The 57,671-nt window shown below is 57.8% G+C and carries 24 protein-coding genes and 1 pseudogene (2 of these 25 running past the window's edge); 17 read left to right on the top strand and 8 right to left on the bottom strand.

The genetic code is table 11. The features are described 5' to 3' along the window. The 3 genes from Mal15_RS14530 to Mal15_RS34900 form a co-directional block, all read right to left on the bottom strand. Positions 1–1,506: the 5' portion of a glutaredoxin family protein gene (locus Mal15_RS14530; RefSeq protein ID WP_167546819.1), read on the bottom strand. It extends 189 nt beyond the left edge of the window; 1,506 of the gene's 1,695 nt are visible here — the first part of the coding sequence; it begins with the start codon at positions 1,504–1,506; its stop codon lies off the left edge, out of view. Between the two features lie 131 nt (positions 1,507–1,637). Further along, the gene (locus tag Mal15_RS14525) at positions 1,638–2,282 is read right to left on the bottom strand and encodes a flavodoxin domain-containing protein (RefSeq protein ID WP_147868437.1); all 645 of its coding nucleotides are present in this window, start codon (positions 2,280–2,282) and stop codon (positions 1,638–1,640) included. A gap of 30 nt (positions 2,283–2,312) precedes the next feature. Beyond that, positions 2,313–2,441 (bottom strand): hypothetical protein, encoded by a 129-nt coding sequence (locus tag Mal15_RS34900; protein ID WP_261344625.1) that lies wholly within the window; start codon positions 2,439–2,441, stop codon positions 2,313–2,315. 193 nt (positions 2,442–2,634) lie between these two features. Here Mal15_RS34900 and Mal15_RS14520 point away from each other — a divergent pair, with 193 nt between their 5' ends. Together Mal15_RS14520 and Mal15_RS14515 are read left to right on the top strand one after the other, a co-directional pair. Beyond that, positions 2,635–3,087 (top strand): methyltransferase family protein, encoded by a 453-nt coding sequence (locus Mal15_RS14520; RefSeq protein ID WP_147868436.1) that lies wholly within the window; start codon positions 2,635–2,637, stop codon positions 3,085–3,087. 209 nt (positions 3,088–3,296) lie between these two features. After that, positions 3,297–4,226, top strand: a complete 930-nt coding sequence (locus Mal15_RS14515; protein WP_147868435.1) for a helix-hairpin-helix domain-containing protein — start codon at positions 3,297–3,299, stop codon at positions 4,224–4,226. 19 nt (positions 4,227–4,245) lie between these two features. Here the strand turns inward: Mal15_RS14515 and Mal15_RS14510 are convergent, their stop codons facing one another. Beyond that, positions 4,246–4,701 (bottom strand): c-type cytochrome, encoded by a 456-nt coding sequence (locus Mal15_RS14510; RefSeq protein WP_147868434.1) that lies wholly within the window; start codon positions 4,699–4,701, stop codon positions 4,246–4,248. Between the two features lie 334 nt (positions 4,702–5,035). On the opposite strand from Mal15_RS14510, the gene Mal15_RS14505 reads away from it, so the two are divergent. From Mal15_RS14505 to Mal15_RS14470, 8 genes are all read left to right on the top strand, one after another. After that, positions 5,036–5,758, top strand: coding sequence for an ABC transporter ATP-binding protein (locus Mal15_RS14505; RefSeq protein WP_233903446.1), 723 nt, complete (start codon positions 5,036–5,038; stop codon positions 5,756–5,758). 3 nt (positions 5,759–5,761) lie between these two features. Beyond that, positions 5,762–8,125 carry an ABC transporter permease gene (locus tag Mal15_RS14500; protein WP_147868432.1) on the top strand — a complete coding sequence of 788 codons (2,364 nt, stop codon included), beginning with the start codon at positions 5,762–5,764 and terminating at the stop codon, positions 8,123–8,125. Positions 8,126–8,127: 2 nt separating this feature from the next. Beyond that, on the top strand, positions 8,128–9,330 hold the full coding sequence (locus Mal15_RS14495) for an efflux RND transporter periplasmic adaptor subunit (RefSeq protein WP_147868431.1): 1,203 nt from the start codon (positions 8,128–8,130) through the stop codon (positions 9,328–9,330). A gap of 486 nt (positions 9,331–9,816) precedes the next feature. After that, complete coding sequence (locus Mal15_RS14490; RefSeq protein ID WP_147868430.1) at positions 9,817–10,932, top strand: hypothetical protein; 1,116 nt, start codon at positions 9,817–9,819, stop codon at positions 10,930–10,932. Beyond that, positions 10,933–12,198 (top strand): MFS transporter, encoded by a 1,266-nt coding sequence (locus tag Mal15_RS14485; protein ID WP_147868429.1) that lies wholly within the window; start codon positions 10,933–10,935, stop codon positions 12,196–12,198. A gap of 137 nt (positions 12,199–12,335) precedes the next feature. Further along, the gene (locus tag Mal15_RS14480) at positions 12,336–12,572 is read left to right on the top strand and encodes a hypothetical protein (RefSeq protein WP_147868428.1); all 237 of its coding nucleotides are present in this window, start codon (positions 12,336–12,338) and stop codon (positions 12,570–12,572) included. Between the two features lie 491 nt (positions 12,573–13,063). After that, the gene (locus Mal15_RS14475; RefSeq protein ID WP_147868427.1) at positions 13,064–14,320 is read left to right on the top strand and encodes a DUF1559 domain-containing protein; all 1,257 of its coding nucleotides are present in this window, start codon (positions 13,064–13,066) and stop codon (positions 14,318–14,320) included. 798 nt (positions 14,321–15,118) lie between these two features. Next, the gene (locus Mal15_RS14470; protein WP_147868426.1) at positions 15,119–16,375 is read left to right on the top strand and encodes a DUF1559 domain-containing protein; all 1,257 of its coding nucleotides are present in this window, start codon (positions 15,119–15,121) and stop codon (positions 16,373–16,375) included. Between the two features lie 306 nt (positions 16,376–16,681). Here Mal15_RS14470 and Mal15_RS14465 read toward each other — a convergent pair whose 3' ends face one another. Then, complete coding sequence (locus tag Mal15_RS14465) at positions 16,682–16,870, bottom strand: hypothetical protein (RefSeq protein WP_147868425.1); 189 nt, start codon at positions 16,868–16,870, stop codon at positions 16,682–16,684. Between the two features lie 162 nt (positions 16,871–17,032). On the opposite strand from Mal15_RS14465, the gene Mal15_RS34895 reads away from it, so the two are divergent. Continuing rightward, positions 17,033–17,161 carry a hypothetical protein gene (locus Mal15_RS34895; RefSeq protein WP_261344624.1) on the top strand — a complete coding sequence of 43 codons (129 nt, stop codon included), beginning with the start codon at positions 17,033–17,035 and terminating at the stop codon, positions 17,159–17,161. An 11-nt stretch (positions 17,162–17,172) separates the two neighbouring features. Here Mal15_RS34895 and Mal15_RS14460 read toward each other — a convergent pair whose 3' ends face one another. Next, complete coding sequence (locus Mal15_RS14460) at positions 17,173–18,798, bottom strand: sigma-54-dependent Fis family transcriptional regulator (RefSeq protein WP_147868424.1); 1,626 nt, start codon at positions 18,796–18,798, stop codon at positions 17,173–17,175. Between the two features lie 220 nt (positions 18,799–19,018). On the opposite strand from Mal15_RS14460, the gene Mal15_RS14455 reads away from it, so the two are divergent. The 5 genes and pseudogenes from Mal15_RS14455 (at position 19,019) to Mal15_RS14435 (ending at position 54,502) form a co-directional block, all read left to right on the top strand. Continuing rightward, complete coding sequence (locus Mal15_RS14455; RefSeq protein WP_147868423.1) at positions 19,019–19,603, top strand: carboxymuconolactone decarboxylase family protein; 585 nt, start codon at positions 19,019–19,021, stop codon at positions 19,601–19,603. 57 nt (positions 19,604–19,660) lie between these two features. Then, entirely contained in the window at positions 19,661–20,131 is a 471-nt protein-coding gene (locus Mal15_RS14450) for a nuclear transport factor 2 family protein (RefSeq protein WP_147868422.1), read from the top strand. Positions 20,132–20,367: 236 nt separating this feature from the next. Then, a complete protein-coding gene (locus Mal15_RS14445) occupies positions 20,368–20,919 on the top strand; it encodes a hypothetical protein (RefSeq protein WP_147868421.1) in 552 nt (183 codons plus the stop codon). Positions 20,920–21,179: 260 nt separating this feature from the next. Then, positions 21,180–21,695 (top strand): annotated as a pseudogene (locus Mal15_RS14440) (sulfatase/phosphatase domain-containing protein); the annotation flags it as partial. 179 nt (positions 21,696–21,874) lie between these two features. Further along, a complete protein-coding gene (locus Mal15_RS14435; protein ID WP_147868419.1) occupies positions 21,875–54,502 on the top strand; it encodes an Ig-like domain-containing protein in 32,628 nt (10,875 codons plus the stop codon). An 89-nt stretch (positions 54,503–54,591) separates the two neighbouring features. On the opposite strand, the gene Mal15_RS14430 is transcribed toward Mal15_RS14435, so the two are convergent. Next, complete coding sequence (locus Mal15_RS14430) at positions 54,592–55,977, bottom strand: phospholipase D-like domain-containing protein (protein WP_147868418.1); 1,386 nt, start codon at positions 55,975–55,977, stop codon at positions 54,592–54,594. Between the two features lie 53 nt (positions 55,978–56,030). Then, positions 56,031–56,831 (bottom strand): DUF1206 domain-containing protein, encoded by an 801-nt coding sequence (locus Mal15_RS14425; protein WP_233903445.1) that lies wholly within the window; start codon positions 56,829–56,831, stop codon positions 56,031–56,033. Between the two features lie 414 nt (positions 56,832–57,245). On the opposite strand from Mal15_RS14425, the gene Mal15_RS14420 reads away from it, so the two are divergent. Beyond that, positions 57,246–57,671 carry the 5' portion of an EcsC family protein gene (locus tag Mal15_RS14420; protein WP_147868416.1) on the top strand. 390 nt of this gene lie beyond the right edge of the window, so only the first 426 of its 816 coding nucleotides appear in the window; the start codon lies at positions 57,246–57,248; the stop codon falls past the right edge of the window.

Here is a 57,671-nt window from a genome sequence, read left to right as displayed (position 1 = left end):
ATAGGAATAATTCTTCCACGACGGATACTCCTGCATCGCCAACACTTGCGTGTACAGCGCCGGCAGCCCCGCGGTACACAGCAATTCGATCATGTTAACGATGACCGCCAACACCACTGCACCGGCCAGCGCCACCGACAAGTACTTTGCACCGACAATCTCACGGACTCGACGATACAACCCCGGTTTATGCGATTCGGGAATCGACAGCGAAATCCCCTTCTTCAGCGCAAAAAAGTCCTTGACGTTGACCATGCCGATGAACAACGCCAACAGCCCCAACGCGATCTGCACCGGTCGCGCGATTCCGATCAATAGAAACAGACTCAGCCACGCCGCCATGAATGCATAATAGGCCAGTCCGCTGACGAACACGAACGTTCCCGCGATCACCAAAATCTTGCGTCGATCCTTGATATTGACCAACACGGACAACAAAAACACCAACACCCACATGGCGCAGGGATTGAATCCATCGACCAGTCCGACCGCCAACGTAAACAGTGGCATGCCCAGCTCCGAGGCACTCAAGCGCCCCAGCATGGGAACGTCGATCGTGTCCGTCGTCACCACCTCCGGCGGCACCTCGCTGGCCCCCGTTTCCGCCGCAGTGGCCTCATCGGGAAGTTCTAGCATGTCCAACGAGATTTCCGGTTGGGAATCCGACGGCGTATCAGACGGGGCAGCACCCAACTGCGAGGAATCCTCCGTCGGCGGCGGTTGCGCCGCCAGCAGTCGCGTCGGCAGCACCGCGGTCGACAACAATGCGGTCTGGACCTTCAACGTGCGATCGGCATTGCGGACCAGCCGATCGCCCGCGTTGCCGGACCGATTCCAGCCCAACGGTTCGTCCGGTGTCACTCCGGACACGTCCCGGATCAGCTGCCCCAGTTGCGCGCCCGTAACGTCGTCGCCCTGGTATCCGATCAAGATGCGGCCGGCAAAATCGATCGTCGGCAATCCCGGCGGGCTGCCCGCTTTACGACACAACGCCTCCCATGAAGACCTTGCTGTCGCGGACTGGTCAACATCATGGATGACAAACCGGATCGCCGGCCAACGCTTCTTCAGCGTCGGCAAAAACGCTTTCAGATTTTGGCACTTGGGACAAGTCGTGCGGGTGTAGAGATTCGCGGTGAATAATTTTTCAACTTCCGGTCCGGTGCGAACCGCATCGTCGAAACCGAAAAACATGCGGTCGCAAACATAAATCGCGGGCAGCACCGGCGTAGGCCGTCCTGATTTTTTGGACAGCTGGTACAACCGCAACAGCTGTGTCTTGTCTTTCAAGACATCGTGGATCCGAACCTCCAACCCATTGGTCCGTTGTTTCAGTTCTCCACAGTAGGCGCTCACGGCTTCCGCGGAATCGCGGTCACTGCGAACGAAAACGTCCATTCGTATGACACCGACCGCCTCGCTACCGCGAAGTTCTTCGGCTCGTACTATGGTCGACGAACCGGTCCACCACACAAGAATACTTAGTAGCAGAAGTCGTAAAAGCATCGTCGCATGCCCTGTGGTCCACTCAACGGAAGACAGGCTGGAATCCTATTCCACTGCTTTTCCGCTCGGTCTGTCCCGCGGCAACAAGTGCACGAACCATACCAATACCATGCAACGAATCGTCACAGGCTTCAGGCCGACTCTTCCGCTTGGGCGCGGAGATGGGCGACCGAATAGCGGCGTGTCGGCGTCGAGTAGATCGTGCGTTGTTGGTACAGTTCGTCGGACTGTTTGCAGCGATTGACGAACTCGACAAACTGGTCGACGAATTGATCGACTTGGACCCAATTGGTGAACTCGTAATCGAAACGCGTGTCGGTCGGGCTGCCGGCTTTTCTTGCGATGATCTGCATCAGCTTGCGTTTCAACCAGTTGTACCTGGAATACGACAGGGCGCCGGCGAAATGAATTTTCAACAGCGGGTTCCAGTCGGTTTCGCTCAGATAGGCGTCGGTGATCTTTCGCACTTCCTCGCGCTCGGTTTCCGCGTCGCTCAGGATCCCCAGACTGACCGAAAAGAACGCCGATGGCATCTCATGCAACACGTCACGAAATTGTTTCAGGTAGTCGGCCAACCGCGCATCGTAGTGCGAGTAGTGGATCGGAGAACCGACGATCACCGCATCGTACGCATCCAGCGCGATCGGTGTTTCGGGGTCAACCGCGATGTTGTGCCGGTCCGATGCAAAGCCCTGCTCGGCAAGCCGTTCGGAGATGCGAACGGCGATCTTTTCGGTTTGACCTTCATCGGTCGCAAAGAGGATCAAAGTCCGCATGCAATCGGTCCTGGTTGGAACATGAAAGTACTAAAGTAGTGCGTGAAGGGTTCCGGCCACGGTTTTGGCGAAAATCAGCAGCGACATGATGGCGATCACGATCACCGAGACCCAGAAGATCTTCTCGTGCGGAGAGTCCTTCCAATTGATGCGGCTCATCGCTCAGCCTCTTGGTTTGAAGGGCGACGTCAGGACCGAAGCACCGCTCGAATGCTTGGACGCTGTGTGCAAACGGTAAAATGCATCTCGCGTGCCAATTTCCAAGTGTTCGAATTGCCCGCCACCCTGTGCGTCCTGGTCACGCACGTCGGCCTGGACGGCCGTTTTCGCACACCCAACGTCTCAATTCCGTATGTTGCTTTGGTTTCTCGTCTTTGCCCAATTCCTTCTCGCCGCGGCGCTGGTGCTGTCGGCACAGTGGTCGCCACTGCCGCTGGCGGCGCTCTCGGTCGCGGCGCCGGGGATCGTGTTGGCGGTTTGGGCGTGGGCAAAGATGGGATGGAACAAGATCCGTATTCATCCCTCAGCGACTGACAGCACCCGATTGCTGACCGATGGGCCGTACGCCATCGTCCGCCACCCGATGTACACCGGCCTGCTGTGGTTCACCGCGGCTTTGCTGCTGACTCCCTTTCGCTGGTGGCGTTTGGCCAGCTGGGTCGTGTTGCTATTGGTGTTATCTGCCAAAGCGAAACACGAGGAAGACTCGATGCGAGACCGCTTCGACGACTACCAGGCGTACCAACGACGCGTGGGGCGTCTGTTCCCGCGGCGCAGAACGACGTCCCTTCCGGGTCGTCGCTGAGTTGCAGTACGACGTCCCTTCCGGGTCGTCGCGTCACACTGCTCGACGGCCCGGAAGGGCCATCGTACCAGACCGCCCGCGCGGGGCCGTTGTACTTGGTGAAACGGTTGCGTCCGCAACGGCACCCGCGTTGCAGGTATATCATTGTACAAACCCGACGGGGTTTTCTGGTGACGATCGGACAACCACAAACCTGCAGGCGGTGTGTCATGGAAAATGCAAATTCCCAGGCGTCGCTCTTTCCGGTCGACGATCCCGCCCAGCGGCGACAATCCGGCCTGGATGAGAACCGGCGGATCGCCAATCACCTGGGTGAAATCGCCAGTCTGCTGGAATCGCAACACGCCAGCGGATTCCGCGTGTCGGCCTACCGCAAGGCCGCCGGGACGCTGCTGAACCTGCAAACGCCCGTCCGTTGGATCGACCAAAAGCACGGCATCGACGGGCTGATCCGAATCGAAACGGTCGGCCAATCGATCGCCAGTTTGATCGACCAGTATCTACGAACCGGTCGTGTCCCCCTGCTGGACCGACTGCGTGGTGAAGCGACCGCCGAAAAGATTTTTACGACCTTGCCGACGATCGGTCCCGAACTGGCCCACCGAATCTACGATGCCTTACACGTCGAAACCCTGCCCGAACTCTACAGCGCCGCGATCAACGGCAAATTGGATGAAGTGCCCGGGATCGGAAAGAAGCGTGCCGCGGCGATCCAAGAAGTGCTCGCCGAACGTCTGCGTCGCTCCCCCAGTCCGACGGCGCCCTTGTACCCGGCCACCGACCGTTCGATTCCGGTACGAGAAATCTTGGACATCGATGCGGAATACCGCCAAAAAGCCCAACAGGACAAACTGCCGAAGGTCGCCCCGACCAAGTTCAACCCCGGCAACGTCGCTTGGTTGCCGATCTTGCACACCGAGCGAGACGGTCGTCACTACACCGCACTGTACTCCAACTCCGCCAGGGCACATGAATTGAATACGACCAAGGACTGGGTCGTCATCTACCGCGACGACGATCAACAACACGGTCGTTGGACGGTGATCACATCACAATTCGGAAAACTGCACGGCTGCCGCATCATTCGCGGCCGCGAAGACGAATGCCGCGAAGTCTACCTACGGAAGCAACCACAATGACGACCAGCGCCGCGTGGTTTCAGTAGTAGGGCACAAACGGCGTCGGAACATAGATCTCGACCTGGTAATGCTCTTGCAAGAACGTTACTAAATCAGACAGCTGTGTCACGGTCATTTCGTCGTTGTACAGTCGCATCTTGGAGACCTCGCCTTCCTTGATCTCCTCGGATATGTAGCCGAGCGCGAATCGGTGGGAAGGGTTGATGATCGACGTGACAAGCTCGCCGTAGGTCACGACGTAGCCCTTCGTGCCTCCCAGGGCAACCGTGGCCACCTCTTCGGGGTTTGTCTGGTCCAACTCCACGCCGGCCACCGTGTGGCAAGCGTTGCATTTCAATTCCACAAACGTCGCTTTGCCACGCACGGCATCCCCTTCGGGCAAGGTGAATCCCCAACCCGATTTCGGATCCGACGTACAGCCCGCAACCGTCGACAACAAAACAACGCCCAAGACCTTTTTGACATCATTGACCATGGATCTGTTTGGATTGCGGGAGGAAAAAGAGTGCACAGTCGCGCTGCTGGATCGTCAAAGTTGCAACCGATGTGCCAAAGGACAAGCGATTTCGTCATCAGAATCAAATTGTCTTGTACGACGTCCTTTCTAGGTCGTCGCGCTAAAGCCCCACGGGCGACGGCCCGGAAGGGCCATCGTCCCCCAAGAAAAGCATCGCCCTAAGCTGGACGGTCCCTCAAGCCGAAACACCAACGGTTGCAACGCTCTTGCCCATGGGGGTACTCTTGCCAGCGTCTCCGATGCGTGACGATCATTGACGAAAACCGGCTCCGTTCCTGTGCAGATGAATTCTTTGAATCCCCCCACCGAGCAGCGATGTGTGTTTCGGGCCGTCGACATCGCCAAGATCTATCAAATGGGCGAGGTCAAGGTGCACGCGTTGCGGGGCGTCAGCTTGGATCTGTACGAAGGCGAGTTCGTCGTCTTGCTGGGGGCATCGGGCAGCGGAAAGTCGACGTTGCTGAACATCCTGGGCGGACTGGACGCGCCCAGTTCGGGCTCGGTTCACTATCTAGACCGAGAACTGACCGCCAGCGATCCGTCACAGCTGACACGCTATCGTCGTGACAACGTGGGATTCGTGTTTCAGTTTTACAACCTGATCCCCAGCTTGACGGCCCGAGAGAACGTCGAATTGATCACCGAGATCGCCGCCGATCCGATGGACGTGTTGGAGGCGTTGGACATGGTGGGATTAAAAGACCGCGCGGACCACTTCCCCGCACAGCTGTCCGGCGGGGAACAACAGCGGGTCGCGATCGCCCGCGCGATCGCAAAGAACCCCAAGGTCTTGCTGTGCGACGAACCGACCGGCGCGTTGGACGTGCAAACCGGCATCGTCGTGCTGCAGGCGATCGGACAGATCAATCGACAATTGGGGACGACCACGGCGGTGATCACGCACAACGCGGAAATCGCCAAAATGGCCGATCGGGTGATCCTGTTGTCCGATGGTCAGATCGCCGGGATCGAATCCAATTCGACCAAGATTTCGGCACAAGACCTGAGGTGGTGAGCGATGCGAAAGCTGGATCGCAAACTGCTTCGGGACCTGTATCAGTTGCGTGGCCAAGCCTCGGCGATCGTGTTGGTCATCGCCGCCGGGGTGGCGACGTTTGTGATGTCGATGTGTGCGTATCGGTCATTGACGGCGACGAAGGACGCATTCTACCGCGACTATCGATTCGCAGACCTGTTTTCATCAACGCACCGCACGCCCGATGCGATGCTGTCGCGGTTGCGGGACATCGAAGGGGTCGCTGCGGTCGAAACACGATTGGTGTATGACGTGTTGCTGGATGTCCCCGGAATGTCTGAACCGGCCACGGCCCGGCTGATCAGCATTCCCGACCGCGGCCAAAGCGAATTGAACCAGGTCTACATTCGGCGGGGTCGAATGATCGAACCGCTCCACAGCGGCGAAGTCGTCGTCTCGGAGGTGTTTGCCAAGGCCCACGGTTTTGTCCCCGGCGACCAGGTCCGCGCGATCATCAACGGCAAGACCCAGGTGATGAAGATTGTCGGCATCGCGTTGTCGCCGGAGTACGTCATTCAAGTGCAACCGGGCAGCATCTTGCCGGATGACAAGCGGTTCGGAATTTTTTGGATCGGCCGACGTGACCTGGAAGCCGCCTTTGACATGACCGGAGCATTCAACAACGTCTCGGTCCGCTTGGCACTGGGGCACGAGACCGACCGCGTCATCGATGAACTCGACCGCTTGCTCAAGCCCTACGGAAGCGTCGGTTCGTATGACCGCGACGAGCAACTGTCGCATCGCTACCTGTCCGATGAACTATCTCAACTACGTGGCATGGCGGTGATGGCGCCGGCGATCTTTTTGGGAGTCGCTGCATTTTTGCTGAACATCGCGGTTTCGCGGATCATCTCTCAACAACGCGAGCAGATCGCCGCCCTGAAAGCGTTCGGCTACTCCGATTTCGAAGTCGGCGCGCACTACTTGAATTTGGTTTTCGTGATCACCGTCGGCGGGTCGATCGCCGGCTCGGGCTTCGGATTCTGGATGGGGGCCAGCATGATGGGAATGTATGAGGAATTTTACAAATTCCCGGCCTTGGATTTTCTTGTCAACTGGCCGGCCGTCGCGGCGGCGTTCCTGATGACCACCGTCGCCGCCGTCGTGGGAACCTTTGTTTCGGTCCGCTCGGCCGTCACCTTGCCACCGGCCGAAGCGATGCGGCCCGAAGCCCCGCCGACCTATCGAACGTCGTGGTGGGAACGTTTGCTGCCCAAACGCTGGATCGCGCCGGAGATGCGAATGGTGATTCGCAACGTGACCCGGCGGCCGCTCCGCGCCGGGCTTTCGATCGTCGGGATTTCCATGGCCGTCGCCGTGATGGTGCTGGGTAATTTTTCGCTCGACGCCATGAACTACATGATGCTCTTTCAGTTCCGTCTGGCACAGCGACAGGACCTGACCGTCACCTTTGTCGAACCGGCGACCGAATCGGTGATCTACGAAGTGCAGAATCTGGACGGCGTGTTGGAAAGTGAAACGATGCGTAGCGTCGCGACACGGATCCGATTTCAAAATCGTTCGCGGCGGATCGGTATCATGGGTCTGCTGCCCGATCCGCAACTGTATCGTTTGCTGGATGTCGATGAGCGACCGGTCCGAATTCCCCAGTACGGCATCATGCTCAACAGCAAGCTGGCGGAGATCCTGGGCACGACGGTCGGCGATCAGGTGATCGTCGAAGTGTTGGAAGGGAAACGCCCGACGTTGACGCTGGAAGTCTCCGCGATCGTGGAGGAGTTCGCGGGGCTGAATGCCTACATGAACAAGACTCGGCTGCACGAGGTTCTACAGGAATCGAACGTCGCATCGGGTGCGTTTTTAAAAGTGGATCCGAACCGCATCGATGCGGTCTTCGCCGAACTGGAACAACGCCCCGGTGTGGGCAGTGTGACGATCAAAGACGCGATGATGCAGAGTTTTGAACAGACCGTGGCGGAGAATATTTTGGTGATGCGTTCGTTCATCGTCATGTTTGCCGCGGTGATCGCCGTCGGCGTCGTTTATAACACGGCCAGGATCTCGCTGTCCGAGCGTCAACGCGACTTGGCGACCATGCGGGTCATCGGATTCACCAATCGTGAAGTCAGCACCGTTTTGTTGGGCGAGATCATTATTTTTACCGCACTTGCGATCCCGCTGGGCTGCCTGATCGGGTACGGTTTGGCGGCCATCACGACCGCAGGGTTGGATACCGACAATTACCGGATTCCGTTGGTCGTCAGCCGCAACACGCTGCTGTTGGCCGCCTCGGTCGTGGTCGTCGCGACGATCCTCTCGGCCACCCTGGTGCAACGACGTGTCAAACACCTGGACCTGATCAGCGTCCTCAAAACAAGGGATTAGTGGTGCGATTCTCGTTGAAGACTTTGCTGTGGGGAATCTTGGCGATCGCGCTGGCGATGGTCGCCGCCGCTGCGCTGTTTCCCGATCCCGTTGCCGTTCGGGCGACTCGGGCAACCAGCGGTCCGCTGCGGGTGTCGGTGGTCGAAGACGGCAAGACCCGGATTCGCGAAAAATACACCGTCTCCGCTCCCGTGTCCGGCCGCTTGTCACGCATCGAACTTCGCGAAGGCGACTACATCGATGTCCGGCGTTTGCTGGCGGTGATCCTGCCCAGCGATCCCGCGCTGCTGGACCAACGCTCGCTCGCCGAGGCTCAGGCGCGGGTCCAGGCCGCCGAGGCCGCCGTGCTGCGAGCCGATTCCCGCGAACGACAAGCCGAGATCGACTTCGACTTGAGCCGAACCAAGTTTGAACGCGCCCAACGCCTGATGCCGCAAAACGGAATCTCACGCGACGAGTATGACATTGCCGAATCCGTCATGCTGGCTGACAAACAAGCCATCGAAACGGCCGCCTTTGACGCCGAAATCTCGCGATTCGAATTGAAACTTGCCAAAGCCGCCCTCGATCAGTTCGAAGGCGAAGATCCAAACGTCCAGGTTTCGCCCTTCGAAATCTTTTCACCCATCGAAGGACGCGTGCTCCGCGTGCTGGAAAAAAGCTCGACGGTGGTCGCCGTTGGGACACCGCTGATCGAAGTCGGCGATCCACGCAATTTGGAAATGGAGATCGATGTGCTGTCAACCGATGCGGTCAAGATCCGTTCCGGTGCCGAGGTCACGATCGAACACTGGGGCGGTCAAAGCCCGCTCCGAGGCAGCGTCCGCGTCGTCGAGCCGGGCGCCTTTACCAAAATCTCCTCACTGGGCGTGGAGGAGCAGCGCGTCAACGTCATCGCCGATTTCAATGAACCGCCTGACCGTATCGCCTCGCTCGGCGACGGCTATCGGATCGAAGCACGGATCACCGTCAAGCAACTCGACAACGCTCTACTGATCCCCAACAACGCTCTGTTTCGCTACGAACAGCAATGGCACGTGCTGGTCGTGCAAGACGGTGCAGCCCAATTGCGCAAAGTCGAGGTCGGCGTTCAAAATGAATCGCACGCAGAAATCGTTTCCGGATTGGCCGAGGGAGAACGCGTGATCGAATACCCCAGCGATCAATTGGAACCCGGCACACCCGTCACCGTGGTCGCCAAGTAGTTTTCCCTGGCAGACCGGCGCGGAAGGGCCGTGGTACTCGCGGCAACGGCAGCGGGCGGCGAAAAACGAATCGTGCCATCGTAAGCGTTGTTTTCCTCTGGCAAGGGCCCGTAGGCTAGCGCCTTACGGCTCACAAAATCAACAGGCCGCGTAGGCTCGCGCTAAACGGCTGATCATCGTTTGACATCCGCCAGTTCGCGCCGGCGCGGGCGTCCCCCCGCGGTGAGCTTTGCTTAGCGGAATCGGGGTGAAGCCCCTGCACAAACGCGGAGCCCCATGACATGGATCCCCGCAGAATCTGCCGGGATTTCCCGAGATTGATAAACAAATCCTTGCCGCTGAACCATCAACTTCCGGTAGACTTATCTGACCGGCCCGGCACCACGCTTTCTCGCGCCCTGATCTCCGATCGTCGGGGCCTGATGACAATTGCCGCTTGAGGCCTACTTCTCCAATCACGACGTTTAATGCACGGGGAGCGTCCGTATGACAATGACCACTCTGGTTTCTGGTGTCGCAAAGAATTCTAAAGCCACCGCTTCGAAAGCGACTGCGAATTCCAAGCCACGCGTCCGGCCGTCAACGGTCGATCCACGGACCGCCAAACCATTCACGCTCGACCAAGAACTGGAACCTTTTGGCACGTGGACCAGCGATCCGATTTTGGTCCCGCCGAAGGACGCCAGCAAAGAGATGGCCGAAACCATGCTTCGCCGAGCCGGGATCTGGACCTCCAAGGAAAAGAGCTGGGCATACGTCCAGCAAGAACATCGTGGGCAATTCACCCAAGTCCGGGAATTGGAACTCACCAAAGCTTCGATCCGGCTGCCCAAAAGCAAGCTGTTCTTCACCGTGACCGAACAACAGCACTTCGACAAGATCACCGATCCGATTCCGGCCTGCGTGCAGACGCGACTGGACGAGTTCCTAGCCGGCCCGGGGCGCAAACATGGCGTCAAGGTCTACTACCTGAAACCGCTTTGCATCGAGGTCGACGACGAACTCGTTTTCACCCCCGAAGAAGGGCTTCGTGCGGCAATCAATAAAGTCCAGGAAGAGGTCTATTCCGAGTACCGGCGGATGTACTTGTTTCGGCGTCCGCAGCACGTGCTGCGTCAGGCGGCCCACGCGGGGTTGGCGATGCCCAGGGCGATCGCTAATCGTGCGATCCAGCGGCGTCAAAAAGCGATCGATGCCTACCAGGCAAAACTCGAGTTCCAGCGCCGTAAAACCGCCTTGCGAGCAACCAGGACGCATCAAAAGAACCGCACCGATGGTTGCACGTTCGACGAAATGTTGGCGCTGACCAACCCGCTGCAGCGACACGACGTGATCGAACAATACGGCGTTGAAAATGAACTCTCGCGCGCCAAACGCGATCAGCTGATCCGGATGGCCGCCGGCCAGATCCCCTGGTTCGTCGCGTTCACCGTGGGGATGTCGTACCTCGTTTCGGTCGGCATCACGATCGGGACCTCCCTGTCGCCGCCGGTCATGGTCTGTGATCCGGCATTCGTTGCCGAGCTGCCGGGATCCAAGGGCCAGGTCCTCAAGATCGGACACTTTGACGAAGTCGGTGGAGTGACGCACGTCGAAATCTAAGTGGATCTGCTCTCGACAGTCACCGGCCGGAAAGTCCTGTTCGGACTGCTCTATTTCAGCGAGGGCGCTCCGATCGGGTTTATCTGGCTGGGACTGCCGACGCGCCTGCGATCGCTGGACGTCCCACTGGAGCAGATCACTTGGTTGATGGCTTTTCTGATCTTGCCGTGGACCCTCAAGTTCTTGTGGGCGCCACTGATCGACTTGCTTCGTGGGCCACGCTGGGGATTCAAACACTGGATCACGGCCAGCCAATCGGCGATGGCATTGACCCTGATGCCGTTGCTGTTCCTTGATCTGCAACAACAGTTCACGGCCGTGTCGGCGTGTTTGCTGGCACACGCCGTGGCGGCCGCAACGCAAGATATCTCGGTCGATGCGTTGTGCATCCAGCAATCAACGCCTCAGGAGCGTGGGGCACTCAATGGATGGATGCAAGGCGGCGTGCTTGTCGGCCGCGCCGCGATGGGCGGCGGATCACTGATGCTTCAGCGATGGATCGGATTCGGCGGTGTCGTCTGTGTACTGATCCTCTTGGTGCTGGTTTCGATTTTGCTGTTGATCGGTTGTCGCGAAAGAAAGTTTCAGCTTTCTGGAAACGGGCTGAAGCAAGAGCTCCCAGCGCCGTGGCTGGCACGATTTGCTGCCATGTGGCGTGCCTTGCTAGCCGATCTGCGAGGCGGTCAAATCTGGCTCGGTCTGTTCGTTGCGGTCTCCGTCCCCGCAGCCTTCAAATCACTCGAAGCCGTGATCGGTCCGTTTCTGATCGATCGAGATTACCCTGAATACGCGATCGGACAATTCACGTCCACGGCGATGATCGGGGGGATGATCACAGGCTCTCTGCTGGCCGGCCGACTGTCACATCGAATCAATAGCGGTCGTTTTCTCGCAATCGCAATCATGATCAATGTGTTGGCAATCACGTCGTTTGCGGTCAGTGACCTGACCTTCGCTGGCGATAGCGGTAACCACCTTCTGGTCCTGCTGAGCATCGTTGCCGTCACGATCGGATGGATGACGGTGGCGTTATACAACTGGTTGATGAACCTGACCGATCCGCAGTTGGCGGCGACCCAATTCACGGCCTTTATGGCGGCGACCAATGCCTGTGAAGCGTGGTCGACGGCACTGATCGGCAGACTGCAGTCCGTCTTCGGATACCCCCCCGCCGTCCTGGTCCTGAGCGGGATCAGCCTCGGATCCGCGCTGGTCGCCTTCGCACTGGCACGCCGAATCGCGGGGAACGCGTCTGAATGGAATTGACGCCGAGGGCTTTCCCGATTGGCGGTCGTGCCGAGACCAACCACGTCGCGACGCGGCCCTGTTAGAATGTCTGGATTCCAACGATGCGGACACCGTCGCCGCATTGTTTGTTTCGTCAACGCCACTTGGAATGCAACATGGCCACACGATTCATTTTCAATCCGCCCGTCGAAGCGTCCGATTTTGACGACAAGATTTCATTGGACCAACATCCCGAACACCGGATCGTCAAACAGGATGGGGCGACGGTGATTGATGCCTTGGCGATCGCAACCGACTCGGATGCCGAGATCTTGAATCTACAACAAGAGCTGGCGCGGCTTTTCGGGACGGTGACCGTGCAGCGTGGGGTGGAACTCGACGCGGCCGACTAGATACTTCAGAGCGTCAGCAAGGACGTCGCACGCATTCACAATGAGTTGCAAACAGCGTCGACTCACCGTGGTTATACACGTTATGCGCATCATCAAGGCTGCTGAATCGAAAGCGCCAACGGTGCAAAATGAAGAGCCGGTGAATGTCTCGGGCGCTCGATCTGCTAGGGTCAAATGCCTTTGCGTTATCAGCTCGTTAGGGAACCTCGTCGACGGTAACCCAGATCAAGCGATTGATTTCATCGGTCGACTCTTGACGCCACGATCGGTTTAGAAACTATCTATAGGCACGCAAGCCGAATTCAAGGCAGCCGTTTTCCGTGCCCCTAGTTATTGGCGGACACCTCTCGGGCGCGGATCGATCGCTGGGAATCGGCTTTACCCTCTTCGATTTAAGTTGTCCGCCGGCGCTCCGATCTTTGCTCACCAAGATGTCGGTTCGTTCCGTGGACGCTTGAATTCACTTTCGCGTTCACTACCGAGAAACAGACATGAAGCGTCCCGCTCAAATGAGCAATGGTTTCACCCTGGTGGAACTTTTGGTTGTCATCGCAATCATCGGCATCCTGGTTGGACTGTTGCTTCCAGCCGTACAGGCCGCCCGAGAAGCCGCCCGCCGGATGAGTTGCAGCAATAACTTTAAACAGGTGGGGTTGGCGATCCACAACTACCACAGCGCCTATCGGCAACTTCCGATCCACGGCGTGGGGACTGGAAGCCCGGCCGGCGGCGCGGCCCCCTTTGGTGTCGTCGACGCGACCACCGACTGGTGGACGAACTACGGCGACTCGAATGCCTGGCGTCTTAGCGCGCTGGTCGGATTGACACCGTTCATGGAACAGCAAGCGCTGTGGGATGAGCTCTCCAACCCGAGCTTTGTCAATGCACTCGCCCCGGACACTCCCTTGTCGGTCGCCTGGCCGGCGATGGGACCGACCGTTGAATTCATCCAGTACCGCCCCTGGGTGACCGAACTGCCGATGCTGCGATGCCCCAGCGATCCCGGCGCCGGCTTGCCGGCTCAAGGTCGGACCAATTACGCGGTCTGCCTGGGCGATTCGATCGACTGGTCAATCCGCGGCCCTAAACAACACCAGGTCGCTCGCGGAGGTGAGATGGTCTCCGACTCCACCTCGGCAAGACGGTCCCTGGCTGCCGACCGCGGGACGTTCGTGCCGCACAAAGATGCCAAGTTCCGTGACATCCTGGACGGCCTGTCCAACACCATCGCATTTGCCGAAATCTTGACCGACCTGGGTGACCGTGATACCCGAGGGATCCAAAGCATCAACGGCAACCCGCCCGATGAAATCCGATTGAACCCCAGTTACTGCATCGATAACAATCAAGTCGATCCCGACCGACCGCGGTTTTGGGCCCCCACCACGCCGACCGAAAACTCCAACAACGGACGGGGTTTCAAATGGGCCGACTTTCGACCCAACTTCAGCGGCTGTCACACCATCCTTCCGCCAAACGCACCGATCGGCGGTGGAAGCAGCGTTGGGGAAACCGGGATGTTTCCTCCATCAAGCCGACACCAGGGCGGTGCTCATATCCTGATGGCCGACGGCGCCGTGATCTTTGTGACCGATTCGGTCGAAGCCGGCGATTCGCATCACGAAATGGTTTGGTTGACTCCCGCCGATCTCACGTCGTCGCCCGGTTCACAAAGTCCATTCGGGTTGTGGGGTGCCCTCGGAACACGCGCGTCACGTGAAGTGATTCAAGAATCATTGAATCAATAACCCGATTCACGTCCGCAACGGATCCGGACAGACCAACGGATCCGGACAGACCAGTGAGATATCGTCGTCAGCCGGTGGGTCCCTCGAGCAGCACGGTGTTGCTGCATCGCAGCGACGCGGAATCGCCTGCAGGCTAAACACCAACGGTTGCCGAATCGTTTGACACCGTTGCCGATGTTATTGACTCTCGCCCATTCACGATGGCCGAGAGCCAACGGCAGGGGGAGGACGGACCTGCCACCACCATCCATCATTCCGGGTGACCGACGGTTCACCTGATTAGCACACCATAGCGCAGGGGGAATCACTATCACACGTCGCTAGTACATTGATGATTCGATAGCTGCCGTGGCGTCATTATCGCTTGATGCTCTACGGAGCAACATTTCTCTTTTATGAAGATTGCTATGTTGAAATCTGCAACTTAGGCGGAGGAGTCGACAACCGAGCTTGTTAAATCTCTTTTTAGTAGCGTGAATTTCAATCGCGTTAACCGAGACATTAGGGCTGCGCAGCACATTTAAATTCTAAGGGCAAAGATATTTCCGTCTCGGACCCTTGACGTAGCGATTCGTTTGGAAAGTATCTATGGCTAAGAAGGCTAGCGACATCACGGCTTGACGATCCACCACGGAAGTACGCCAAAAACACCACATGGTTAGCGTTATCACGTCATCGGCCGCTGCATTCTTTTCTTTTCAATTTGCCAGCTGATCGACCGAAACTTGGCCACCAAGACGTAGGTTCACTCAGTTGACACTCCAATTCACCTTTCGCACTATCTACAGAGATCTTTAAATGAAGCGTCCCGCTCGGATGAGCAACGGTTTTACCCTTGTGGAACTTCTGGTTGTCATCGCCATCATCGGAATTCTGGTCGGACTCTTGCTTCCTGCAGTCCAAGCAGCACGTGAAGCAGCTCGCCGAATGAGTTGCAGCAATAACTTCAAGCAACTGGGGTTGGCGATGCACAACTACCACAGTGCTTACAAACAACTTCCGATCCACGGAGTGGGAACGGGCAGCCCGGACGGCGGAGCGGCTCCGTTCGGCACGACCGCGGCCACCACAAACTGGTGGACCAATTACGGCGACTCCAACGCATGGCGTCTGAGCGCGCTGATCGGGTTGACGCCGTTCATGGAACAACAAGCCCTGTGGGACGAGATCTCCAATCCGAGCTTCGTCGACGCACTCAGCCCGGGGACGCCGCTGTCGGTTGCGTGGCCTCCGATGGGCCCGACGGTTCAATTCATCCAGTACCGGCCCTGGGTCACCGAGATCCCGATGCTGCGATGCCCCAGCGACCCCGGCGTCGGACTGCCGGCCCAAGGTCGTACCAACTACGCGGCCTGCTTGGGCGATTCGATGGAATGGTCCGTCCGCGGTCCCAAGCAGCACCAGGCAGCGCAGGGCGGTGAAGTCGTCGCCAACTCCGGCTGGGCACAACGCTCCCTGGCCGCCGACCGTGGGACCTTCGTGCCGCACAAAGACTCCAAATTCCGTGACATTTTGGATGGCCTGTCCAACACGATCGCGTTTGGGGAAATCCTGACCGACCTGGGCGACCGCGATACCCGCGGGACACAAAGCATCAACGGCAACCCGCCCAACGAAATCCGTTTGAACCCCAGCTACTGCATCGACAACAACCAAATCGACCCCGATCGACCGCGCTACTGGGCACCGGCAACCCCGACCGAAAACGCGAACAACGGACGCGGTTTCAAGTGGGCCGACTTCCGCCCCAACTTCAGCGGCTGTCACACCATTCTTCCGCCCAACGCACCGATCGGTGGCGGAAACAACTCGGGCCAAACCGGCATGTTCCCGCCGTCGAGTCGACACCAGGGCGGGGCTCACATCCTGTTGGCTGACGGGGCGGTGATCTTCATCACCGACTCGATCGAAGCCGGTGACCCGCACCACGAAATGGTTTGGCAAACGCCCACCGACCCCACTTCGTCACCCGGATCGCAAAGCCCCTACGGACTTTGGGGTGCTCTCGGAACGCGGGCATCTCGCGAAACGATTCAAGAACAATTGAATCAATAAGCGAACCCCGATTCGCTGCCGTTTCGGCAACACGGAATTCAAACAAAAACTCTCGGGCTTGCAAAAGCCCGAGAGTTTTTTCGTGCGCCAGAATAGAAACAGACTCAGCAACTGATGGCGTGTCGCCTTGAGCGACCGCCGCGCTCATGGCTGAAGCGAAACGCGGCATATTCGAATTGTCTGGCCGATCGGGTGAGACGCAATCAACGGATGGTTATACGACGTCCTTTCCGGTTCATTATCCAGAGTTCCACGGACGACAGCCCGGAAGGACCATCGCACGAAGAAAACCGAGCGTCGAAGACGCTACTTGGCAGCTTTCGCAGAATCTTTCATCTCGGTTTGCAATGACGCTTGCTCCTCGGCTTCGGTGGCCAAGTAGGCGTCGATCGCGGACTGGTCCGCATCAGTCACCGCGTCCGGACTTGGCGAAGGGCAACCGGTCAAAGAAACAAACAACAGCCCGAACGATAACGTTGCGATCAAACGCTTCATCAACATGTCCTTTAATAGACGTTAAAACTTTAAACAGGCCCAAATTATAGCTTTCCTTTAGATTTCGAACAGCTGCATTCGGCCTTGATCGATCAACGATCCTGCTGGCGAACCGGTCTCAACAGACGGTGCCGCGGTACGCCCCCCTGACAATGCGAGATCATGCTACATTTGATCAAGCTGTTTAAGCTTGGAGGCGCGATGCAGTACACCGAGATCGATTTGGATGAACACGTCCAGTTGATGATCTGCGAGAACTGCACGCTGAACGTCGACCTCGGTTGGCTGTGACCAATCACGACTCACCGACGCACATCGATCCCCAAGCTTTTGATACGTGACGCGAGCGTGGTCGGCTTCATGCCCAACAGCTCCGCGGCTCCGCCGACGCCGGACACCTTTCCATGGGTTCGCATCAGGGCACGGCGGATGTTGGCCGCTTCCAGTTCACGCATCTGACCGACCGTCATCACGTCGTCCCCATCGCTCGGCCGCATCGCTCCGGGCGGACGACTTGCCGATCGGTGGCTTGGCGTGGCCGTCGGATCGAGTTGAAAGCGTAACCGCCCCGCCTTGGAGGTGATCATGGCCCGTTCCAGAACATGCTGGAACTCGCGGATGTTGCCGGGCCAATCGTAACGTTCCAGATCGTGCACGTTTGCCTTCGTCAGCCTTGGCATTTCACGCCCCAGTTTGCGGGCGTGCTGGGAAAGGATGTGTTCGGCCAGCAAGGGGATGTCTTCCTTGCGCTGCCGAAGCGGTGGTAACTCGATCGGAAAAACGCTCAGCCGATAATACAAATCACCGCGGAACCGCTTCGCCTCGCTCTCCGCCTTCAAGTCGCGATTGGTGGCCGCGATGATGCGAACATCAACACGCCGTGTCTGCTCTTCGCCGACGCGTTCCAGTTCGCCTTCTTGAAGCACCCGCAGCAGTTTGCTCTGCAAGTCGAGCGGAATCTCACCGATCTCATCCAAGAACAGGGTTCCTCCGTCGGCCAGCTCGAATCGCCCGACGCGATCACGCAACGCACCGGTGAAACTGCCTTTGGTGTGCCCAAAAAACTCGCTGTCATACAACTCGCGCGGGATCGCCGCACAATTGACCTTGATCAGCGGTCGATCACGACGAGCCGAATGCCGATGGATTTCGCGGGCGACCAGTTCCTTGCCGGTCCCACTCTCGCCGGTCACCAAGATGGTCGAATCGGTCGGGGCGACCAGTTCGATCTGCTCGGCAACCTTCCGCAACGCCGCACTGTTGCCGACCATGTCGCCGAACGCGTTTCGCGATCGCACCTCTTCCTGCAGATAGTCGTTCTCCATTTCCAACCGCCGTCGCAGCGTTTCGATCTCTTCCCACGCAGACGCGTTGGCGATCGAAGCGGCCGCGTGGTTGGTGATCGTCCGCAACCACTCCAAGTCCTCTTGGTTGATCGTCGTGCGGCTGAACACGGCCAACACCCCCAGAACCTGACCGCGATGGACCAACGGCTGTCCTCCGAAACCTCGGATGCCTTCGGCCTGTGCCCAGTCCGGATGAACCAGCCAATCCGGTCGGCCGGACAGATTGCCGACCTCCAAGGCTTCCCCCGTCGCCGCGATGCGACCGACCTTGCGCACCCCGATCGGAAACCTTCGAAACGCGCCGTCGGTGCGCGTCAGGTCGCATTGCGCATCGACTGACGACGTCCCCGCACTGGCGGCCAAGTGCAGGCAGCGGGTCTGGTCGGGACATTCTCGACGCAGCGGACAGGTCTCACAGCCCGCCCCCGGTCGGATCAGCCAGATGCGGACCAACGCCACCGCCGGTGACGCGGCAAGGTGGTCGACGATCAACTTCAACGCATCGTCCACGTTCAAACGCTGGGCCATTTCCAGCAGCAAGCGTTTCGGCTCGCGGATCAGTGGGGACTTTTCTTCAAGCATCGCTGGAAGATACACGAAAACTCGCGAATAAGAAACGACATTTCGTAAACAACGATTTTTCGTAACACTAGAGAACACGACAGAATCGCCACAAGCCCTTTGCCAGTATCCACTTAGAGGTTTTTGATCGGTTTGGCCCGCAACGTGCCTAAAGGGATCGCGACAAGCAACGACTTCCGCTGCTTGCAAACCATTCCACCAAGATCAAGGAAACGTAACGATGGCACGAATCAACCCGATCAACCCCGCGGAAGCTACCGGCACGGCGAAAGAACTGCTCGGCGGCGTTCAGTCCAAGCTGGGCATGATCCCCAACATGATGTCGACGATGGCCCACGCACCGGCCGTCTTGGACGCCTACCTGAAGTTCAGCGGCGCCTTGGCCTCGGGAGATCTCTCGACCAAGCAGCGTGAACAGATCGCACTGGCGGTCGGTCAGGCCAATCGCTGCGACTACTGCCTGAGTGCCCACACGGCGATCGGAAAGATGGTCGGACTGTCGGCCGATCAGATCCGCGACGCCCGATTGGCGACTGCCGCCGACGCAAAGTCCGATGCGGTTTTGAAGCTCGCAACCCAGCTGGTCGAAGCACGCGGCCTGGTGTCCGACAATCAAGTCGCCGCGGCCCGGCGAGCCGGATTGACCGGTGGTGAGATCGCCGAAGTGGTCGCCAACACGGCGCTGAATCTGTTGACCAACTACTTCAATCATGTCGCCGAGACCGAGATCGATTTCCCGCCCGCCGAACCGCTGGAATCGTCGGCGACCTGCGGTTGCCACAGCGATAGCTGCAGCGTCGCTTGATTCTCTCCCCAGGTCGACCGCCCAATCCGATTCATTTTCATTCTCAAGGAATCCAACATGGCAAAGCCAACTGACATTCGGCCGCCGTTTACCCGTGAAACGGCGCTGAAGAAAGTCCGAGCCGCCGAGGACGCGTGGAACACGCGCGACCCCGAGCGTGTCTCCCTGGCCTACTCGCAGAACAGTCGCTGGCGAAATCGCGAAACGTTTGTTGAAGGACGCCCGCAGATCGTCGAGTTCCTGTCCGGAAAGTGGGACAAAGAACGTGAGTACCGCCTGGCCAAGCAATTGTGGTCATTCACCGACAACCGGATCGCGGTTCGGTTTCAGTACGAGTACCACGATGACGCGGGCAATTGGTTTCGCGCTTACGGCAACGAGAACTGGGAATTCGACGACGACGGATTGATGCGACGTCGCGAGGCGAGCATCAATGACTACGCGATCGACCCGTCGGAGCGGAAGTTCCACTGGCCACTCGGTCCCCGCCCCGCCGACCATCCCGGTCTGGAAGAACGTGTCAAATAGACAGTCTTCATTTTATCGCAATGTCGGCCGCCCACGGCGACGGCCGACGCGTCGTACAGCGGTAAGGGCGACATCTCAATCATCGCTGTAAATCAACTTGCGACGAGCGTTCAGGTCCCCTATGACTAGCCCACCGCCCCCCGGCAAGCCATCGCTTGCCGGGCGGACGCGGCCCGATGGTGGAGTGCCGAGTGCGGCACCTGCCGACGACACCAACGACTGCTTAGGACAACCTGATGACGCGTGTACTTCCGCTGATATGCCTTCTGATTGCTTCATTGTCACTCGATGCGAGAACGGCGAATGCCGGTTCACCGACGATACTCTCGGGCGAGTTTCAATTCTTTCATCATGCAGTGGACCCCAATGACGCCACGATCTGCCTGACCCCCGTACCGGGTCTTGCGTTTCACGATGTACCGGGTGACTTTCTCGGCCACGCCACCGGGATCGGGAATTTTTTCGGAACCGGAACGGCGGACACCTGCGCCTTTTTCCAACCGATCTTTGGAATCTACGCCCAATTCACTGGCTCGTTCGCGTGGCAGACGCAATCCGGGAGAACGATCCAGGGTGAATTCTTGGGGTTCGATTTGAATCCGTTGGTTTACAGTCCCGATGGACAGCCGATCGTGTTCGAGACTTCGATCCTGGTTGTTTTTCGAGATCAAAACGGTCGATTCATCGGGATGGGCTCCGCCACGGGATTGGATGATCCGTTCGCCGTACTCTCGGGAGACCCCACGACGGCAGGAGTCCAAGCCAGCATCAACGGTTTTCTGTTCTAGCCCGGTCCAACGGTTGACGCGGGAACCGGCCTCGGTGCCACGCACCGATCCGTCCAGGGGTTAGACCAACGATCCAACTTCAGTTCTGGAGATCCAACGGATCGCAACCGTGATGTCTCTCCCCACGCACCGCAATGCGCGGTGCATCTGCCTGCTGATTCTCCTGGGCGTCGTCGACGCCCAAGTCGGGCGAGCATCTGATCGCCCCGACGTGCTTTTCTTGGTCGTCGATGATCTGAGTCGTCGCGCCGGGGGTCACCCGGCCGGGCGGCCGCTGCGATCAACCGATCGACCTGACCGCCCTTTATCCGACGCTACTGGATCTCTGCGGGCTGCCCGCCGAACCGCGATGCGACGGGCATAGCATCGTTCCGTTGTTGCGAGATCCATCAGCGCGTTGGGACACACCTGCGCTGATGACGTATCAACGCGGAAACCATGCCGTCCGCAGCGACCGCTGGTGGTACATCCGTTACGCAGACGGCAGCGAGGAACTTTATGATCACGACGCCGATCCAAATGAGCGGACCAATCTCGCCGGCGACAACCGAATTGTCGACGTCACCGCATCGCATCGCAGATGGTTGCCCCCATCGTTTTGCCCCCATCGTTTTGCCCCCATCGTTTTGCCCCCATCGTTTTGCCCCCATCGTTTTGCCCCCATCGTTTTGCCCTATTCGAGAATCCCGCGCAAACGCGATGGGGATACGGTACCATCAGGGGAGTGGTGCAACGGCGAGCCAAAGCGACTGCAGGAATTCGCTGTGATGCGATGAAACAACGTGGAATTGGCAGCATGAACGTCAATACAGTTGTGCCCCGATTCGCGAAACGGAATGAGAGCTGTGAGGCTGGCTTTTTACTGCCATCGACCTTGCGACCCTGACCGATCGGGCGGCTGAGTTCGTTTTCACCTCAGGGGTGATCCAGAGACTCGGTTGCGCGGAGCGAAGACATGGTCACTACACGGCGCAGTTCTCGATCGCGACGTGGCGCTCGAACAAGGTATCGACGCTGCCAGCTTTACGAGCGGCTTGAAGATCGGCGGGTCCTCGCAACCATTGCTTGGGACGGAGGAGGCGACGGACGTTTCTGGCACGATCCGTCAAATTGGGTCGGCGATCAACTTCCCACCGCATCCGACGACGTCGTCATCGACGTTCCCACGGCAGTAGCGGAGATCGAATTTCGTGGTAGTGACCAGACCGTCGCCTCGGTCACCACTTCGGAATCCCTGTCCGTCGCTTCGGGTGTCCTGGAAGTCTCGGGCACGTTCAACACGGATCAATACCCGATCCAGCTGACCGGTGGCACGATACGAAACGCGACCATCCATTCATCTGGACCGACGAGCGCACCTGCGGTTGTGGCCGCTTCCGGCACGCTATCGGGCGTGACGATTGCCGCGGACGTTTCGCTGTCGGGGGTCGCGACCATCCGCGATGGACTGACGTTTTCCGGTGGTGACATTCGCTTCGTCGACGACTCGGTGGGTAAAACCTTGCGTCTAACCGACGAACAAACGTTGCAGGGAAACGGCACGATCTTTTTGCCCACGACAACCTCTTCCTCGTTGGTGGATATCACCGGCGTTTCAGGATCACTGCTGATCGGTCCGGGGATCACCATTGACGGTGCGGGAGCGATTCGAAACCGCAGTACCGGTTTCAGCGTCATCAACGAAGGAATCATTGCGGCCGCCGCGAATCGTTCGTTGACCGTCAGCTCCGGGTCGGTCAATCAAAACATCGTTCACCGCGGCGAGATCCGTGCAACCGACGCGATCCTCACGCTCGCCGACATTCGCAACGAGGGCACGGTAGATGTCGTTGGAGGCGAACTGCGACTGAACGGCAACTGGCGCAATGACGGACGAATCGACGCAAACGAGTCGACCGTTGTGTTTCGCAGCGCCAACGACATGCCGATCACCGTCGATACGATTGGCGATTTTCGTCGCACCGGCGGTACCGTGCAACTCAACGGTGTGCTGGACAACACCGGACGCCAACTGCAACTCGACTCCGGCACCGGTGACTGGCAACTGGCCAGCTCGGGACAAATTGTCGGCGGATCAATCAACACCGTCGACGGCGCCCAACTGATTCCGCTGGGAGGAACACTCGACGGCGTCAATCTTCAATCCGATCTGGTCGTCGGAAACTTTGGACTGACCATCAGAGGCGGCCTTGAGTTGAGCGACGTCACGATCCACGTCGGCGACGATAGCGTCCCGGTCAACGGAGCACTTCTGTTTCGTGGCACTCAGTCGGTCTCAGGAACCGGCCGGATCGTTTTCCCAAACTCACAAAGTGGATCCATTCAGTCCACCGAGGCCGGCGCGGAGCTGACTTTGGGAACCGGCATCACGGTCACAGGCGGAAGAGGATCGCTGATTTCGTCCAGCGGATCGATCGTCAATGAAGGTGTCATTGACATCACGACTTCATTGTCGCTGACCGCAACTGGAACGAACAGCCGGATCATCAACCGCGGGACGATTCGCGGCACCGGCGCAACGCTGACCACGACCAACCTGATCAACGAATCCGACGTCGAAACCGTGGGCGGCACGTTCAGTCTGTTCGGGCAATTCGACAACCAGGGGCAAATCAGTGCTACCGACACGACGCTGAACGTCGGCAGCCCCAACCAGACGTTCGCCGTCGAACAATTGGGCGTCGTGGACCGATCCGGCGGAGAGGTCAGGATCGTCGGCATCCTGGACAACCAAAATCGCCGGCTGGAATTGAACGCAACAACCGGGGACTGGGTCCTCGAAAACCGCGGTCAAATCCTCGGAGGCCGGATTGCGGCAATCGAGGGTGCACAGTTCATTCCCATCGGCGGAACGCTCAACGCAGTGACGCTGGAAACGGACCTCAACGTCGGCGCGTCTGGGATCACCATCGTGGGAGGCCTGGTCCTCGACAACGTGACCATGCGCGTCGGCCGTGATGGCGGCAATGGGATTCCGGCAAGCAATGGGAGCTTGCTGTTCAACGGCACCCAGACGATTGCAGGGACAGGACAGATTCTGTTCCCCGATAGCCAATCCGGAGCGATCTTGACAACCGGCGCGGGAACCGATTTGACTTTGCCCGCGGGCCTCCAGATTTCGGGTGGACGAGGCTCCATCTACAGTGCCAACGGATCGATCATCAATCAGACGACGATCACTGCGACCGCATCCCTGACGCTCGGTGTCAGCACCGGTGCGTTCATCAACCGCGGGACCATTCAAACCAACGGTGCGACCGTCACCACAACGAACCTGGCGAACGAAACGATCTTCGAAACCACTGGCGGCACGCTGTTCCTACGCGGTGATTTCAGCAATCCGGGACAAATCAATGTCAACGACACCGCGGTACGAATCGGAATCGTCAACCAGACCTTTCTGGTCAGTCAATTGGGAACCCTCAATCGCTCCGGCGGCACAGTCACGATCACCGGCACCCTGGACAACCGTGATTCGCGACTGGAACTCGACGCCACAACAGGCGACTGGGAACTCGGCAATCAGGGAAGGATTCTGGGAGGAGCGATTGATGCGATCGACGGCGCACAGTTCATCCCGGTTGGTGGCACTCTGGACGCCGTGACGTTGCAAACCGACGTGAATGTTGTCAGCAGCGGGATGACGGTGGTCAATGGATTGACCCTCCAAGACGTCACGATTCGGATCGGGCGTGATACCGGCGAGGGTCAGTTCGGCGTGAACGGAACACTGACGTTTACTGGCACCCAAACACTGACCGGAAACGGTCAGCTGCATTTTCCGACGGTCCAATCCGGAACCGTCCTCTTGTCGGGCAACGACGAAACGTTGACGATTGATTCGGGAATCCGGTTTTTAGGCGGCACCGGAACAGTAACCACCAATGGTTCCAATTCTGCGATCATCAACCGCGGCATATTCAGCGCCGATGTGGCGGGAAAGACATTGAACATCACCGCGACCGGTAACGGGGGACGGATCCTAAATCAAGGAATCATCCGATCCGCCGGAGGTGATCTCAGAGTGACGCGATTTACCAACGACGGCACGCTAAAACTGGTCCCGGGATCAAAGGTGACGGCCACCGACCAGACGGTGTTTGCATCCAACTCACTTTTAGATCTGGAGATCGGCGGTCGCACCTCTGACCAATTGCCCGAAATCTCGGTTGCCGGCGCGCTAGAACTTCGCGGCACATTGCAGACAACCGTTTCGCCGGGATTCGTCCCGGCCGGCGACGACGTGTTTGAGATTGCAAGCTATGACAGCCTTCAGGGCGAATTCGACTCGGTCGTCGGTCCGGTATTGCCAGGAAACCAATCCCTGTTCCCACTCGTTTCGCCGACACAACTACAGCTGATCGTCGGCGATATCGCCAATCAAGATCCACAGGCCGTTGACGATTCGTTCGATGTCGTCGAGGACACCGCCACAACAATCGATGCCGTTGCAAACGATTCCGATGCCGACGGCGATCCGCTGCAGTCGGCCATTGCAACCCAACCCAGCCACGGGCAGCTAGCCGTACAGGCCGATGGAACATTCCTGTACACACCCAACGCCGACTACACCGGATCCGATGCATTTACTTACCGCATCGTTGATGGTCGGGGCGGCCAGGACTTTGGTGTTGTTCATCTGGACGTGACCCCCGTCAACGACGCACCGACGGCTCATCTTGTCCGTCCGGTGCTGGAATTTGACGGAAGCGATGACATTGTGGTCGTCGACGACAACGATCAACTGCGTCCGGAGTTCCTGACGGTCGAGACCTGGTTCCGCAGTGCGTCGTCCAACACCTTCGACTCCCTGATGATGAAATCGACCAGCAGTCAATGGAACGATGGCTATGGCATCTTTATCCAAAATAGCCAGATCCACTTCTTCGTCAGTCAATACGTTTCCAATCGGGTCTCTGCTCCGCTGCCCGTGGACCGTTGGACGCACCTTGCCGGGACATACGACGGGACATCCCTGGCATTGTTTATCGATGGAACCGAAGTCGATCGCGTCAGCTATAGCGGTGGCATCAACCATTCGCTCGAACCGTTGCAAATCGGCCGCGGATCCGGATCGAGTGCCTACAGTTGGCATGGCGGAATCGCGGGTGTGCGGCTCTGGCAGACGGCGTTGGATCAAGGACAGATCGCGTCATCTCGCTTCCAACCGGTTCCCACCGAAACATCTGGATTGATCGCGAATTGGCCGATGGATGAGGGCAGCGGCATTCGAGTCGGTGACATTTCGGGAAACGAAGTTCACGGGCGTCTGGGACTGCAACCGCTTGCGGACTTGTCCGTCATCGACCGCCCGGTTTGGCAAGACGTCGTCGCCCCCATCCCTGATACCTTGCGGCTTCCTTCCGCTGTCGCCGGACCCGTGCAATTGTCCGGTAGCGACGTCGATGGCGACGCCCTTGAGGCGCGCATCGAGTCGATCCCGGCTCACGGTGTCTTGTACCAAACGACCGACGGAATCACGCCGACGACACCGATCTTCAGTGGCGGAACCGACGTCGGCGATTCCCAGGGCCGCGTCATTTATCTGCCAGATCAACCACTCGCCGCGATCCGCGACACCTTCGCCTTCTTGGTCAGTGATGGGAACGCCGAATCCGACGTGGCTGTCGCGTCACTGGGATTCGATTCCGCCAACACGGCACCGGTCGCGGTCGACGATTCCTTCACCACCGCCAACAACACGCCGATCGTATTCATTCCGATCGCCAATGACACCGATGCTGAAGATGATCCGCTTGTCGTTCTGGGATACCAAACCAACGTTTCTGGAACCTTGCAGAATCTCGGAGACGGCACGTTCAGCTATCTGCCGCCGACCGACTTTGTTGGCCAAGTCAGTTTTGAATACCTGGTCAGCGATCAGGTCAGCGGCGATTCCATCGGGACGGTCACCATTGACGTCGTCGCATTCGATCTGCCGAATCTGGCTGCCCACGATTTGACCGGCCAATCGGCCGTGCGGGGAGATCCCGCGACGGTCGACCTGACTTATTCGATTACCAATTCGGGAACCGCCGACATCACCGGCCAACAATGGATCGATCACGTATTCGTCAGTTTTGACGAATCCATTGGCAACAGTGATGACCGGCTCGTTGGCACGTTCAATCACAACACAACGATCACCGTTGGACAAACGACGACCGTCGATTTGACCGTGACGTTGCCTACCGCCCTCGATGGTACGGTTCGTCTGTATGTGATCACCGATGCCGGACGTCAGATCCCTGAATTCGGCGACGAAACCAACAACCGTTCAAATGTGCTGTCGGTCGATGTGACGCGGACCCACGCCGATCTGGTGGTCAGCGGTTTAACGATTTTGGATCAGAATGGAAATCCAGCGACGGAATTTTTCGGCGACTTGACGCAATCCGCGGCACCGCGTTTGACGGTTCGGTGGCTGGTGACCAACGAAGGAGAGGAATCAGCCGGTTCCGGATGGATTGATCGCGTGATCGCCTCGGACGACAACATCCTCGACAGCCAGGACAAGGTTCTTGGCGAATATCGACGTCCAGCCTCGGTAGCCTTGTTGCCACGGGACAGCGGGTTGTCGCCGGATCAATACCAGTACCAGCAGTCACTTGACATACGACCGATCGTCGACCGCGCGATCTTTGATGGGCGTGTCTATTTGTTCGTCGTGACCGACGCCGACGATTCGGTCTTTGAAGGACTTTCAGAATCGAACAACGTGGAAATTACCGATTCAACGATTGATCTGGTTCGCGGCGTGTATTCCGATCTGCAGGTAACGGAATTCACCACGCCGCAAAGCGTTCAAAGCGGGGTTCCATTCGATGTCTCTTGGCGCGTGACCAATGTGGGGCCGCCAGACGGCCATGCGGTCGCAGCGACGAGCGGCAATTTTTGGACCGACACGGTCTATTTGGTACGAGATCCCGATCCGGCGACATGGCGAAGTGCCAACAGTTTCGTCACTACCCTCGCAGGCGTGATCCACAGTGGCGGCTTGGCGGTGGGGCAGTCGTATGATTCACCGGTTTCGGCCCAGGTGACGCTTCCAGATGGCTTGGAAGGCACGTACTACGTTGCGTTCGAAGCGAACAGCGCTTCAAACCCGCAAACTCAACCCTATGAATTTGTATTTGGTCCGCGATCGGATCAGCGATTCCCCGACTTCAACAACAACGTCGAGTTTTCCGGCCCGATCGATGTCAGTTTGCGCCCGCTTCCCAATCTATTCACGCCCCCATCATCCATCATTGCCCCCGATCAGTCCGTCGACGCCGGCACTCTGATCGATGTGACCTGGACGGAAACCAACCTCGGAGCGGCGTTGCAACAAAACTGGACCACCGAAGTGTGGATCCGCGAGGTCGTCGCCCAAGGTCAAACGCCGGCGAGGATTCGTTTGGGCAGCGTCCAGCAGAACACCGACCTTGGAACCAACGAATCGGTTCTCCGCACGGAGCAATTCCGCCTTCCCGCGAACCGGTCCGGTGTCTTTCAAATCGAAATCGTCAGCGATGTGGGATTCGTCAACGGCAGAATCCTGGAGACGAATGAGAGCGACAACGGTTCGTTGGATCTCGACTCCCTGGAGATTCGCTTGCCCGCCCGGGCGGACTTGGTGGTGCTCGGCGACTCGATTTTGGTTCCTGCCAGCGTTCCGGCCGGCGGCGAAATCGACGTCAGCTTTGTGGTGCGGAATCAGGGTCTGATTGCGACGGGGAACCAACGTTGGTTTGACGAGGTCTACTTGTCACTGGATACCGCCATTGGGGCCGGCGATATCTTGCTGTACCGCGGCGAAAATGCCAACGCCTTGCCGGCACTCGATCCGAACAATCCAGACCTCAGTGAGTACCGCGTTTCGGTCACGGGAATTCAAATTCCGATCTCGCGAGGCGGTGACCAATACCTTTTGGTCAAAACCGATGCCGATGATGTGGTCAACGAATTCCCGGGCGAAGGCAACAACGTTTCCTTCAAATCGTTTTTCGCTGAACCCGTTCCCCCTGCGGATCTGGTGACCAGTCACGTCGTGGCGCCGCAATTTGCATTCGAGGGCGGCGAGATCGAGGTCCGCTACCGAGTCACCAATCGCGGTGTTTCGACAACCAGCACCGACACGTGGGACGACAGCATTTGGTTGACCACGGACAAGAACCGGCCCAACTTCAAGAACGACTATTTGCTTCAGCGGTTCAGTCATGTTGGGGTCTTGGAATCCAACGGGTTCTACGAACGGGTTGTTCGCGTCCGGCTGCCAACCGGAATCCCGTCGCAACAGTACTTCATCACACCGTGGGCGAATTGGACCGGACGTCTCGATCTGGTTGAACAAACACGCAGCCAACACGTCAATCCGGATGATCCGACCGAGAAAAACAACAACAACTACAAAGCTCGCGCGATCGATGTCGCCGGCGTCCCACTGTTCCACGACCTGAGTGTCACATCGGTTACCGTCACCGATACAGACGGGAACCCGATCAACCAGGTGGTCGGCGGTCAGACGATCAACGTCACATGGCAGGTCAGTAACGTCGGCACAGGACCGACTCCGACACAATCTCCTGGTTGGGCGGATCAAATTGTACTGATCGACTCCGCTGATTTTGATTCACCATCGTCAAATCGACAGCAAATCGCTTCGGTATTCCATGTCGGTGTGTTGCCACCCGGCGAAAGCTACACCCAAACGCGCAGCGTGACCCTTTCTCCCAACGCCGAAGCGAGTCATGTCTTTGTTCAAACACAGAATCTGCGTCCAGATCCCAATCGGATCAACGACCGACTGAACGATCCCACGCTGATCACACCGCTTGCCCCCGCGGACTTGCGAGTCACCGATGTTCAAGTCAGCGCCCTTGCCGCCGACGGTGTGATTCGGAGCGGTCAGCCGGTTCGTGTGCAGTGGACGGTGACCAATTTTGGGAACGATACATGGGACGGAACTGATTTCTGGAACGATTCGGTCTACTTTTCCGGTGTGGATCCGTTCGACGCCGCTTTCTCTAGTTTCCAAGGCAGTGTCGCACATCCCGGCGCCAGCGTGGTTGCCGCAGGTGAATCGTATACGGCTGAATTGATCGTCCAGCTTCCACCGGGCATTCCGCTGGACCAAACGGCATTCAACTATTTCTTTCACGTCCGCACCAGCGCGACGCCCTTGCTGGTCGAAAGCTGGGAAAACAATTATCAAACGGTCGCCTACCAGGCCCCGGAAGATTACGGCAACGACTGGGGGTCGACCGAGCGAGCCGTCCAGTACGCCGAGCCAGACTTGGTCATCACCAACGCGACATTGCAAGGAATCTCCACTCCCTCGGTGGGCGAGGCGGTGGTTCCGCGTGGCGGCAATCTGGACATCGGATACGAAGTCACCAATCAAGGGTCACGCGCGGTCCGCCAGAACGGTTGGCAAGACGCCATCTTCTTGTCCACCGATGCGACCCTGGAACCAACCGATCTTTCTCTCGGGACATTGAACCAACTGCGATCGCTGCCGCCGGGTTCATCGTACAACGACGGACTATCGGTGCCGTTGCCGATCGATCTGTTCGGCCAGTTCTTTGTCCTGATTTACACCGATTCGGACATCCGATTCGGTCGAGTCGGCAGAGACCAAGTGCCCGAATTCTTGGACGAAGACAACAACCTGATCACGATCCCGTTGACGATTTCCAACGTCGATGCGCCCGACCTTCAGGTACAGAACATCGACGCGCCCGCCCAAGTCACGCAGGCCCAGCCGCTGGAATTCAGCTACCAAATCGTCAACGAAGGCGCCGACATGAGCCAGCGTCAACGATCTTGGACTGACTCGTTTTATCTTTCCCGCGATGTCTTTCTTGATACGTCCAAAGATCGCTATCTCGGTTCCGTCAACCACCTTGCCGCGCTGCCCAACGGCGAATCGATCGATGTCGTTTGTTCGGCGGACTTATCGGGGGCATCCGATTGCCCGCCGATCGTGGTTCCCAAAGACTTATTGGGAGCCTACTACTTAATCATCGAGACCGACGCCGGTAGTTCGTCCGATCCGGGCGGCCGCGTGTTCGAATTGGATAAAGAGAACAATAATGTCACGGTCAGCTCGCAACCGATCATCATCAACCGGCCCGATCCGGCCGATCTAGTCGTCGACGCCGATTCCATCTCAACGACCGCCGGGACGTTGGTCGCCGGAGATCAAGTGACGATCGCGTTTTCTGTGACGAACGCTCTAAATGCCAACTCGATCACGGGTCGATGGGCCGATGCAGTCTACCTGTCCAGCGATGGCGTTTGGGACATCAACGACGTGCGGCTGGGACACGTCAATCAGACGACTCGCATCCCGCAATCCGCTCAACACGATCCCCTGGATCCCGGTGAATCCTACACGGCGATGTTGACCGCGACGCTTCCTCCGGTCCGTGCCGGCAATTACCGTCTGTTGGTCCGAACTGATATCTTTGACGAAATCCTGGAGGGCACCGGCGAAGGGAACAACCAAACCGTCTCGCCCACGACGTTTCGCGTCGAAACGAAAACGTTGACCTTGGGCGTGCCGCTGGAAACGACGCTCGCCAACGAAGACGTACTGCTGTACGAACTCAACGTTCCGCGTGATCAGACCGTCCGCTTGACGCTGGAAAGCGACGCGGTCGACGCCCTGAATAACGTGCTGGTTCGCTATGACGATGTGCCAAAACCGGGAACCGCAGGCTTCGGCCCGATCGGACCGATCGCCGCCAATGCCACGGTGTTGATCCCGGACACACAACCAGGCCGCTACTACGTCCTGGTACGAAACTCATCCGCTGCGCCCCATTCGCCCCAGAACATCCGCCTGCTGGCCGAATCTCTGCCGCTTTCGATTACCGAGATTGAAACCGATCGCGGAGGCGATGGCCGATTCGTCACACTCAGTGTTCGAGGGACGCAATTCGATCCCGACGCAACGATCAAATTGGTACGCCCACAATTTGGCGAGGTTGAAGCAGAACGCTATGAAGTGATCGATAGCACGCACGTCCGCGCCGTCTTTGATCTGACCGGCCAACCACGCGGACTGTACGACGTTCAGGTGACTAATCCCGATGGGGCAACCGCCCAGTTGCCCTATCGTTTTCTGATCCAACGTGTCATCCAGCCAGAAGCGATCGTCGGCGTCGACGGTCCCAGGGTGTTGCGTCCCGGAACGACCGGTTTTTACAGCGTCAGTGTTGAAAACGCAGGCAACGTCGACGCACCCTACACGGTCTTCCAATTCGGCGTGCCCGAACTGGGAACGAATTCCGGCGTCTTCGGATTGGACTATGTCACCTTCAGCAGCAATCTGCGCGGATCCCCTCCGATCGCCGATCAAGACTCGTTCCTCGCCCAGCCGGCCGTCCCCTGGGCCCGTCTACGCAGCGAAGTCAACACCGACGGTCACCAACTCGCGTCCGGATCGATTCTGGACCTTGCGGCAAGGGACTTTTCGGCGTTTAACTTCTCCGCATCGACCTACCCGGGGTTGCTTCCGTTAATCGACCCCGAAGCTGCATTTGCCGCCCTGCGTGATGAACTTTATGCCCGCTTTCCACAGCTGGAAGGGCAGCTGGAAAACGGTCCCGACGACTTGGACAACATCATTCCGGGTTTGACTGAAACCTGGAAATCGGTCCACGAACGGAACCAAAAGATCGAGTTCGACCCTTGTGACATCATCGCTTTCTCGTTTCACGCGGTTGCTTCGGCGACGCCGATGACTGCGGAGGAGTTTGTCGCCTATCAGTCCGCGAGCGCGGAAACACTTCGACAGGCGATCCTGAACGATCCGGGCGCCGACGGGACCTTGTCGTCGCTGGCAAGCGATGCCCAAGCTTGGGAAACGTTGTTCCTGCAGGCACTTTCCATTAGCGGTGTCCTACGTCCCGAAGACACACCGCCGCCGCCTCGCCAGAATCCGATTGTGCTCAGTCACCTGGCAACACTCAGCAGCGGAATCCTGCTGGGACCGGCCGGGCGAGAGATCGTCGCCGATGGCCAGCTGGTGAACTTCTTCGACAACGTCCGTATCTGGTACGGACACGACGAATCAATGCGTGGTCCCGCCGCGCTGCCGGAATTTGAATCGTTCGATTTGGACCTGACCTATCCGACAGCAACCACCGGATTCAACGTCTATGTCCCGTACGGCCAATGCACGCTGTTGCCCGAGCTGGGCAACAACCAAACCCCGATCAACTTTGATCGATTCTTTGACGCCGACGCAGGTGACACCCAGGCAACCATCGTCGGCCCGATCGGCGCAGGCGCGGAACAATTTGTCCCCTCCGATGCGGATCTGCCGTACACGATCCGATTCGAAAACGCGCCCGATAACAATCTCACCGCATCGGAGATTCGGGTGGTCAGTCAATTGGATCCCAATTTGGACCCCCGAACGTTTCAACTCGGTGATCTTCAATTCGGCGAGATCATGATTTCCGTCCCGGCGGGAACGGCCAGTTTTCAACAAGACTTTGACTTTGTAGCCAGCCGCGGATTTGTGCTCCGAGTCGCCGCCGGGATCGATCAAAGCCAATCCACGGCGAACTGGTTGCTGCAGGCGATCGATCCACTGACGGGCGAATTGCTTTCCGATTCCGGCAACGGAATCTTGCCGCCGCAAAACCTTCAAGACGCCGGGTCGGGATTTGTCAGCTACAGTGTGCGACCGAAATCCGGCAGCACAACCGGATTACAAATCCAAGCCTTCGCGCGGGTGCTGCTCGATGTCGCGGCCCCCCAAGACACGCCGACAGTACGCAATACGCTCGATGCCGTCGCACCACAATCGCAGTTGTCGCTCTCTGCCGTTGGCGCCAGTTCAGGCAACTACCAACTGAACTGGACGACGGCGGACGAAGACGGCGGAAGCGGTGTCGCCAGGACAACGTTGTATGTCGCCGTCGACGGTGGCGATTTTCGAATCATCACCCGCAACGATTTACAATCCCCGAACGCCGAAGTCGACAAGATACTTGGCCAGCCCCAAGGCAACGTGATCTTCGATGGATTACCCGATGCCAACTACGAATTCCTGGCCATCGGACGCGATGCCGCGGGAAACCTTGAACGTCCGGGGTATCTAGCCGGAAGTGGGGCCAACTACGTCGCCATTCCAAATCCCGCGGCAGCAACGGGATCTCGCCAATTGCCTTCCGACGGGGTTGAAGCGCACTTTGATTTACCACGCGTCAGCCGACAAACCGAACAGGATTTGCCTCAATCCCAGCCGACCAGCTCAGATCCGATACATCCGCTGATGATCGAGGCGTTGGCCCAGCACCCATCCAGAATCTCCGCTTCCCATCCGCCAGAATACCAGTCCGTTCTGCGCCCGTTCACCGCCGAGCGTTTTGCGACAGGCATACCGTCCAGTGCCGCCGACATCGCCCCACTGGCGATCGTCGAAATCGCCCCTGACGAGTTTTTGATCAGCGGAGGCGCGGGACGCAACGAGTTGTACCGGGCCGGTTCGTTGGGCAAGACCGCCGAGATCGTTGCGTCCTTTGATCATCCGATTTTTGACCTTGCCCTGGATCCGCAGGGTCGGGTGTGGGCGGCAACCGGTGGCGGTCCATTGCTACAAATTGACCCGACAACGGGCGAGGTCTTGCAGCAAATCGGCGATGGCATCACGCAATCGATTGCGATCGATCCGAATTCTGGACTCATTTACGCATCGACAGCCGGGGGAATCGAAATCTTTGATCCGTCCAGCGGCCGATTCCGATTGCACAGCGAACTGCGGGTGGGCAACTTGGCATTCTCACCCCAAGGCATTCTTTGGGCGGTCAGTTGGCCGAGTCGCAGCACCGTGATTCGCTACGATTCCCTCGCCCGCCCGGAACGCGTCCTGACGAGTCCGCTGCCTTTGGATTCGCTCGCCTTTGGTGGCGCGGGTACCGATCTTGAAGGATTGCTGTTCCTATCGACCAATGATCCGGACGGCAACGCAGCCGGACGCCTGTTGATGATCGAGACGGCATCGCTTGATCGGGTCGTGCTTGCCGACGGCGGCACGCGTGGTGACAACCTGATCACAACCTCCGACGGTCGGGTGCTGGTCGCCCAATCGCACCAGGTCGATCAACTGTCGATTGTCCGACCGCCCAGCGTGATCGCAACCAACCCTCCCCACGACGCGACGGTGGTGCTGCCGATCGGTCAGTTCACGGTGACGTTTGATAGCGACATGTTGACCATGCTGCCGTCCACCATGGTCTCAGCCGATGACTCGTCCGTCTTAAATCGGGACAACTATGTGCTGACCGATGCCAGCGGAGACACCATGTTTCCCACCGCCGTTGCCTACGATACTGTCACCAGAACGGCAACACTCAGTTTTCCGCCCTTGACCGGCGGGCTTTTCACATTGACCATCAAGCAGACGGTTGCCGCAATCGACGGAACACCGCTTGCCGCAGATCACACGATCAGCATTGAAACGCTGGCGGATCTATCAAGAGCCACGCGGCTGGAGTTCTTCAATTCACGATTGCACCGCGGCAGCAACACCATTTCCTACGACGTTTCGATCACAAACGTTACATCACGTCCGCTACTTCTGCCGGTACAACTGAGTTTAGATCCGGCATCAGGTACCGACGGGATTCCGCAAGGTGCGACGCCCGACAATGTCGGGCGCTACCAAGTTGATTTAGCCGACAGCCTACCCGATGGCCGTCTTGATCCGTCGGAAACGATCGTTGGCAGAACGGTCAGCGTCCTGCTTGGCGACGGACGCCGCGCAGACTTTGACCATTCACTGATCGGCACTCCCGCATCCAATTCGGCGCCCACCTTCGATTCCGCTCCCATCCGAAAACTTCCGGTCGGGTTACCCTATCGCTATCGATCGGCGGCCGGTGATGCAGACGGTGACACCGTCCGCTACGTCTTGTACACCGGTCCCGACGGCATGTCGGTCGACGCGGTCACTGGCGAAGTCACGTGGAATCCGTCCATCAATGTTGCCACGGCAGATGTTGTTCTCGCCGCCGTCGACTCGTTCGGCGCTGTCACCCTGCAATCCTATTCGATCGAAATCGTCGGAGCCAATCTGCCGCCGAAATTGGATTTGCCGTACCAACGCATCGATCACAGCGAAGGCGATGTGATTCAACTTCAGCTTGCCGCAATCGACCCCGATGGCGACAAATTGACGTACTTTGCAAATGATTTGCCACCGGGCGCCTCGCTGAATCCCGAATCAGGAGCATTCGACTGGACGCCGGACGCGGATTCATCCGGCAGCTATGACGTAACGCTCGGTGTCACCGACTCGATCGCCACCGTGACCCACAACGTGCAATTCGTGATCCATCAAGTCAATTTGCCTCCCCGAGTCGCGGCCCCAGTCGCACGCGTTGTCAATGAAGGCCAACGGCTACGCGCGAAAATCGTCGCGGAAGATCCCGATGGGGATACGTTGCGATACACCAGCACGCTTCTTCCCGCCGGTGCCACGCTGAACCCGTCAACAGGACAGTTCGACTGGACACCCCAATTCTGGCAAGCGGGTCAATACAAGATTCCGATTGTCGTCCGCGACTTGGACCGCGTGCCATCATTGGAGATCACCGGCGACCCCAGCATTCCAAACGACCCAGCGATTGTTGGCATCCGCTTCGGTCAACACGAAACGCAAGTGACGTTGGCGGTCGATGTGCTACCGCGCAACGGCCCGCCACAATTGGACGAGATCGGAACCTGGCAAGTACAAGAAGGACAATTGATCGTGTTGCAAGTTTCCGGCTTCGATCCCGACAATCCCGACTCGGCGCCGCCACAGCGTGGTCTCGATGGCCTATTGGTCGACACCGAGCGGCAAGAGCACCCGCTGTTCTACAGCGCATCCGGGTTGCCCCTGGGAGCGACCTTTGATGCCGAAACAGCGACTTTCCGCTGGCAAACGACGACCGGGGATGCCGGAACCCACGACGTCACTTTTCGAGTGATCGATGAAGGCGACGTCGAAGACGGTGGCGTTCTTGGGTCACCGAATCGATTCCTCTCCGATGAGGTGACCGTACGATTGCAGGTTGACGAGCGAAATGTGGCCCCCCGGATTGATCCCATCACGAACCATGTGATCGACGCGGGCCAAAATGTCGACATCGACGTTTCGGCGACGGATTCCGATGGAGATCCCATCGCGTTGGTATTGCGATCGGAAGCCAACGGGTTTTCACTACCATCAATTGTCAGCTTTGTCGACAACGGTGACGGTACCGGTCGTGTCTCGTTGGCAACCGGCCGCCAAGACGGTGGCAATTACACACTGACGCTCGAAGCAACCGACGGCAACGGCAATCGCGCCCAACGGCCCTTTGTTGTCTCCGTTCATTCGCCAAACACACCGCCGCTGATTCAGCCCATCGGTGACCGCGTCGCGATCATCGGTCAATCGATTTCCGTCGACGTCCTGGCCTCGGATCGCGATGCTGAATCGTTGTCGCTGCAGATGACCGGTTTGCCACCAGGTGCTTCACTGAGCCAACTCACACCCGGCGTCACCACGATCACCTGGACACCCACCCCGGCAGACGCCGGAACCCTGTCGGTAACCGCCACCGTCACCGATAGCGGAAACGGCGATCCGGGACAGCTTGAATCCGCACAGCAGACCTTCAATTGGATCGTTCGGTCCGCGAACCTCTCTCCCTCGCTGAACGCAATTGACGATCAAGTTGTCGACGAAGGTCAAACATTGTCGTTCAGCGTAGCGGGGACCGATCCCGACAACGACGCACTGCACTACAAACTCGATCCCGGTGCGAGCGGTCTTCCCGACGACTATCAATTCGATCCGATCAACGGAACTTTCAGGTGGACACCCAATGCTTTCCAAAGTGGGGTCTACCCCGGCATCATGGTGCACTCGAGCGACGGATCGGCCAGCGCGACGCAAACATTCTCGATCGAGGTCAACAACATCAATCAGGCCCCGCGATTCGTGGATCTCCCACCGGTGGTCGGCACGGAAAACGTCCCTCTGGAATTCCAGTTGCGAGCCGGCGACCTGGACAACGACTCGCTTGTGTTTCAAGCTGCCGCCGCAACATCGCTTCCGCCGGGGATGCGTCTGAACGCACAGACCGGACGTGTGTTCTGGTTGCCGGGTTTCGCAGATGCCGGCACGTACCTGTTGGCATTTGACGTGTTTGATGCCTACGGTGCAACAGATTCGGCGGATGTCCAAGTGGTCATCGTCGACTCCAATCGCGCGCCGAATGTCGTGGCCCAGGATCGTGTCGCCGTGGTCGGGCAACCGATTCAATTTGACGTCCAGGTTTCCGATCCGGACCAGGAGGACACTCAGTTCTCGTTTGTCGCCGATGCGCTTCCAGAAACTGCGACGCTGGACATTGATACCGGCACATTCAACTGGACGCCGGGTCCGCAACAACTGGGCGAATTCGTGATCTTGCTGAACGTCGGTGACGGCAAAGACGTCACGCGAGTGCCGATGGTGATCGACGTCGTCGCCGAAGCGATCGATCCGATCGTGTCGATCGACTTGACACCCAGCTTTCCCGTTCGCCCGGGCAGCCGAGTCGTGATCAATCCACGCGCGTTTTCCCCCGCCGACATTGTTGAACTAACGATCGAATCCGATGGCAACGCATTGCCACTGGACCAGCGCGGTCGAGCGTTTTTCACTCCGGACGCTCCCGGTCGCATTGTCGTCACCGCAACCGCCACCGACGCTGACGGGCGAGTCGGATCGGCGACCGCGGTGATTCGAGTTCTCGATCCCGCCGATTCGACGGAACCGAACGTGAATCTGGATTCACCGGGACCGAGTGGCAGAATCGAGTCGACCGTATCCATTGAAGGGGAGGTTTCCGATACCAACCTCGATCGCTGGACCTTGCATCTGGTCTCCATCAGCGGACAAGAAGAAGTTGTCATTGCCGAAGGCATCGATCAAATCAACGGTACGCTTGTTTCGTTAGATCCGACGCAGTATCTGGACGGATTCTACGATTTGGTGTTGTCCGCTGACGACATGGGACGACGACGCTCGGTTGCCGTTCAAAGGATTGAGATTCACAGTGGATCGAAGCAAGATCAACTTCTGCAAACGCAAGTTGATCTCTCCGTCGATCTGGGCGGATACCACTTGAATTTGACGCGGCAATATGATCCGCTCCGACGCGCACAATCTTCTTTCGGGCCTGGTTGGACGTGGGCTGGACAAGATCTAAGGGTCCAACATCGTTCGCTCAGCGGTGCGGCCGACGGTTCGCTGCGTCAGGGCGACCGACTCTTTGTTGAATTGCCCGATGGAGACTCGGCCTGGTTTACCTTCGACCCAACGAGCACGGTTTCAACGGCCAATGACGGCACGATCACGTCACGCTTCTACTCGCCCCGCTGGATTCCCGACACCGATTCCGAGTTTTCCGTCAAGACGACAAAGACCACGCTGACAAAGGTGGGTGACCGCTACTTTTCTGCAGCGACCGGTCAGGTGTATGCGCCACTCGAGCGTTATTCATCAGGCATCCCATCGGGAAATACCGTTGAATTGACGACCGCCAGCGGCACGGTCTTGGTCATCGATGTGAATCGCGGGTTGATCCGGCAACGGACCGCGGACGGACAGACGTTGCTGTACCATGACAGCGGCATCAGTCTGGTCGGCGGGCAGACGTTGCGACTGACCCGAGACACGCACGGCCGCGTCGCATCCGCCCGGACCGACAGCAATGAACTGGCCGAGTATGTTTATGACGATGATGGCAGGTTGCATTCGGTTCGTAATCCGAATCTATCACTGCGTTATCTTTATGATCCTCAGGGGCGACTTACAGGAGTCATCAACGACGATTCCGGCCAGGTCTTCCAGTACAGTGACCCGATCATCAGTCGGCCGATCTCGGTGAACTTGGGACCGACGCGGGAGCACATCGCGCGGTCGTATTTCGGCAGCTTGGCAGATGGTCGGACTGATTTGATCGCGATCGAAGTCCCGTCGTCGGAAGTCCGGCGAATGCCCGACGGCCGCTTCTTGATGGGGGTTCATGTCTCGCCGACAGCGGGCAGCGGTTTGGACGTCAAGAATGACTTACTTTATGTAGCGGACATCGATCGCGCGTCGCTGATCAGCCAGGATCGTCTTCCCGACGGCAGTGTATTCTCGATTTTGTCAGTCCACTCGGCCGGCACCCTGTTGCTGCAAGCCAGCGGGCAATCGGGAACCACTGGCGACTATCAAATACAAACCTCTATCATCGGTGACGTCAACTCAGACGGGCTGGTCGACGGGCTGGACACACGCGCCATCGATCTCGCGTTTGGAACGGCGTCCGGCGAATCCGGTTTCATTGCGTCCGCTGACCTCAATCGTGATCAAATCATCGATTCCGTCGACCAACAGCTTGCGGCGCTGAACGTCGGCTTTGTCTCAAATCTGGCCCCGGTGGCTGACGTCAGTTCGGTCATGACACATGTGGATTTGCCGGTTGACATCGACCTGTCCGAGCGGATCACCGACGCGGACTTGGATCCCGTTCGATCGGCAGTGACAAACCCGCAACACGGATCACTGAGTCTATCTGCGGACGGAACGACGGTAACGTTTCGCCCCGACGAAGGGTTCGTCGGACTTGCGACGTTCGAATTGACCGTGTCGGACCCTTGGGGAGACTCCGAAACAGACGTGATCGAAGTCGACGTGAGCGACGCGCCCTTGATCGGGCTCGATCTCGCCGATCGCAAGCTGATGCTCCGGTCCGGAGAACGCCAGCCGATCCAGTTGTTCGGCCAATTCGCCGATCAGGCGGACGTCCCGTTGCCACCCGAATACGTTGACGTGTCGCTGATCGACGATTCGATCCTGCAACTTTCTGCGGGCAACATCGTTGGCCTCCGTGACGGCGCAACACAACTGATTGCTCGTCGCGGAACGATTGCCGCGGCGACATCGGTCACAGTGGGCACGCCCACCACTCCGCTTGACCGTCAGATTTTCGAACTTGGACTCGACGTCTATCCGAAATCCTTGACATTGGCCGTGGGGGACAAAAGAAACTTCCTGGCGGGAACCGACGGCAAGTTTCAACTCGGCGATTCGTCGGTCGGAACCATCTTTGTCTCCGCGGACTCGCAGATTGTCAACGTGGATCGAGATGGATTGGCGACCGCGGTCGCCACGGGAACAACCACCATCACGGTTTTGAATGGTCCAGACGAATTCATCGTGCCCGTCTCGATCGCGCCGATCCAATCGGGTGTTGCCATGGTCGATGCGTCGGGTGCCGCCGTTCAAAGCGCCACCGAACAGCGACTTAGGCTGACGGTTCCACCGGCGCAATTCAATAAACCGACCAGAGTATCGATCACCCCCATCGCCATTAACGACTTGGAATCCGAATCGGGAATTCAGACTGCCATCGGATTGGAACCCGACGGTGCGTTTCGATTGGACCTGGACGGGCAAGTCTTGGACGACCCGGCACAGTTGCAAGTCCCGGTCGACGCTTCCATCGCCGCAGGATCAACGGTCGTATTCTACCGAGCCGGCCGCGCGGTCAATGAGAGCGGACAGTGGGAAGACGCCTGGATCCAGGTCGAAGACGGCGTGGTCGGGGATGACGGCATCGCCCGCAGCGCGTCGCCTCCTTACGGCGGAGTCCGCATCGGCGGCACGTACTACTTCACCGTCTTTGACGAGGAAGGCAACGTCATCATCACTCACACGCCCGTCGTGCCGCAATCCGACGTCAACGTCATCAATTCGGTGCGGCCACTCGGTGGCGGGGCCGGCGGCGGTCCACTGTACGCCATTCAGGCAAATATCGACGCCGGATTCGCCCTTTACAAGGCTCCGCCCGGGACCAGCAAGATGGTCGGCAGTACGATCAGCCCCGAAGGCATCCCGACGGTGGTTTCGGTACTGGACCTCGACATCAACGCCGATCGTACGGCGTCATTTGATATCGTGGTGCCCCCTCCCGTCAGTGCGATCACCGGCCCCGGGGACGCTCCCCAAATCACATCGTTGTCGTATGAGTTTGATCCGGACGATGGCCCGGCGATCACACTTACCGGCCAGCGATTCACCTTTCCAAACCCGAATGCTCCGGCTGACCGTCGGATCGGTCGCGAAATTGACGACCTGGAAGTTCAATTTCACGAGCTTGGTTCGACTCTACCGGTGGTTGGAACGGTTTTGTCTGGATCAACCGCTGATCAAGTTCGCGTCCGAGTGCCCGACGACGTCATCTTGGGGCAAAGTCGCATCGTGGTCGCTCGTCCACAATATGAAAACGATGATTTGGATCGATGGGACCGGCTGGTTTACAAGTACAGCAACCCGGTCGACGTTCCCGTTTCGACCGACTACGTGTTTGCACCGCTGGGAATCCAAGGATCGACCGAACCGCGGGTTGCAGTTATCAACTCGGCATCCACCATCACCGATTCCGGTGGAAACACGGTGCCGAACCCCAACGTCAACGAGTTGACGGCTCTTGTTCCGATCGGCGTGCAATCACGTGACGCCTTTGTCGTCCAGCAGGGATCCGGGGCGACGTTCGTCGGCAGCCAAGGATTAGACGAACGACGCAATGGACCGGAATTTGAACAGGGAAGTCTGAATCATTTCTATTTGTCGATCGACGGCAATGAAAACCGCCAATTGATTCAAGAAGCACTCGAAGGCAGCCTGCGTCAAGAAATTGACGATGCCATCCGAGCAGGACTGCAGTCACGGGTCGATGCGCTCGGAGCGATGTTTGAAGCGATCGAACCGATGCTGGATCACTTTTTGAACGGCGACCGCAGCAGCGTGGTCTATCCGCACGCGGACCCTGCAGTCGCTGATCCGAACCGTACCGGATTCGTGACCACGTACCTGGATGACCTGGGCGTCATCGGGACCGAATTCGACCGCTACAAAACGGAGTTGGATGCCGAACTGAATCGACGTGCCGCCGAGGGACGCATTCACTTCGGTGAAATCTCCGTCGACCCGCAGGTCATCGATCTCTCTGGCCAAACCCAACACCCCATCTTGAACGTCGTTCCTGGTGAATTCGAGAGTATTCGTGCCCGTTTGGATCACTTTGTCTTGACGGTCGACGACGCGACACGGCGACTGCAGTACCAATCCGATTTGACGTTTGAACTGTACAATGATTTTGGGTATGCCCTGGACGACGTCTCCGATCCGCTGGGTCGCTACGCCGCCGCCTTCAGCGCACTGCAGAGCGGCGACTTAGGTTCCTTCAGAGACTTTGTGCTAACGTACGGCAGTGACCAACCCGAAGCCCTGTTGCATTTTCTGCAACGTGTCGGCATCGTCAAACCGTACTCTCTGCGATTCGACGTGACGCAGTCGATCTCCGGTGTTCTGGATGCCACATTCGATGGCCCGATCATCACGACCGACGGTCGGTCCAATCCCCGCTGGGCGGAAGTCACGCCGGACCATTCGATGGCATTGGTCGCAACGGAGTTCCCCGCCGGAATCGCGGTGATCGATACCGTCACGCTGCAGCAAAAGGACTACTTTGACCTGCCTGACGTCGCCTCGCCGTTTGCGATCGCCATAGGCGACAACGGATTGGCATATGTGTCGGATGAAATCAATGACCAGATCTATGTCGTCAACACCAATCGTCATGCAACCAATCGGGGTTTGATCGGAACAATCTCCTTCGCCAGCCTTCGTGATGGACCGGCAAGTCCCGATTCCGTCTTCGGTGGCCGAGGTCTGGATCTCTCGCCCGATGGCCGATACCTGGTCGTCGCCGCGCCCAAGTCACGCCTGTTGTACGGCGTCGACTATCCCGGACGCATCATCGTGATTGATATCGATCCGAACAGTGCGACTCGGTTCCAGCCGCTGCAGATCAATGGCAACGACGTTTTGAATGTCGGCGACGACACGAACGATGTCGTCGCGACCGGGCGTCCAGGGGAGTTCTTGATCACCAATCGGAAATATGATGCTCAAGGCGTCCAAAGGATTCAATTGTTGGATACCGGCCCGGGAAGCGTCGGGGCACTCGTGACCGAAATGCCCGGCGGATTCGGGCTCGGCGATCGCAATGACGTATTTGACGTCAACAATGCGTCGGGAATCGATGTGCTGCCGGCGAACTCCCTCGGGTTCTCCCACGCCACGTACGCCTTCGTCGCCGCATTCAACCGGCCGATTCTGGGAGTCGGTGCCAACGACCCCAACGCGTTCGAAATCGACTTGAATGGGACGCCGACGTTCAACGTGGCCGGCGGAAACGTGGCGATCGTTCGCTTGGATCAAAACGGAACACCCACGGTCGTTGCAGCAACGCGTCAAGTGCCACTCGCATTCCCGCAAAATGTCGTTTTGTCATCGGACAAGCGATTCTTGCACGCGTCCTATTCCGGCGCGACGTCGGTTTTTACGTTCGATGTCACCGAAATGGTCCGCACACTCGAGGATTCCTCCTCGGCTGACCGATTGCAATTCAAACCCATCGAAGAACTGAATTCGGCGATCGTGGACGCACCGGCGCGGTCCAACTATCGCTTCCAAATGATCTGCAACCCGAACGGTATCCAAGTCCCTGACTTGGCAGCGTTTACGTTCGTCACGCAAGACCTGGAGACCTGTGAAATCCCGACCACGGCCGAGGACCGCCGTGCAGTCGGTGGCCCGGTCAGCATCGACGGTCGACCGCGCGGTTTGGGGACCAAGGACGGTTTCCAAATTCTGTCTGTCAACACGTCGGGCCGTATCAACGAGAACGAGGAAGCAACCGCCGTCATTCGTATCAACCGAGATGGCCGCGGTGGGACCATCGAAGGCACGATATCCTGGGGAACCGATCGACACGGTGACAAGATCGAGGAATCGTTCATCTTCCCAAGCGGACAGTCCGAAGTCACGCTGCGGCACCGCTATTTGGATGACCCAGCGTCTGGGATTCCCGACACCCACTTGGTCGAAGTCGCCATCGCCGGGCAACGAGCACTGGCATATTTGACCGTCGAAAACGTCGCACCAACGATCAAGTTGCCCGGCGACCAATCGCGGTTTTCTGTGCCGCCGGACAACATTTCCCGGCTGGATTTGCACTACGACGACGCCAGTCGCGAAGATGAGCTGCGGGTGTCGATTGATTGGGGCGATGGAACTGTAGAAACCGACATCGAGCTTCCACGTGCCGATGGGATCGCGACGACGAACGAACGAAAGATCATCGAACACGACTACACCGATGCGTTGGCCGCCGGTCGCAGCACCGCCGACCTGGGATCGATCCGCGTCTATCTGTTTGATGATGATGGCGGTTCGAACCAAATCGAACTGATCCCCGGATTGAACGTTGATGGTCAAGACACAATCTTGCGAACGCATGCGCATTTGTTGAACGGCACCAGTTGCCCGGAAGAGGGCCGATTCAACTTCAGCGTCAACCAGCACTCCGAGGTGACGTTGACCATTGCGGGACAAATCGTTGTCGGACAAACGCTTCGAAAAGCCGGCGATGACTCGTTTTCGGTCGTCGTCGACCGCTTCGAGGACTACCAGCTGCAACCGGGAGCCTATTTCATCGACATTGCACCAACCGGCGTTCTTGCCGATCCGGGTGAGTATCCGTTCGAGTTGACGGCAACCGCGGTCGCGGACGGCATGGTCGATACCGACAGCGGGACCATCGTCCACGAAGTGATCATCGACCATAGCTTGCCGGTCGGGCACACCATCGTCAAAGGCGTCGATCTGTGGGACGGGCACCTGGTCCATAGCAGTCAGGACTTCTCGCTGCCCGGACGCGGACTGTCGCTTGATTTCAGTCGCACTTACAGCAACAGCGGATCGTCCTCCGAAGGTCCCCTGGGGGCCGGGTGGACACACAGCTACAACATCCGATTGGTCCAAGACGCATGTGGAACGTTCACCGTCATCGGCGGCGAAGGGACCGGAAACGCATTCACCGCAATGAATGATCCGATCGACGTCGACAAAGCGACATTGTTCGGATTGGACAAACCCGACCAGGCGCACTTCTTTGAGCCGCAGATCGGTTACCACTCCACACTCGTTCGTCCGGATCCGGATCGACTCGATCAGTTTGACTTCTATACCAAGTCGCACAACCGTTATCACTTCCAACGTGTGATCGGACGTGATCGCCCCGGTGCGGCCCAGCAAGTCGAATCGACTCGCGAGTATCAAATTCGATTCATCGAAGAGCCCAACGGGAACCGGATCACGCTGTTGTACGACGCCGACGATCCAAGACTGACTCAATTTCCGGCCGCAATTGTCAACGTCGTCGATAACGATCCGACCACGCTGGACGCCATCGTCGACTCGTCCGGCCGGGCGTTGTTGCTGGACTATATCACGCAACCGGGGCAAAACGAATTTGGGATTCAGCGGATCTCGCGAGTCAGCGGCTTCGACCCGACATCCGCCCGGCACGACTTGTTGGGATTGAACATCATCTACGGCTACGACGACGAAGGCAATTTGATCGATGTGACACGCCTCGGAGACAACGACGAACAAAACGACACACGGTCCGAGCAATACAGTTACACAACCGGGGTTCCCGACGCGCAAAAACATAACCTGCTCAGCTACACCGACCCCAACGGCAATCAGACGACGTACGAGTATTACCAGGACACCGGATTCGGCGGCATGCCCATTCCCGGCGCCACGGGTTTCTTCGGCATCTATCCGTATGAATTTGTCCGATCGATCACCGAACCTGCGGGCCTGACGCCGGATGACCAAGGAGATTCGGAAGCCATCACCCAGTTTTCCTACGACATCACCGCCAAGACACGAACGGTCAGCGATGCCCGTTCACCGCGCCTGTCCATCGCCCCCACGGTCTACACGCTCAATGACTACGGCGCGACCACGCGGATCGTTGAACCTCTGGGACGAACCACCGAAATGACGTGGTGCCTGCCGGGGTCGGAAGACGTGGTCGCCTGTCCCGGCAGCTCCTCACGTCCGGGGATCGATGTGCTGATGACCTCTAAAACCGACGCCCTGGGCCGACGGACGGAATACATCTACGACGACCTCGGCAATCTTCTTGAGGAAACCATCGTGTTTGACGCCGCAACAGGCCAGCAGCACATCGAGGGAGTCGTCGACACCGCCGGCGCGGCCGTCCAAAACGTTTCCACGTCTTACACCTACGACCGCCTGTACAGCAAGCAAACGTCGCGCACTGACGCGGAGAACAACACGACCACGTACGTCATCGACCCAAATAACGGCAACTTACTCGAGATCGTCGATGCAGTCGGAAACCGCACGCAATATTCCTACGCGAACGTCGCTGCCTACGATGGCATTTATGGCCCCGGCGACCTGATCATGGTTGCTGACCCACGAACAGAAGCCACTCGTTTCGATCGCTACGATCCGTACGGCAACGTCGTGCAGTCGTCTGACCCTGAAGGCAATCAAACCACGTCCGTCTACGACTCACGCAGCCGTCTGCAGCACCAATTTGACACTTGGGGCCATGACGTCACGTACCAATACGACGCCTTGGACCGCATGGTCCGTGAGACAAAAACCGACACGCTCTATGGCCTTGCGGCTCAGACGATGGCGTACGTTTTTTCACCCAAGGGCGAACTATCGGAAATCACCGATGGGCTCGGTCAAGTCACCACGCATCACTACGATGGCTTGAATCGCAAAATCGAAACCGTCGAATCAGAAATCGTTCAAATCGGCGGAGCATCACCGACCTACTCCGACCGATTTTTCTACGACGAAAACAGCAACTTGGTCAAACAGATCGACGCGAGGGGCGTGACGCGCACACACACGATTGACGAATTGGGGCGCACCACGAAGACCGAAGTGGCCGGAAACTACTCCGCATCACCAGACGGCGTCGACGGAGTCATCTCTGAAACCAGCTATGACCTGATCGACAATGTGACCATGTCGAAAGATCTACACGGAAACCCGACCACCTACAAGTACGATGCACTGTACCGCGTGACCGAATCCTCGCTCCCGTTCCCCAGCGCTGTCATCGACACCGGCTACGATCTGGTCGGAAATAAGGTCCGCCAAACCGACGCCAATGGGAACCCGACGACGTTTCAGTACGACGACATTTATCGATTGCTAGTCCAGACCGATGCCCTGGGGAACTCCATCACACGCGTGTACGATCCCAGCAGCAATGTGGTTTTGGAGACCCATGCCAGCGGCGGAACGACGACGTACAAAATTCAATTTGACGATGGTGTCGCAATCGCCGATGGTCTGAACCGACCGACCACAAAGACGGAAACAGTCTTTCTCGGTGATCCGACCGCCGGCGCGACCACGATCGATTACGTCACCAGCTACGAATACGATGACGCAAACAATCGCACTATCATCACTTCACCCCGCGGAAACGACTCATCCGACCCCGTCGGCGGACAAACCGAAATTCGCTTCGATGGGATCGACCGTCAGTATCAAGTCACCGAAGATTTTGGCGAATTGGGTTTCGTGACGACGTTTCGCTATGACGCGAACGGCAACCAGCGATCGATGCAAGACCCGCAAAACGGCGACGAAGACGTTGTCATCGTTTATGACGGTTTGAACCGGCCGATCTTCAAACGGTATCCACACGGCTTGACCGAAACATTCAACTACGACGAAAACGGCAACTTGATCGAACGGGTCGATCGCCGGGGAATCGTCTTCCGCAACACTTACGACAACCTGAATCGGCCGCTCGAACAAATCGTCAAGGAGAACATTACCGCCTTTGGCGACTTGACACTGATGGAATACGTTTACGACGACGTCGCCTCCGGGCCCACGGGTGCCTACAACGTTACGGAGTTTGATGCCAACCGCAATCGCTACGTCAAAACCTATGATGCGCTGGGGCGGATCGCACGAATCGACGATCCCGATCCGGGCAGCGGGATCGTGATGACTTACGACGGCGTCAACAAACGCAGCGAAACCGACAAAATGGGACAGCGCGTTGACTTCGCCTACGACTCGATCAATCGCCAGATCCTGGTCCAGGAATTCGACGCCGTCGGCACCCTACAATCGTCGCTGTCGACCGACTATCAAGACGATCGGCTGCGCGTGGCCAACACCGATCGACGCGGCATTGAGACGATCAGCCAGAATGACTCGCGCGGTCGTCAAATTCAACTCTCTCGCAAGCACCCCGGTTTGACCGCGGAATATGGCGCCGACGAAATCATTTTGGAGCGTTATCAGTACGATGGCGACGACAACCCGACACTGTTTGTCGATGCCTTGGGCAACCAAACTCGCTCGGTTTACGACGGCGCCGGTCGCAGCGTTTCCGTCACCGAAGGCTTCGGATCCGACGTTGAAGCGACGACAAGATTCACCTACGACAACGTCGATAACGTTCTGTCCGTCCAGGACCAACGCGCCTTCGACGGGGGATGGTTTGATGTCGTCAACGCCTATGACAACCTGTATCGCAACATCTCCACCACCAATGGAGAAGACGAGTCGACGGTCAGGGAGTACGACGGAAACGATAATTTGATCCGGATGACCGAGCCGAAGGGTGACGTCTACTCGACGCGATTCACCTACGACGAACTCAACACCCTCACTTCCGTCAACGAATTCCGCATCGAGGCCAACGAACGACCGGTCGGTGGCGTCACTCGATACCTGTACGATGCCAACCGCAATAAGATTGCCCAGCAGGATGCCAGTGGGAACTGGGTCACCTTTGCCTACGACGCGCTGAACCGAATGACCGACTTGTACCAGAGTTTACTGCCGGGCAATCTGGGTGCCGGTACGACCCGGTCTGGGTTTGACGCTTCCGCCGCTGCGGGTGCGAACGCACTTCATTGGCAGTTCGAGTACGACCTGAACAGCAACCAGTCGAAAGTTGTCGACGCGATGGGACAACAGGTCGACACAGACTTCGACTATTTGGATCGACCGACGCAAGTCGCCTACACATCGCACGCCGCCCCAGGGCTGGATTTTCAGATGCAATCGGTTTCGTATGCCTACGACCCCAACAGCAACCCGATCGGCGTCTTGGAAACCAAACGAGTTGCCGGTTCGGAAATCGTCGAACAATACACGTACACCTACGACCACCTGGACCGGTTGACATCGTCGGAAAACTATGACGAAAAGCTGACGTCGTACACGTACGACGTCCAAGGAAACCGGCGATCGATCGTCGATCCCGACGGGATTCCAACCACGTACGATGCTTACGACGAACGCAACCGGCTGACCGACGTGACGACCGAAGCCGGATTGACGACGTACCAGTATTGGCCTGACAACCTGCTGATGCAGACCACCTATGCCAACGGGACAATCGCCGACCGCAGCACGCAAGACGCCTACGACCGCGCCGATCGCCAAACCCGAATCGTCAATCACAGCGGCGATCCCGCCGATCCGATCTCGGAGTTCATATACGTCTACGATGACAACGGCAACCGTACCAGCCAAATCGAATCCCATCGTGAAATCCGTGGCGGGACGGCGGAAACAACCGCCTACCGTTTCGATGCGCTGAATCGACTGATCGAAGTCAACTATGGACCAAACGGTACCAATGGCAGCACCAGGTACACGTACGCGGCTAACGGAAACCGATTGACGGAAATTGGACTGGACCCGGTCGACGCCGCGACAGCGATCGATCGCACCTACCACTATGACCGCATCAACCGCTTGTGGGCGATTGAAAACGCCATCGACAACACACAGAGCGTCGCCTACGCCTACGACGACAACGGCAATCGGACCAGCAAATCCGTCGGCGAAATTGTCGTGACGATGACCGGTTCGGGCAACCCGATCGTCGCGGTCATCTCGCCGAGTGCCCAGTACAGTTACGAATACGGCATCCGCGACGAACTGCTATCCACCGTCGACGTCACCACCGGAACGCCGGTGCGTTTTGACTACGATCATGCCCGGATGCGTGTCAAAAAGCTCGCCATCGACCCCAACGACGCACAGCAAACCTTCACGACCCACTATTTGTACGACGATTCGGCAACGCTGCTGGAATACAACGCCAGCGGCGACACGACGATCAAATACAACTACGCTTACGAGCTTCTCTCCCTGGTCGCAATCGATCCCGCCGGCAGCGTTGACGCCGCGGACCGCGAAAGCCAATTCTACCTTCGCGACGGTCTGGGCAGCACATCCGACCTGACCAATGAGTCCGGGGCGATTCAGCGGACTTACATCTATGATGCCTGGGGCGAGCTACGTCAATTGGACGCGTCGGGCGCGGCACTCTCGTTCGGCTCCTCGGCAAACCCCAAACAATACACCGGCCACTACAAAGACGACGAAACCGACCTGCACTACTTCAAAGCGAGGTACTACGACGACGACATCGGCTTCTTCATCACCCAGGACCCCTATCACGGAGACATCAACACGCCACCGAGTCTGCACCGCTATCTCTATGCGTACGCGAACCCACTCAGATACGTTGATTTGCTCGGATATGAAAGCAGCGAAACAAATTGGGAGAGTGAACCCGGTGGCCCGAGGTTGGAAACTCACGTTTCCTCTCCCGAACCGGGAAGCAGACCGAAGACCATTGACCGAGAAACTTCTAAACCGCCAGGAAGTCAACCGAAAACAACCACCTCGATTGACGAGGAACCAATCAAGGGGACCGTGCGTTTGGGACAAGGAACGATCATCTACCTTAAAACACCGACGATAACAAAGAAAAATCCGAAATCGCCGAAAGTCGTGACTGAAAGCAATCAGTCGACGCGCGAGCAAATCACATCTCCAATATTTCAAACCGAAGATGAATGGCGGAGTGCGGTCCGAAAAGCAAAATCGAATCAGGAATTGCAATCTCTTGCAAATTCACTTCCACAGTCTCTGTCAGGCTACGACAGCATGATCAAAGTCGGTGTTGCGCTTAGCAATCGATTCTATGAACTTCAGGGGAAGAAGGCCCCCGGGCTCGTCTTCAAATTATCTGCAACGGGTGAATGGAAGGCTAGCGACGACCATTCGGTCGGAGGTTCCCGACCAATACGCAAAGTCGGAACCGCGAAAATCATTCGATACGGTATGTCGATAGAGTTTCGCGACATGGCGCTCGAAGACGCAAAATCGTCGGTAAGCTATAAGGAAGAAGTCAAATTAGGGGGAAAGGCGGGCGAAGTAAAATTCTCAACTGAATTCAAAAAGAACAAAGTTGTTTGGGGCGCCGACGTAGCAAGACCTATCGGTGACAAGACGAAAGCCAAACTAGATCTTCGCGTCGCCACTACTCAGGATAACCTCGTTGATTCCGTAGAAGTGCGACTCGGCGGTCAACGCGAATTGAAAAAGACCAAAGTCTCGATTCAAGCGACACTTGGCGCGGAAGTCGGGAAACCCGCCATGTCGGGCGGAGCGCGCGTCAAAGTCGAACGAGGAACTGGCGCGATTGTTCTGCAAGGCAAAGCGAGTTTCTACTTTCTGACGCCAGAACATGCGCGCGACGCACTCTATGGAACGGGCATAGTAATGCCGAATCCGGGAGATCGCAACAGAGCAAAACAACGCGGAACAGTCATTGGCAGAGGGGCCGATCCGATCCGAAACGAAGATGTCAGCACTACGCTGATTTCGGAGGCCCTAAATCCTTGGCTGTCAACCGATATAGAACTTCCACCGAAGGCAGTCATATTCATAGTCGATCGATTGCCCGATAATACACTGGCTGAAACAGTCTCGATTGCATCTGGATTATCGTTGGTTGCCATTGATGACGATGGCATTGGCATTGGCTGGCACACAGAGGATTCGGAAGCTTGGCCAGTACAGTCGGAACAGACTCCAGAACCACTTCTTAGCCGCTACGATCTCTTGACCGTGCTCAGCCATGAACTCGGGCACGCCCTGTACTTTGTTGAGGATATCCACGACGAACAAAAAAATCATGAGCTGCAAGGAAGGTCAGATGATGCGTTAATGAACGCATTTCTCTCTCCAGGCAGAAGGCGTTACCTAACGCAAAAAGACCTTACATACATTTCGGCAAAAGACAATTCACCCGCAATTCCGCCATTTGATTCTTCTGATCCACCGCTGGCTACACTTGCGATTCGCGATGCGCATCACGCTAGGAATGCCATTCTTATAGGCGAACCGGAAGCAAGCACGGTTCATTCTGGGCCAATTCAACTTTCAGAACGCACGGCAGAGGCGGTTTCAAGTTCCCTAGTATTGAGTGTCCCGACTGACGCCGCTTCATTGACGGTGACGATTGATAAGGTCGAACTTTTTCAATCTGTGGGCCGCGCGCAGGATGCATTTCAAATCTCACTCTTCAATCAAGCATCCGACGCTAGTATATTCCGTTTGCAAGATCTCAGCTTAACTGACTCACTAGTGAACCTACAGGCCGACGGGACGGTCTATGCGGCTGAAGTTGTAAGAAGTCGTGACGCGGGTGACATTGATTTCAATCCTGAATCACTTCCAACGACCATTTCGATTGATATCAGCTCGATCCCAGCCGGCACGGAATTGTTGCTGTCATTCGACCTACTCGGATTCGGCGAGTCCGATAGCTCGGTTACAATCTCGGACATCCGGTTCGACACCGCGACCATGGAAGGTCAGGTCGTCGGTCGCCATCTGTTCTACAACCATTCACAGTTCGATGGGTTGGATGCAACGGCCAATGCTGCAGATGACCTGGCGATCCCACCCGATAAAAACCCGCTGCTGGCCGGCCAACTGGCGGGCGTTGAGAACGTCTCGAATTACTGGCGGGGGATCAACGGGATCTTTGTCGACGTCGAGAATCTTCCGGGGACGCCGACGGCCGATGACTTCGTTTTTCGAATCGGGAATGACAGCGACTTGACGACCTGGTCCAGCGCTCCAGCGCCCGCGGCGGTCAACGTCCGCGGCGGGGCCGGTCAGGGCGGGTCCGATCGCATCAGTATCACCTGGCCGCACCAGTCCATCGCCAACAAGTGGCTGGAAGTCCGCATGCTGGCCAATGAGCGAACCGGATTGGCGGCGGACGACGTGTTCTACTGGGGCAGCGCGGTCGCCGACACCGGGGACTCCGCCTTCAACACCTTCGTCAACTCCGCCGATGTCACCCGAATCGAAGCCGGTTTCCGAGACCTCTCCGATCCCGCCCCGCTGGATGACGTTTTTGATCTTAATCGCGATAGGATCGTCGACACGACCGATGTGATGATCGCTCAGGCAAATTTGACCGGTTTCGCCAGAGACCTGAACATCATCCGCCCCGGCGATTTGAGTTTCAATTACGACGTGAACGAGAGTGGCGAGGTGTCGCCGCTGGACGCGCTGCTGGCCATCAACTATCTGGCGGTCGCTGCGGAAAATCCACCCCTGGTGGATCCGCCCGCGGCGGAAGCGCCGGACGACAACCGAATCGGCGTCGATGCCGTACTGACACTGCGTGACTATCTAGACACCTACGACGTCGACGGCAGCGGCAGTGTGTCTCCACTGGACGCCCTGCTGGTCATCAACCGCATCGCGTTGGACGCAGAGGCGGCCGACGCATCTCTGATGCAACTGCTGACCGAATAAGCCTGGAATTTGAGATCTGAAATAAGACACTGCGTCAGGCAGTCCGTCCGAAGATGGAATCAGGCCCTCGTTCGGGCTAATAGTTCCGCTCATAGTTCCGATGCGAACAAACGCACCGCCGTGGCGAGCGTCGACCGCACGCTGGATCGATCGGTCGTGCCCCTTTCGCAGCCGTCGGCCAGTCCGGTGTACCAATCGCTGACCCGCTGAATCGTCTCGCGATCGTGAACCAACACCGACAATTCATAATTCAGAAAGAACGATCGCACATCGAAATTCGCCGATCCCACCAATGCAACCAGATCATCAACAATGCCGATTTTGGCGTGAACCATGCGGTCCGGATAACGGTGCACCTTGCAGCCCAATTCGATCAGATCTTTGAAATAGTCAAACCGGGCGTAATCCACCGGGCGAAGATCGCTGACCTGGGGCACCAAAACCCGAACATCGATTCCGCGCCGACACGCCAATTCCAACGACCGCATCGCGTTGGGCGGAGGAACGAAATAGGGTGTGCAAATCCAAAGACGCTCGGTCGCATGATGAATTGCGAATTGCCAAAAGTCATCCAGAATTTCCTCGGGACCATCGGGTCCGATCGGCATGACCGTCAATCGCGAAGGGTTCGCCTCGTCGCACGCTGGCCCCTGTTCATATTCACACTGTGAAAGTTCCTCTCCGGTCTGAAACGTCCAATCACTGCAAAAAACGGATTGCAATTGCGACGCAGCGGGCCCTTCGATCAATAGACTTAGATCGACCCAGGTGTCATCATCGGGTGAACTTGTGATCTCATCCTCGACGATGTTTGCCCCTCCCAGTATCGCCCGTTTTCCATCGGCGACGGCCAGCTTCCGGTGATTGCGAAAATTCAAATAGGCCAATCTCGTTAGCCTGGACATCCGTTTGAAGCGTGCGGCTCGTCCTCCCGCGGCGCGAAGAGCCTCAAGTTGCTCTTCGGCCAACGCAAACGATCCAAAACCGTCAACCAACAAGCGAACTTCGACGCCATCTCTCGCCTTTTTGCACAGCCGATCCACCACCGCGCGGCCGGTGTCTTTTTCGTCCAAAATGAAGGTCATCACGTGTATCGTTTCACGTGCCCCATCGATCAACTCCATGAACGCGTCTCGCACTTCGGCCGGTCGGCTTAGCAGTCGCACCTTGTTGCCGGTCGTCGGCGGTCCCAGTTTTCGCGCCGAAAGCATTCGCTCCACCACATCGCGCAAGTCGCACTCGGCGCCTGGGATGGACGGCAGGTCGACGAGATCGCGTTTTTCGTGCTCCCTCGAAATCTTGCGTCCCCCCAACCACAGGCACAGAATCAATCCGATCGGCGGCGACAATAGGATCAAACCCAACCAGCCGATCCTGCCGATACTGTGCCGCTGCTCGTTGCGGATGATGGTCATTGCCACGATCGACAGGAAAGCGCCCGCTACGGAACTGAGATAGGCGACGATCCAGATCATGTGGTGCTCTTGATACTCTCCGTGAAATTCGACTGCTCATCATGGCAGTCCGATCATTTTACGTTAAACCTTCGGTACCGGCCCATCAACAGCATGTGGACGGCGTAGCACATCAGTCCGAATCCGGTGATCCCGATCAGAATCTTCCCATAGGTCTGGGCGGCAATCGCGGCCAAAGCGTCGCTCATCCCGGCGATCTCGCCGTCAGACGTCCCGCGGATGGCAGACATCACGATGAATCCGCCGATGATTGCGAACGCAATGCCTCGCGTGCTGATTCCCGTCCGGCCGGCGTGCAATGCCAATTTGCGGGTCGTTTCCCCCATCGCCGAAAGGTCGTACTCGGTCATAAACTTGGCCCGATACGCCTTGTAAAAAAAGTACAATGCGACCGCAATTGTGATCACCCCCGCCACTGCCAGGGCGATGCGTCCCAACGTCGAATCAAGCAACGGGCTCGCCGCACCATCCTGCGAACCACCGGCTCCAGACGACCACCCCAACGCCAGCGAACCGGCAAAGCCTCCCAAACTCAAGTAGGCAATGCCGCTGACCAAGTAGCCGATTCGCTTGCAGACACCTTTGGTACCATCACCCACGCCATCGGTATCCTTGCCTGCCTGAACCGCTCGCCAGACGGAATAACCAAGTAGCCCGATCGTTACCAATCCCAGCAACACGCGACCGTAGGGCTGCTGACCAATTTCTCGAATCGCGTCGCGAGCCCCCGCGATCTCCCCGCCGGCGCCAATGGCCAACTTGAACGCGAAAAAGCCGATGATGAAATAGACAAGGCCCTTGGCAAAGTGACCGAAACGTCCCAAGGTTTCGATCCAAGAGGGGACCTCGGGCATGGAACGAGTCTGAAAACCATGCCACGTCGAACTTTTAGAATCGGATGCAGAAGGGTTACGGCGCTGGGCCGCCGGGCTGCTAATCGGCATGGAACGGTCTCCGCTGGAAGAGGAAAGGTGCAGTTGCAGGTGGGCTCGGATTCTGATCGCCCCCGCTGGAATCACGTCGACGCAACCATCATGCCAACCACCAACCGCGCGACGTCATTACGCCTCGAATTCGCCGGATCCGACCACGTGGCTGCGAGAACTTCATCGGGAGCTTCGGTTTTCAATGCGAGACAAGACGAAGCATCTCGGCACATCGTTTGCTCCGGTGATCTACAATCATTGCACGACGACCAGTCTGGCCGTTTTGCGACCGACTGTGCGTCGACCGCTTCTTTCCTCGACACGCCTTTTGACATTTCAACGATGACGGACGAGCTAATTTGCGGCGATTTGCCTGACGAAGCGATCGAAGAGCTTCGTGAAGCCAAACGAATCTTGGAACACCACGGCATCGCCGATCGACTGACCGAATTGGTCGGGGCGCCGATCACCGCGTCACTCAAAATGTTGCCCGATGTCGCTGAGAAAACACTGCACACCGCGATCGACCGCTCCCTCCGTGTGGCCCTGGACGTCGCACTGCGGACGCTCGGCGAGCATTCAATCGAATCTGGGAAACCCCGACTGTTGACTCACAAGCTGTTGGCGGGAATCAGTGGCGCAGCAGGCGGAGCGCTGGGCGGCGCCACCATCGCCGCCGAGTTGCCCGTTTCCACGGTTCTGATTCTGCGCAGCGTGGCCGACATCGCCCGTAGCGAAGGCGAGGATCTTTCCAGTGTGGAATCACGA

This window comes from Stieleria maiorica, assembly GCF_008035925.1.
Classification (GTDB): domain Bacteria; phylum Planctomycetota; class Planctomycetia; order Pirellulales; family Pirellulaceae; genus Stieleria; species Stieleria maiorica.
Note: the sequence above shows the minus strand (reverse complement) of the source record. Positions and strands in the feature narration are given on the sequence as shown.

Bases quoted from the DNA above. Each gene is read 5' to 3' on its own strand.
- Mal15_RS14445 (WP_147868421.1), top strand. From the start codon at position 20,368: ATGACGCGTGTACTTCCGCTGATATGCCTTCTGATTGCTTCATTGTCA.
- Mal15_RS14425 (WP_233903445.1), bottom strand. From the start codon at position 56,831: ATGCCCGAGGTCCCCTCTTGGATCGAAACCTTGGGACGTTTCGGTCAC.
- Mal15_RS14520 (WP_147868436.1), top strand. From the start codon at position 2,635: ATGTTGCTTTGGTTTCTCGTCTTTGCCCAATTCCTTCTCGCCGCGGCG.
- Mal15_RS34900 (WP_261344625.1), bottom strand. From the start codon at position 2,441: ATGAGCCGCATCAATTGGAAGGACTCTCCGCACGAGAAGATCTTCTGG.
- Mal15_RS14435 (WP_147868419.1), top strand. From the start codon at position 21,875: ATGGTCACTACACGGCGCAGTTCTCGATCGCGACGTGGCGCTCGAACA.
- Mal15_RS14460 (WP_147868424.1), bottom strand. From the start codon at position 18,798: ATGCTTGAAGAAAAGTCCCCACTGATCCGCGAGCCGAAACGCTTGCTG.
- Mal15_RS14525 (WP_147868437.1), bottom strand. From the start codon at position 2,282: ATGCGGACTTTGATCCTCTTTGCGACCGATGAAGGTCAAACCGAAAAG.
- Mal15_RS14455 (WP_147868423.1), top strand. From the start codon at position 19,019: ATGGCACGAATCAACCCGATCAACCCCGCGGAAGCTACCGGCACGGCG.
- Mal15_RS14450 (WP_147868422.1), top strand. From the start codon at position 19,661: ATGGCAAAGCCAACTGACATTCGGCCGCCGTTTACCCGTGAAACGGCG.
- Mal15_RS14515 (WP_147868435.1), top strand. From the start codon at position 3,297: ATGGAAAATGCAAATTCCCAGGCGTCGCTCTTTCCGGTCGACGATCCC.
- Mal15_RS14430 (WP_147868418.1), bottom strand. From the start codon at position 55,977: ATGATCTGGATCGTCGCCTATCTCAGTTCCGTAGCGGGCGCTTTCCTG.
- Mal15_RS14470 (WP_147868426.1), top strand. From the start codon at position 15,119: ATGAAGCGTCCCGCTCGGATGAGCAACGGTTTTACCCTTGTGGAACTT.
- Mal15_RS34895 (WP_261344624.1), top strand. From the start codon at position 17,033: ATGCTACATTTGATCAAGCTGTTTAAGCTTGGAGGCGCGATGCAGTAC.
- Mal15_RS14510 (WP_147868434.1), bottom strand. From the start codon at position 4,701: ATGGTCAATGATGTCAAAAAGGTCTTGGGCGTTGTTTTGTTGTCGACG.
- Mal15_RS14490 (WP_147868430.1), top strand. From the start codon at position 9,817: ATGACAATGACCACTCTGGTTTCTGGTGTCGCAAAGAATTCTAAAGCC.
- Mal15_RS14500 (WP_147868432.1), top strand. From the start codon at position 5,762: ATGCGAAAGCTGGATCGCAAACTGCTTCGGGACCTGTATCAGTTGCGT.
- Mal15_RS14465 (WP_147868425.1), bottom strand. From the start codon at position 16,870: ATGAAGCGTTTGATCGCAACGTTATCGTTCGGGCTGTTGTTTGTTTCT.
- Mal15_RS14475 (WP_147868427.1), top strand. From the start codon at position 13,064: ATGAAGCGTCCCGCTCAAATGAGCAATGGTTTCACCCTGGTGGAACTT.
- Mal15_RS14480 (WP_147868428.1), top strand. From the start codon at position 12,336: ATGGCCACACGATTCATTTTCAATCCGCCCGTCGAAGCGTCCGATTTT.